Annotated in this window: 60 protein-coding genes (2 of these 60 cut by a window edge); 1 reads left to right on the top strand and 59 read right to left on the bottom strand. The window is 48.3% G+C overall.

The window, feature by feature from the left end; translation table 11 throughout:
* The 37 genes from GGC63_RS28695 to GGC63_RS28515 form a co-directional block, all read right to left on the bottom strand.
* Positions 1 to 1,966: the 5' portion of a chemotaxis protein CheA gene (locus GGC63_RS28695; protein ID WP_192705203.1), read on the bottom strand. Its footprint begins 95 nt before the window's first position; only the first 1,966 of its 2,061 coding nucleotides appear in the window; the start codon lies at positions 1,964 to 1,966; its stop codon lies off the left edge, out of view.
* A 57-nt stretch (positions 1,967 to 2,023) separates the two neighbouring features.
* Positions 2,024 to 3,148 (bottom strand): protein-glutamate methylesterase/protein-glutamine glutaminase, encoded by a 1,125-nt coding sequence (locus GGC63_RS28690; protein WP_192705202.1) that lies wholly within the window; start codon positions 3,146 to 3,148, stop codon positions 2,024 to 2,026.
* A 51-nt stretch (positions 3,149 to 3,199) separates the two neighbouring features.
* Positions 3,200 to 4,081: a MinD/ParA family protein gene (locus GGC63_RS28685; RefSeq protein WP_192705201.1), complete on the bottom strand. Its 882-nt coding sequence runs from the start codon at positions 4,079 to 4,081 to the stop codon at positions 3,200 to 3,202.
* Positions 4,074 to 5,387 (bottom strand): flagellar biosynthesis protein FlhF, encoded by a 1,314-nt coding sequence (gene flhF / locus GGC63_RS28680; RefSeq protein WP_192705200.1) that lies wholly within the window; start codon positions 5,385 to 5,387, stop codon positions 4,074 to 4,076. Before flhF ends, GGC63_RS28685 begins: the two co-directional genes overlap by 8 nt.
* Positions 5,384 to 7,417: a flagellar biosynthesis protein FlhA gene (gene flhA / locus GGC63_RS28675; protein WP_192705199.1), complete on the bottom strand. Its 2,034-nt coding sequence runs from the start codon at positions 7,415 to 7,417 to the stop codon at positions 5,384 to 5,386. Before flhA ends, flhF begins: the two co-directional genes overlap by 4 nt.
* A gap of 23 nt (positions 7,418 to 7,440) precedes the next feature.
* Positions 7,441 to 8,532 (bottom strand): flagellar biosynthesis protein FlhB, encoded by a 1,092-nt coding sequence (gene flhB, locus GGC63_RS28670; protein WP_144027838.1) that lies wholly within the window; start codon positions 8,530 to 8,532, stop codon positions 7,441 to 7,443.
* Between the two features lie 19 nt (positions 8,533 to 8,551).
* A complete protein-coding gene (gene fliR / locus GGC63_RS28665) occupies positions 8,552 to 9,331 on the bottom strand; it encodes a flagellar biosynthetic protein FliR (protein WP_079910255.1) in 780 nt (259 codons plus the stop codon).
* Between the two features lie 11 nt (positions 9,332 to 9,342).
* Positions 9,343 to 9,612 carry a flagellar biosynthesis protein FliQ gene (gene fliQ / locus GGC63_RS28660; protein WP_079910256.1) on the bottom strand — a complete coding sequence of 90 codons (270 nt, stop codon included), beginning with the start codon at positions 9,610 to 9,612 and terminating at the stop codon, positions 9,343 to 9,345.
* Positions 9,613 to 9,646: 34 nt separating this feature from the next.
* Entirely contained in the window at positions 9,647 to 10,378 is a 732-nt protein-coding gene (gene fliP, locus GGC63_RS28655) for a flagellar type III secretion system pore protein FliP (protein ID WP_377739254.1), read from the bottom strand.
* 26 nt (positions 10,379 to 10,404) lie between these two features.
* Entirely contained in the window at positions 10,405 to 11,046 is a 642-nt protein-coding gene (locus GGC63_RS28650) for a flagellar biosynthetic protein FliO (RefSeq protein WP_225948562.1), read from the bottom strand.
* Between the two features lie 43 nt (positions 11,047 to 11,089).
* On the bottom strand, positions 11,090 to 11,452 hold the full coding sequence (locus tag GGC63_RS28645) for a response regulator (RefSeq protein WP_028550434.1): 363 nt from the start codon (positions 11,450 to 11,452) through the stop codon (positions 11,090 to 11,092).
* A gap of 29 nt (positions 11,453 to 11,481) precedes the next feature.
* Entirely contained in the window at positions 11,482 to 12,759 is a 1,278-nt protein-coding gene (gene fliY / locus GGC63_RS28640; RefSeq protein ID WP_192705198.1) for a flagellar motor switch phosphatase FliY, read from the bottom strand.
* Entirely contained in the window at positions 12,749 to 13,747 is a 999-nt protein-coding gene (gene fliM, locus GGC63_RS28635) for a flagellar motor switch protein FliM (RefSeq protein ID WP_192705197.1), read from the bottom strand. Before fliM ends, fliY begins: the two co-directional genes overlap by 11 nt.
* A 37-nt stretch (positions 13,748 to 13,784) precedes the next feature.
* Positions 13,785 to 14,258 (bottom strand): flagellar basal body-associated FliL family protein, encoded by a 474-nt coding sequence (locus GGC63_RS28630; RefSeq protein ID WP_079910259.1) that lies wholly within the window; start codon positions 14,256 to 14,258, stop codon positions 13,785 to 13,787.
* A complete protein-coding gene (locus GGC63_RS28625) occupies positions 14,259 to 14,480 on the bottom strand; it encodes a flagellar FlbD family protein (RefSeq protein WP_079910260.1) in 222 nt (73 codons plus the stop codon).
* Positions 14,481 to 14,546: 66 nt separating this feature from the next.
* Positions 14,547 to 15,368, bottom strand: a complete 822-nt coding sequence (gene flgG / locus GGC63_RS28620; RefSeq protein ID WP_192705196.1) for a flagellar basal body rod protein FlgG — start codon at positions 15,366 to 15,368, stop codon at positions 14,547 to 14,549.
* A gap of 88 nt (positions 15,369 to 15,456) precedes the next feature.
* The gene (locus GGC63_RS28615; protein ID WP_079910262.1) at positions 15,457 to 15,834 is read right to left on the bottom strand and encodes a TIGR02530 family flagellar biosynthesis protein; all 378 of its coding nucleotides are present in this window, start codon (positions 15,832 to 15,834) and stop codon (positions 15,457 to 15,459) included.
* Entirely contained in the window at positions 15,831 to 16,280 is a 450-nt protein-coding gene (locus GGC63_RS28610) for a flagellar hook capping FlgD N-terminal domain-containing protein (RefSeq protein ID WP_079910263.1), read from the bottom strand. Before GGC63_RS28610 ends, GGC63_RS28615 begins: the two co-directional genes overlap by 4 nt.
* 33 nt (positions 16,281 to 16,313) lie before the next feature.
* On the bottom strand, positions 16,314 to 17,792 hold the full coding sequence (locus GGC63_RS28605) for a flagellar hook-length control protein FliK (RefSeq protein ID WP_192705195.1): 1,479 nt from the start codon (positions 17,790 to 17,792) through the stop codon (positions 16,314 to 16,316).
* A gap of 27 nt (positions 17,793 to 17,819) precedes the next feature.
* Positions 17,820 to 18,743 (bottom strand): MotE family protein, encoded by a 924-nt coding sequence (locus tag GGC63_RS28600; protein WP_192705194.1) that lies wholly within the window; start codon positions 18,741 to 18,743, stop codon positions 17,820 to 17,822.
* 24 nt (positions 18,744 to 18,767) lie between these two features.
* On the bottom strand, positions 18,768 to 19,208 hold the full coding sequence (gene fliJ / locus GGC63_RS28595; protein WP_079910266.1) for a flagellar export protein FliJ: 441 nt from the start codon (positions 19,206 to 19,208) through the stop codon (positions 18,768 to 18,770).
* 9 nt (positions 19,209 to 19,217) lie between these two features.
* Entirely contained in the window at positions 19,218 to 20,540 is a 1,323-nt protein-coding gene (gene fliI / locus GGC63_RS28590; protein WP_192705193.1) for a flagellar protein export ATPase FliI, read from the bottom strand.
* On the bottom strand, positions 20,541 to 21,359 hold the full coding sequence (locus GGC63_RS28585) for a FliH/SctL family protein (RefSeq protein ID WP_192705192.1): 819 nt from the start codon (positions 21,357 to 21,359) through the stop codon (positions 20,541 to 20,543). It lies immediately after the preceding gene.
* Positions 21,352 to 22,368 (bottom strand): flagellar motor switch protein FliG, encoded by a 1,017-nt coding sequence (gene fliG / locus GGC63_RS28580; RefSeq protein ID WP_079910269.1) that lies wholly within the window; start codon positions 22,366 to 22,368, stop codon positions 21,352 to 21,354. The genes GGC63_RS28585 and fliG overlap by 8 nt, the downstream gene beginning before the upstream one ends.
* Before the next feature lie 11 nt (positions 22,369 to 22,379).
* Positions 22,380 to 23,972, bottom strand: coding sequence for a flagellar basal-body MS-ring/collar protein FliF (gene fliF, locus GGC63_RS28575; protein WP_192705191.1), 1,593 nt, complete (start codon positions 23,970 to 23,972; stop codon positions 22,380 to 22,382).
* Between the two features lie 37 nt (positions 23,973 to 24,009).
* On the bottom strand, positions 24,010 to 24,309 hold the full coding sequence (gene fliE / locus GGC63_RS28570) for a flagellar hook-basal body complex protein FliE (protein WP_079910271.1): 300 nt from the start codon (positions 24,307 to 24,309) through the stop codon (positions 24,010 to 24,012).
* 32 nt (positions 24,310 to 24,341) lie between these two features.
* Positions 24,342 to 24,788, bottom strand: coding sequence for a flagellar basal body rod protein FlgC (gene flgC, locus GGC63_RS28565; protein WP_079910272.1), 447 nt, complete (start codon positions 24,786 to 24,788; stop codon positions 24,342 to 24,344).
* Between the two features lie 3 nt (positions 24,789 to 24,791).
* The gene (flgB, locus tag GGC63_RS28560; protein WP_079910273.1) at positions 24,792 to 25,196 is read right to left on the bottom strand and encodes a flagellar basal body rod protein FlgB; all 405 of its coding nucleotides are present in this window, start codon (positions 25,194 to 25,196) and stop codon (positions 24,792 to 24,794) included.
* 216 nt (positions 25,197 to 25,412) lie between these two features.
* Positions 25,413 to 26,186: a GTP-sensing pleiotropic transcriptional regulator CodY gene (gene codY, locus GGC63_RS28555; RefSeq protein ID WP_192705190.1), complete on the bottom strand. Its 774-nt coding sequence runs from the start codon at positions 26,184 to 26,186 to the stop codon at positions 25,413 to 25,415.
* A 52-nt stretch (positions 26,187 to 26,238) separates the two neighbouring features.
* Positions 26,239 to 27,633: an ATP-dependent protease ATPase subunit HslU gene (gene hslU, locus GGC63_RS28550; RefSeq protein WP_192705189.1), complete on the bottom strand. Its 1,395-nt coding sequence runs from the start codon at positions 27,631 to 27,633 to the stop codon at positions 26,239 to 26,241.
* Positions 27,634 to 27,657: 24 nt separating this feature from the next.
* Positions 27,658 to 28,200 carry an ATP-dependent protease subunit HslV gene (gene hslV / locus GGC63_RS28545; protein ID WP_192705188.1) on the bottom strand — a complete coding sequence of 181 codons (543 nt, stop codon included), beginning with the start codon at positions 28,198 to 28,200 and terminating at the stop codon, positions 27,658 to 27,660.
* Positions 28,201 to 28,413: 213 nt separating this feature from the next.
* On the bottom strand, positions 28,414 to 29,742 hold the full coding sequence (gene trmFO, locus GGC63_RS28540; RefSeq protein WP_192705187.1) for an FADH(2)-oxidizing methylenetetrahydrofolate--tRNA-(uracil(54)-C(5))-methyltransferase TrmFO: 1,329 nt from the start codon (positions 29,740 to 29,742) through the stop codon (positions 28,414 to 28,416).
* A 32-nt stretch (positions 29,743 to 29,774) separates the two neighbouring features.
* A complete protein-coding gene (gene topA, locus GGC63_RS28535; protein ID WP_079910278.1) occupies positions 29,775 to 31,859 on the bottom strand; it encodes a type I DNA topoisomerase in 2,085 nt (694 codons plus the stop codon).
* 43 nt (positions 31,860 to 31,902) lie between these two features.
* Positions 31,903 to 33,006: a DNA-processing protein DprA gene (dprA, locus tag GGC63_RS28530; RefSeq protein WP_192705186.1), complete on the bottom strand. Its 1,104-nt coding sequence runs from the start codon at positions 33,004 to 33,006 to the stop codon at positions 31,903 to 31,905.
* A gap of 114 nt (positions 33,007 to 33,120) precedes the next feature.
* Positions 33,121 to 34,053: a succinate--CoA ligase subunit alpha gene (sucD, locus tag GGC63_RS28525; protein ID WP_192705185.1), complete on the bottom strand. Its 933-nt coding sequence runs from the start codon at positions 34,051 to 34,053 to the stop codon at positions 33,121 to 33,123.
* A gap of 63 nt (positions 34,054 to 34,116) precedes the next feature.
* Positions 34,117 to 35,277, bottom strand: a complete 1,161-nt coding sequence (gene sucC, locus GGC63_RS28520; protein ID WP_079910281.1) for an ADP-forming succinate--CoA ligase subunit beta — start codon at positions 35,275 to 35,277, stop codon at positions 34,117 to 34,119.
* Between the two features lie 345 nt (positions 35,278 to 35,622).
* A complete protein-coding gene (locus GGC63_RS28515; protein WP_079910282.1) occupies positions 35,623 to 35,883 on the bottom strand; it encodes a hypothetical protein in 261 nt (86 codons plus the stop codon).
* Between the two features lie 166 nt (positions 35,884 to 36,049).
* Here GGC63_RS28515 and GGC63_RS28510 point away from each other — a divergent pair, with 166 nt between their 5' ends.
* The gene (locus GGC63_RS28510) at positions 36,050 to 37,600 is read left to right on the top strand and encodes a YifB family Mg chelatase-like AAA ATPase (protein ID WP_192705184.1); all 1,551 of its coding nucleotides are present in this window, start codon (positions 36,050 to 36,052) and stop codon (positions 37,598 to 37,600) included.
* A 102-nt stretch (positions 37,601 to 37,702) separates the two neighbouring features.
* Here the strand turns inward: GGC63_RS28510 and GGC63_RS28505 are convergent, their stop codons facing one another.
* The 22 genes from GGC63_RS28505 to plsX form a co-directional block, all read right to left on the bottom strand.
* Positions 37,703 to 38,077: a YraN family protein gene (locus GGC63_RS28505; RefSeq protein WP_079910284.1), complete on the bottom strand. Its 375-nt coding sequence runs from the start codon at positions 38,075 to 38,077 to the stop codon at positions 37,703 to 37,705.
* The gene (locus tag GGC63_RS28500) at positions 38,070 to 38,399 is read right to left on the bottom strand and encodes an EscU/YscU/HrcU family type III secretion system export apparatus switch protein (RefSeq protein ID WP_079910285.1); all 330 of its coding nucleotides are present in this window, start codon (positions 38,397 to 38,399) and stop codon (positions 38,070 to 38,072) included. The genes GGC63_RS28505 and GGC63_RS28500 overlap by 8 nt, the downstream gene beginning before the upstream one ends.
* The gene (locus GGC63_RS28495) at positions 38,396 to 40,495 is read right to left on the bottom strand and encodes a hypothetical protein (RefSeq protein ID WP_192705183.1); all 2,100 of its coding nucleotides are present in this window, start codon (positions 40,493 to 40,495) and stop codon (positions 38,396 to 38,398) included. The genes GGC63_RS28500 and GGC63_RS28495 overlap by 4 nt, the downstream gene beginning before the upstream one ends.
* A 103-nt stretch (positions 40,496 to 40,598) precedes the next feature.
* Complete coding sequence (locus tag GGC63_RS28490; RefSeq protein WP_192705256.1) at positions 40,599 to 41,207, bottom strand: ribonuclease HII; 609 nt, start codon at positions 41,205 to 41,207, stop codon at positions 40,599 to 40,601.
* Positions 41,208 to 41,312: 105 nt separating this feature from the next.
* Positions 41,313 to 42,200, bottom strand: coding sequence for a ribosome biogenesis GTPase YlqF (gene ylqF / locus GGC63_RS28485; protein ID WP_192705182.1), 888 nt, complete (start codon positions 42,198 to 42,200; stop codon positions 41,313 to 41,315).
* A 35-nt stretch (positions 42,201 to 42,235) separates the two neighbouring features.
* Positions 42,236 to 42,808: a signal peptidase I gene (gene lepB, locus GGC63_RS28480; RefSeq protein WP_192705181.1), complete on the bottom strand. Its 573-nt coding sequence runs from the start codon at positions 42,806 to 42,808 to the stop codon at positions 42,236 to 42,238.
* A gap of 85 nt (positions 42,809 to 42,893) precedes the next feature.
* On the bottom strand, positions 42,894 to 43,235 hold the full coding sequence (rplS, locus tag GGC63_RS28475) for a 50S ribosomal protein L19 (protein ID WP_028550401.1): 342 nt from the start codon (positions 43,233 to 43,235) through the stop codon (positions 42,894 to 42,896).
* A 171-nt stretch (positions 43,236 to 43,406) separates the two neighbouring features.
* A complete protein-coding gene (trmD, locus tag GGC63_RS28470) occupies positions 43,407 to 44,165 on the bottom strand; it encodes a tRNA (guanosine(37)-N1)-methyltransferase TrmD (protein ID WP_192705180.1) in 759 nt (252 codons plus the stop codon).
* The gene (gene rimM, locus GGC63_RS28465) at positions 44,165 to 44,686 is read right to left on the bottom strand and encodes a ribosome maturation factor RimM (protein ID WP_079910290.1); all 522 of its coding nucleotides are present in this window, start codon (positions 44,684 to 44,686) and stop codon (positions 44,165 to 44,167) included. The genes trmD and rimM overlap by 1 nt, the downstream gene beginning before the upstream one ends.
* A 172-nt stretch (positions 44,687 to 44,858) precedes the next feature.
* Complete coding sequence (locus GGC63_RS28460) at positions 44,859 to 45,089, bottom strand: KH domain-containing protein (RefSeq protein ID WP_192705179.1); 231 nt, start codon at positions 45,087 to 45,089, stop codon at positions 44,859 to 44,861.
* Positions 45,090 to 45,110: 21 nt separating this feature from the next.
* Positions 45,111 to 45,383, bottom strand: coding sequence for a 30S ribosomal protein S16 (rpsP, locus tag GGC63_RS28455; RefSeq protein ID WP_079910292.1), 273 nt, complete (start codon positions 45,381 to 45,383; stop codon positions 45,111 to 45,113).
* Between the two features lie 54 nt (positions 45,384 to 45,437).
* Positions 45,438 to 46,811: a signal recognition particle protein gene (ffh, locus tag GGC63_RS28450; protein WP_079910293.1), complete on the bottom strand. Its 1,374-nt coding sequence runs from the start codon at positions 46,809 to 46,811 to the stop codon at positions 45,438 to 45,440.
* A gap of 77 nt (positions 46,812 to 46,888) precedes the next feature.
* Complete coding sequence (locus tag GGC63_RS28445; protein ID WP_079910294.1) at positions 46,889 to 47,239, bottom strand: putative DNA-binding protein; 351 nt, start codon at positions 47,237 to 47,239, stop codon at positions 46,889 to 46,891.
* A gap of 115 nt (positions 47,240 to 47,354) precedes the next feature.
* Positions 47,355 to 48,362, bottom strand: coding sequence for a signal recognition particle-docking protein FtsY (gene ftsY / locus GGC63_RS28440; RefSeq protein ID WP_192705178.1), 1,008 nt, complete (start codon positions 48,360 to 48,362; stop codon positions 47,355 to 47,357).
* A 68-nt stretch (positions 48,363 to 48,430) separates the two neighbouring features.
* Positions 48,431 to 52,003: a chromosome segregation protein SMC gene (smc, locus tag GGC63_RS28435; protein ID WP_192705177.1), complete on the bottom strand. Its 3,573-nt coding sequence runs from the start codon at positions 52,001 to 52,003 to the stop codon at positions 48,431 to 48,433.
* Between the two features lie 217 nt (positions 52,004 to 52,220).
* Positions 52,221 to 52,919, bottom strand: a complete 699-nt coding sequence (rnc, locus tag GGC63_RS28430; protein ID WP_192705176.1) for a ribonuclease III — start codon at positions 52,917 to 52,919, stop codon at positions 52,221 to 52,223.
* A 63-nt stretch (positions 52,920 to 52,982) separates the two neighbouring features.
* Positions 52,983 to 54,221, bottom strand: coding sequence for a beta-ketoacyl-ACP synthase II (gene fabF / locus GGC63_RS28425; RefSeq protein WP_192705175.1), 1,239 nt, complete (start codon positions 54,219 to 54,221; stop codon positions 52,983 to 52,985).
* 137 nt (positions 54,222 to 54,358) lie between these two features.
* Positions 54,359 to 54,592: an acyl carrier protein gene (acpP, locus tag GGC63_RS28420; RefSeq protein ID WP_079910299.1), complete on the bottom strand. Its 234-nt coding sequence runs from the start codon at positions 54,590 to 54,592 to the stop codon at positions 54,359 to 54,361.
* A 125-nt stretch (positions 54,593 to 54,717) separates the two neighbouring features.
* The gene (fabG, locus tag GGC63_RS28415; RefSeq protein ID WP_192705174.1) at positions 54,718 to 55,458 is read right to left on the bottom strand and encodes a 3-oxoacyl-[acyl-carrier-protein] reductase; all 741 of its coding nucleotides are present in this window, start codon (positions 55,456 to 55,458) and stop codon (positions 54,718 to 54,720) included.
* A gap of 46 nt (positions 55,459 to 55,504) precedes the next feature.
* Positions 55,505 to 56,443 carry an ACP S-malonyltransferase gene (fabD, locus tag GGC63_RS28410; protein ID WP_192705173.1) on the bottom strand — a complete coding sequence of 313 codons (939 nt, stop codon included), beginning with the start codon at positions 56,441 to 56,443 and terminating at the stop codon, positions 55,505 to 55,507.
* Between the two features lie 68 nt (positions 56,444 to 56,511).
* A complete protein-coding gene (locus GGC63_RS28405) occupies positions 56,512 to 57,498 on the bottom strand; it encodes a beta-ketoacyl-ACP synthase III (RefSeq protein WP_079910302.1) in 987 nt (328 codons plus the stop codon).
* A 3-nt stretch (positions 57,499 to 57,501) separates the two neighbouring features.
* Positions 57,502 to 57,671, bottom strand: partial view of a phosphate acyltransferase PlsX gene (gene plsX / locus GGC63_RS28400; RefSeq protein ID WP_192705172.1) — the final stretch only. The gene runs 829 nt beyond the window's last position; 170 of the gene's 999 nt are visible here — the last part of the coding sequence; its start codon lies off the right edge, out of view — the gene reads right to left on this strand; it ends in the stop codon at positions 57,502 to 57,504.

Here is a 57,671-nt window from a genome sequence, read left to right as displayed (position 1 = left end):
TTCCTAGTGATTTCAAAACTATTTCCTGCTGCCCGATGAATTCGTCGACAATAAGTGCAGCAAGCTTCTCCCCTTTGCGGATCACGACAATTTGCGTTTCGCCTTCCTTTACGTCCGCCGTATTAGGAACATCGAACAGCTTGCCCAGGGAAACTAATGGAATTACGCTGTTGCGGTAATTAATCATTTTATTGCCGTGTACAATGCGGATTTGATCCTGCTTGATAGCAGCCGTTTCAACAATCGAAGACAACGGTATGGCATACTTCTCTTCGCTCAGGCGGATCAGCATGGCAGAGATGATGGATAAAGTAAGCGGCAGCTGTACAGAGAACTTGGAGCCTTTACCCCATTTGGATTCAACCTGAACGGTTCCTCCCAAGCTTTCAATCTTGGTCTTAACAACGTCCAATCCTACTCCGCGTCCGGAAATATCAGAGATTTTATCCGCTGTGCTGAAGCCCGATGCAAACAAAAGCATGTAGACTTCTTCGTCCGTCATTTTCGCCGCTTGTTCTTGCGGAATGACGCCGTTTTTAACCGCAATGCTCAACACTTTCTCGCGGTTTATCCCACGGCCGTCATCCTCGATTTCAATAAAGACATGATTGCCGCTGTGGAATGCACGCAGGTTAATGGTCCCTGTTTCCGGCTTGCCGGCACTAATCCGGTCACTGACGGGCTCAACGCCGTGGTCTACGGAGTTTCTCAGCAAGTGAACCAACGGATCGCCGATTTCATCTATCACGGTACGATCCAGCTCGGTTTCTGCCCCTGTAATGATGAGGTCCACTTTTTTGTCCAAGGTTTTGGCCACATCGCGAATCATGCGGGGGAAACGGTTGAACACCGTATCAATGGGAACCATGCGAAGCTTCAAAACAATATTTTGCAAATCGCTGCTTACCCGGCTCATATGCTCTACGGTCTCGGTCAAATCACTTCTCTTGACTTCGCTCGCCAGCTGCTCCAAACGGACGCGGTCGATCAGAAGCTCGCTGAATAAATTCATTAACGTATCCAGCCGTTCGATATCCACGCGAATGGTTCTGTTCGCCACCGGAGCATTGGCTGCCGCAGGACGCTTCTTGGTGTCTGCAGGTGCTGCCGCAGCCTGAGAAGCTGACGGCTCTACCGTTGCAGACGCAGCCGCAACCTCCAATTGCGCTTGCTGTACCGCAGGCGGCTTCATCAGTTCATCCAGCTTGGCTTGGTCCAATAGGGTAACGGCTGCCTTCTCGATTTCCGAGACGCTTGCCACCTGCTTTTCGAGACTATCCCTATCAATATGGGAAATAAAAAATACGGAGAAGGAATTATCGAATCGTTCCTGTTCAATGTCTTCAACGGACGGAGTGCATTTGATGACTTCCCCGTTCTGTTCCAAAATGTTGAACACCATATAGGCACGCGCCGCTTTAAGAACGCAGTCCTCCCGTACGGATACCTCAACATGACATACAGATAATCCGGCTTCTATCGATTGCTGGATAATAGATAATTGAAATTCATCAAGCGCCGGTTCTTGTGACGAAGAATCCGGCTTGGCTGCGGCCGAAGCGGAGGCTGATCCGGATTTGAGATAATCACCGCTGACGATCGATTTAAGGGACGCCACAATCTGTTGTACATCGAGCTTGCCTGTACCGCCTTGGATAATATCCTCAACCATGGCTTCCAAAGCATCCAGGCTTTTGAAGGTGCAATCAAAAATGAACGAATCCATCTTTAACTTATGATTGCGGACCAAGTCCAAAACGTTCTCCATTTCATGGGTCAAGGACGCCAAGTCCTCGAAGCCCATCGTTGCCGACATCCCTTTAAGCGTATGGGCCGAACGAAAAATGTTATGTACAATGCTTACATCCTCGGGGCTTGCTTCCAAGCTCAGCAAATTGTCGTTCATAGCCTGCAGATGTTCTCTGGATTCATCAATAAACATTGATAAGTATTGATTTAATTCCATAACCACACACCTCCGTCAATTTAGTCCAACCCTATATGTACACCCATGGAACCAAGGCTAGCGAATTACGGCCTGGGTTAACTGATGGGCTATTTCCTGTTGAGGCAATATATGTGTAACGCATTGAAGCTCTACCGCAGCCCGGGGCATGCCATAGACAATGCAGGTTTCTTCCGACTCAGCAATCGTGGTTACGGCTCCCGCCTGTTTTAAAGACAGCATGCCTTTGGCTCCATCCGATCCCATTCCTGTCATGATTACAGCATGACGCTTCAATTCCTTTAATGGCAGAAGCGATTCGAACAATACATCCACTGAAGGGCGATGCCCGTTTCTCGGGTCTTCCTTGCTTAAATAAATCTTGTACATTCCCGGACCATTGCGGGCAACCATCATATGATAACCGCCTGGAGCGATATAGGCCCATCCGTTGGTTAAGGCCATGCCATTCTCCGCTTCCACCACATGCAGCTCAGAGATGGAATCCAGCCTTTGAGCCAACGATTTGGTAAAGTTCGGAGGCATATGCTGAACGATAACGACCGGCGCCGGAAAGTCAGCTGGTATACTAGAGATGACCTGGTGCAGCGCGCGGGGACCACCGGTTGAAGTCCCTATGGCAACCAGCTGCGTTACTTGTGCAGGCGTTGAGGGAATCTGCGATTGAGGCTTAGGAGGCTCTACGGCAGCAGCCGTTTCCTGCTTCGCAATAAGCTCCTTCGCTGCCTTGAGCTTGTCAAAAATAGTTGTCCTGAGAGGATTAACTGCGAACTTAGCCGCATTGGTCTTCACGGCAATGTGCAGCTTTTCAAGCAGTGAAGCTTTCACTTTATGAAGATCAAGCGATATAGAGCCCGAGGGCTTGCCGACAAAATCGACGGCTCCTCTTTCAAGAGCAATTATCGTTTCCCTTGCCCCTTCTTGTGTTAAGCTGCTTAACATAATGACCGGCGTCGGATGCTCCGACATAATTTTCTTTAAGGCATCGAGTCCGTTCATCACCGGCATTTCAATGTCCAAAGTAACGGCATCCGGCTTATGCTTCTTCACCAATTCCACTGCTTCTAAGCCGTTCTTGGCAGTCGCCACAACCTGGAACTGAGGATCCTCCGAGATGAGATCCGTAATGATTTTTCTCATAAAAATCGAATCGTCGACTACAAGTACGTTATAGGTTTTCATAAGAAGTTACTCCTCCCCGCAGATTGTCTGATTTGTTGGTTAGAGGATGTGCTACTGTCTCAAATATTTCATCATTTTTGACATAAAGCTTTTTACAGCACCCTCTTGCTGCGATGACGGCAATTGCCTGGAGATATAATCATCTGCCAATCTGCTGATGGATTGCGATGCAGCACAGGAAGGATATTGCATCGTAAAAGGAACCTGCTTCTTGACAGCTTTGGATACGCTGTTATCGTCATACACATAACCGATGGCTGGGATATCCAGTTTCAGAAACTGCTTTGCCACCATGCTGATCTTATCCGCTGTCTGCCTTCCTTCCTTCCAATCAGCTACGCGGTTCACTACCAATTTGAATGGAACCGACGGTTCCATCGAATGGACCATTTTGATAATGGCATAGGCGTCCGTAATAGACGTAGGTTCCGGTGTTGTAACAACGATCGTTTCTTCTGCCGACAAAATAAATTTCAAGGTTTCCTTGGACAAGCCCGCTCCCGTATCAAAAATAATAAAATCAACCGTACCATTGAGCTGCATCACTTGTTCTGCGAAATAATCAAGCTGCTGCTCCGTCAAGCGGATAAGATCCTGAAAGCCGGAGCCCCCTGCGATAAATTGCAGGCCGTACGGCCCCTGCTCAATGATATCCCAAATCGTTTTTTCTCTCGTTAATAAGTGGTAGAGGCTGTGTTTGGCTGTGACACCCATCAATACGTCAATGTTCGCCAGGCCGATGTCAGCGTCAAAGACGAGAACCTTGTATCCTTTTTTCTGTAGAGTTAGCGCAAAATTCAGCGTGAAATTCGATTTGCCGACCCCGCCTTTCCCGCTTGTAACCGTCAGTATACGGGTAGCGATAGCTTCTCGATGCTTCTGCTGATGCTGCTTAAGGATAAGATTCCGGAGCCCTTGCGCCTGATCATTCATACGGGACGCCCCCCAGCACCAGATCAATGATCCGCTGCTCATCCAGTTCCGTTATATCCTCGGGAACGCTTTGACCGTGAGTCACGTAGGACATCTGCAGCTGAAACTCATGTGCGAGATTAATAATGGACCCGTAAGTCTCCGTTTCGTCCATTTTGGTTAACAATAGCTTGTCCAGCTTGAATTTAGTAAAGTTGTCGGCTATAGCCTTCATGTCTTTATACTTGGTTGTCAAGCTGAGTACAAGAAACGTTTCACTTTTCCCTTCTGTTTGCAGCAGGGCGTTAAGCTCCGAAACATACATTTCATTGCGGAAATTGCGGCCCGCCGTATCCATGAAAATAATATCGCGATCCTTCATTTGTTCAAAAGCTCTCGGCAAATCCTGCGGAGAAAAGACAACTTCCAAAGGAACATTAAGAATAGTACCGTATGTCTTCAATTGCTCTACTGCAGCTATCCGGTACGTGTCGGATGTAATAAAACCAACTTTGCGATGGTATTTCAATACTTGCTCCGCTGCCAGTTTGGCTATCGTTGTTGTTTTCCCTACACCCGTAGGGCCTACAAAGTGAGCGACCTTCGTTTCGGGGTCCAGCCGTTTGTTCGTACCCTGTACGAATAATTCATGCAGCTGTCTTTCCAGGGAACGGCGAACCTCTCTTTCCGTAATAGGGCTCCCGTCAGCAGATGCTTCTTCAGCCGCTCTAGTCATCAGCTGCTCCACAAGCTCCGGATCGATCTCCTGCTCCAGCAAGCGCTGCTGCATTTGCTCAAGAACCGGATCCATCGGTACCCCCTGGGTTCCGTGAACGGATAATTGCTGCATATACTGCTTCATCTGCTTGATTTCCTGAAGCAGTACATCATCTCTGGAGTGCGGCGTATGCATTTGTACGGGTTGTTGAACGGCAGGCTGATGAACCGGCTTCGTTTCATGCCGCTGCTCGGGTACAAGCACATCCGGAACCTCCGGAAAGGACAAGCTCTCGTTTACATCGGGCTCAGTATTCTTTTTCAAGGGTGTCGGTCTAGTATAAGTGATCTTCTCCGTAATTATCGGAGCTGCCGGCTTCGAAAGCGGCACGACAGGCTGTCCCGATCCTTTGGAGATAGACGGTGCGGCGGCTGCCGCCGCAGAATCCGTCGCTGCTATGACTTCAATCTTTTTTTTGGAGAACATGCCTAGAAATCCGCCGGAGCGAATTTCTTTGGTGTTCAGTATAACAGCGTCCTTGCCGAGGTCAGTCCGTATCTTTTGCAGCGCATCCGGCATCGAATCCACAACATAACGTTTCACTCTCATAGATTAACGACCCCCATGCTTTGAATTTCTACGTTAGGCTCGAGTTCGCTGTAGGACAATACTGGAATGTCCTGCATTGTTCTTTCAAGCAGCTGTCTTAAATACATCCGGATCGTTGGTGAGGTCAAAACGATAGGCTGTTGGCCCGCCTGAATAAGTCTTGTCACTTGATCCGTCATTCGTTGATAGATCATTTGAGTGGAGGATGGGTCGAGCGCCAAGTAACTTCCTTGATCGGATTGCTGAACGGACTCGGCAATTTTTTTCTCCAAGGAAGGCCCTACAGTAATCACCTTCAAGGAATCACTTCCTGTTGCATATTGCTGTGTAATTTGTCTTGAGAGAGACTGCCTTACATATTCTGTCAAGATTTCAGGGTCTTTCGTATAAGTACCGTAATCGGCCAAGGTTTCCAGAATCGTGACCAGGTCGCGAATGGAGATTTTTTCACGAAGCAGCTTGACCAGTACCTTTTGTACGTCCCCGATGGTCAATACATTCGGAATCAAATCGTCCACGAGAGCCGAATAGCTTTCTCTGACATTCTCGATAAGCGCTTTGGTTTCCTGACGTCCCAGAAGCTCGTGCGCATGCTTCTTAATCACTTCCGTCAGATGCGTCGCTACTACCGAAGGAGGGTCAACCACCGTATAGCCCGACAGCTCGGCACGTTCCTTCATGACTTCGTCGATCCATAAGGCCGGCAAGCCGAAAGCAGGCTCAAGCGTCTCGATACCGGTGATGGAATCATCATCAATCCCCGGGCTCATAGCCAGGTAGTGATTAAGCAGCAGCTCTCCTCGAGCAACGGTGTTACCTTTAATTTTGATCACATATTCATTAGGCTTTAATTGAATATTGTCGCGAATTCGGATCACGGGAACGACAAGTCCCAATTCCAAGGCACACTGTCTTCGAATCAATATGATGCGGTCCAGCAGGTCTCCGCCTTGCTGCGTGTCTGCAAGCGGGATTAGCCCGTAGCCGAACTCAAATTCAATGGGATCAACCTGAAGCAGGCTGATAACACTTTCGGGGCTTCGCACCTCTTCTATCTGCTGCTCCTCCACCAATTGATCCTCCTGCGCCTGCTTCATCTCCAAATTGCGCTGCATTTTGGTGGCGGCAAAGGCAAGAAGGGCTGCAATCGGCAATGTAGTCCATAAGTGGATCGGTGTAAAAATACCGAGCAAAGTAATCGTTCCGGCAACGATATACAACAGCTTTGGATACGACAAGATCTGTGTTGTCAGATCATGGGCCAGGTTTCCTTCAGATGACGCGCGAGTAACGATCAGGCCCGCTGCGGTGGAGATAAGCAAGGCCGGGATCTGGCTGACCAGCCCGTCCCCGATCGTTAAGATCGAATAGATGGATCCGGCTTCCTTGATATCCATCCCTTTCATAGTCATCCCTATGATCAGTCCGCCCAGGATGTTAATGATCAGAATGATGATCCCCGCGATCGCATCCCCTTTGACAAATTTACTGGCACCGTCCATAGCTCCGTAAAAATCCGCCTCGCGGGAGATCTTCTCACGGCGTTCCTTGGCTTGCTGTTCGTTGATCAAGCCGGCGTTCAAATCCGCGTCGATACTCATTTGCTTACCGGGCATTGCATCCAGGGTAAAACGTGCAGCTACCTCGGCAACGCGCTCAGAACCTTTGGTAATAACGATAAACTGGACAAGCACAAGGATGATAAATACGACGAAGCCTACAACGATGTTCCCTTGGGCAACGAAGGAACCAAAGGTTTTGACCACATTACCGGCCTCGGCATTCGCAAGAATATTACGGGTTGTCGAGACGTTCAACGCCAATCGGAACAGCGTGGTAATGAGCAGTAAAGAAGGAAAAATTGAAAACTGCAGCGCGTCCCGAGTATTCATTCCTACCAGAATAATCATTAGCGCAATCGAGATGTTAATGATCAGCAGGACATCTAACAACCATATGGGAACAGGTACAACCATCATAAGGATGATACCGATGATGCCAATCAATACGACCAAATCTTTCACTTTCATTGCAGATGCCCTCCTTTCCTCCATTAATTAGCCTTGCCTTTAACCTTATACACATATGCTAATACTTCGGCCACAGCCTGGAATAAATCCGCTGGAATGCTTTCTCCGATTTCTACCTGAGCATACAGCGCTCTGGCCAAAGGCTTATTTTCCATCGTAATAATTTGATGCTCCTTAGCCACTTGTTTAATTTTTAATGCGATGTAATCCGTTCCTTTCGCTATGACTGTAGGGGCTTGCATATTTTTGGCATCGTAGCGCAGCGCTACCGCAAAGTGAGTCGGGTTCGTAATAATGACGTCTGCTTTGGGAACATCCTGCATCATACGCTGCAGCGCCATTCTTCTTTGCTTTTCACGAATCTTCCCTTTAATTAATGGGTCACCCTCGGTTTTCTTGTACTCATCCTTAATGTCTTGCTTGGACATGCGGATGCTTTTTTCAAATTCGTACTTCTGATACATATAATCGAGCAGAGCCAGCACGATGAGAACCAGCCCGATTTTGATGCCCAATTTCAAGGTAACGGAAGAAGTAAACAAGATGACATTTTCCAATGGCAGTCTTGCCAAATCCATCAACTGGCCTTTTTCCGCCCATAACGTAGAGTAGACAACATATCCGATGATCGACATTTTCAGGATCGATTTCACGAAGTCGACCAGGGCCCGCAGAGCGAACAAACGTTTGGCACCTTCAATCGGATTAATTTTGTTTAATTTCATCATCAGCGGTTCTCCAGTTAACAAAAAGCCGACTTGCAAGTAGTTCGTAAAAATCGCAATGACTACCGAAACCAACAAAATGGGAATAATGATCAGCATACTCTGCATAAACAGCTGCCTGAACAGAACCCAGACATTCTCCATCGTGATGTCCCACGTCAAGTAGTCATAGAAGATGGAGCGGAACACATGCACAAGCTGCTCTTTCATATAACCGCCAAATAGATAAAAGGAAAGAAAGGCAAAGAACAAAATAAATGCAGCAGGCAATTCCATGCTTTTGGCAACTTGCCCTTTTTGCTTGGATTCCTGCCGCTTTTTCGGGGTGGCCGGCTCCGTTTTTTCTTGGGAAAACATTTGTAAATCCAGCTTCAAACGAAAAGTTTCCAAGTCGTTCCAGTCCTCCCGATTATCCTGAAAGCAAACCAATGAATTTTTGTATGGAATCCAGCATCGAAGTAAACATATCCGTATATACGTAACGATAGGCCGGGAACAGCAGGGCTAACAAGATAAAGCCAACGGTGATCTTGATCGGCATCCCCACAACAAAAATATTGAACTGGGGAGCTACCCTTGCCAGAAACCCAAGTCCCACATCCGTAAGAAAGATGGATACCACTAGCGGTGCCGCCATTTGAAAGCTGATGCTGAACACGCTGCTGAACGTCTGAACCATGAATTTGGCTATATCGCCGCTGTACATTTTGGCAAAAAGTGGGTTAGACAGCGGAATCCAGTCATAGCTCTCCATAATCGCTTTTAGCAGCAAATGATGACCGTTAAAGGACAGGAACAGCAAAATCGCTATCATATATTTCAGATTCCCCATAACAGGGCTTTGCGCGCCCGTCATAGGATCGATCACGTTAGCAATACCGAATCCCATCTGAATATCGATGAAGGCTCCGGCTATTAAAAGGATCTGAAAGAACATATAAGCGATAAATCCTAATAAAAGACCGACTAAGATCTCTCTAATCACAGAAAGCAAGTATAGAGAGTCAAAGGTTGCCGGATCTTTCATCCCAAATAGGGTGTAAGCCATCAATGCTATAAAAAAAGCAATTCCGATCTTAAAATGCTGTGGTACGTTCCTGGCCGAAAAGATAGGTACCACGACAAAAAACGAGGCGATACGACAAAAATAGAGCAGAAAACCAGGTAAATACTGTGTCACCCATTCCATTTACTCACAGCCTAGCCGATAAATTTATATAAGTTATTCAACAGGTTATAAGTAAAATCAACCAGCGTTGTAAGAATCCAAGGTCCAAAAATCAAAAACGATACCAGCACCGCAACGATTTTCGGTACGAAAGCCAGCGTCTGCTCTTGAATTTGTGTGGTTGCCTGAAAAATACTGATGATCAAACCTACGACCAAACCGATTAACAGCATGGGGGCACTGGCTTTCAAGACCGTATACACAGCCTCACCGGCCAATCGAATGACAAACTCGGAACTCACGTTACTTTTCCTCCTGCACGGCCGAATGTAGTGATCATGTATTGTAGCTAATCAGCAAGGACCTTACAACAAGATACCAGCCATCAACCAAGATGAAGAGCAAGATTTTAAACGGCAGCGAGATCATGACCGGCGGCAGCATCATCATCCCCATGGCCATCAAAGTACTTGATACGACCATGTCAATAACCAAAAACGGGATAAAGATCATAAAGCCCATCTGAAACGCCGTCTTCAGCTCGCTTATGGCATAGGCGGGAACCAATGCTGTTAATGGAGTATCCTCTACTCCGGTAGGCGGCGCTGCCTTGGAATAATCCAGAAACAGCTTCAAATCCTTTTGTCTCGTATATTGAAACATAAATTTTTTCATAGCTACGGACGCTTTATCCAATGCGGCGGTTTGCGAGATTTCTCCCTTCATGTACGGCTGTAATGCATTCTGATTCACATCGCCGAGCGTCGGCGCCATAATGAAAAAGGTCAGAAACAAGGCCAAGCCCACAAGCACCTGGTTGGGAGGCATTTGCTGCGTTCCAAGCGATGTTCGAACGAAGCCGAGCACGATAATAATTCTTGTGAAGCTGGTCATTAGAATAAGAATTGCAGGCGCTATACTCAATACCGTCAGCAGCAAAATGATATTGATGGTATTGGAAGCCCCCGAACTGCTGTTGGAGCTCCCAATATCAATATTGATTCCCGGAATCGGATCTGCCGCATAAGCCTGGGAAGACCACATAACGGTAACGGCCAACAAGGTCATGATAGTAAATGCCAATGCTTTATATTTCATGGTTTATCATTCAACCGATCTTTGTTATTATCATCCATCAGCAGCTCATCGACCCTCTTCTTCCGATCGGATAGGTGCTGCATCTTATCATGGAACACTTGCTGGAAGGATGCCGTTATATCTTCACCTTCACTAGGCTCCTGTTTGTTCCTAAGCTTATTCCACCATCCGCTTAGCGATTCAAAATTAGGAGTACTGATGGCATGATTCGTCAACATGCTTGTTATGTAAGCAACTTCTTCCTCATCATCGATCTTCTCGATTAGCTGGACGTTGTCTCCGACACCGACAATATATAAAGAATGTCCGATTTCAACGACTTGAATCGATTTGTTTTGTCCTAACGGTACTCCTCCGAGCGAACGCAGGGACCGTCCGAACAAAGTTTTATTTTTTTGAGAAAGAAACTTCACAATTACAAAAAAGATTCCGATAATAACAATAAGGAAAAAAACAACCTTAACTACCATCCACAGCGTACTCGCCGTATTCGTACCCGGATATGCAAAATCAGGTGTGTCTTTTGACAACGGTTCTGAAGGAGTGCCTGGTTCCCCGTAACAAAAGCTCGAGAAACCGGCCAGTTGAATGATCCCCATAATGATGAACGACGTGAATCCGGTCAAGAGTCTGTTCAAGTTTCACATTCCTTTCGGCTGTAAGACTCTCCCCTATGTACTATTATCCCAGCGTCTTTTTGATAGCTTCGATAACACGGTCCGCTTGGAAAGGTTTTACGATAAAATCTTTGGCTCCCGCTTGAATAGCGTCGATAACCATAGCTTGTTGGCCCATCGCGGAGCACATGATGACTTTAGCGTTAGCATCGATTTTTTTAATTTCCTTCAAAGCTGCGATTCCGTCCATTTCCGGCATGGTGATGTCCATAGTGATCAAGTCAGGACGCAATTCTTTAAATTTCTCAATGGCTTGAGCGCCATCGTTTGCTTCTCCTACTACCTCGTATCCGTTCTTGGACAAAATGTCTCGGATCATCATTCTCATAAATGCTGCGTCGTCTACGATTAGAATTCGGTTTGCCATGGGTGAACAGTCCTCCTAAAGTATGTTTGTTATTGTAATTTTTGAATGCGGTCCCACTGATTCACAATGTCTGTTACACGAACCCCGAAGTTTTCATCTATGACTACAACTTCACCTTTAGCAATAAGCTTGTTGTTCACTAAAATATCGACAGGTTCGCCGGCCAGCTTATCCAACTCGATAATCGATCCTTGCGAGAGCTCGAGAATGTCTTTAATGACCTTGTGGGTTCTTCCCAGCTCTACGGTTACCTTGAGCGGAATGTCCAGAAGCAGATTCAGGTTGGCATCCTCAGCAGGCGATAGATTCATCGGTGTAAAGTTGGAAAATTGCGCTGGTTGTACATTCACATTGCGAGCAGGTCCTGTGCCATATGCAGCAGGCGGTTGTTGGTACATAGGCTGCTGCGGCGGTGCCATAGGCTGCTGGTACATCGGTTGCTGCGGCTGCATAGTCGGCTGCTGGTACATAGGCTGCGCATAGGGATCCTGAACCGGCGGCGCCGCATGCTGCTGTTGAGGAGCAGGGGCCGGAGCAGGTTCCGGCACCGGTGGTGCAGGAATTGGCGCAGGCTCTACCGCAGATGCTGCTGCTGATTCTTCTTGGCTGTCTCCCCCTCCCATCAATATTGATACCATATCCCTCGCGAAGTGTACCGGAAGCAACTGCATAATCGTGGAGTCGATTAAGTCCCCGATTGTCAAACGGAAGGAGATTTTGATAAATACATCTTCGGGAGGAAGTGTCGAAGTTCCTCCTTCTTCCGCTAAATTTAGTATATCAATGCCCGGAGGTGAAATGTTCACGAAACGGTTAAATATTGTTGACATTGATGTCGCAGACGACCCCATCATCTGATTCATCGCTTCTTGAACGGCGCTGATATGGATTTCGGTCAAATCCGCTTCGCCCACTGTGCCTTCTCCGCCCATCATGAGGTCAGCGATGACTTGAGCATCACGCGTTTTAATAACCAACAGATTGATGCCATGGAAGCCATCAACATAATTGACATGGACTGCAACATGCGGCTTGGGGAATTCATCTATCAACGCTTCCTTCGCAACAATCGACACTTTCGGCGTTGTAATATCGACTTTTTTCCCCAAGAGCGTCGACAAAGCCGTCGCTGCGCTGCCGAAAGTAATATTCCCTATCTCTCCGAGCGCATCCTGTTCCAGCGACGATAAATAATCTTCCACATACACCTCGGTAGTGCTCGGACTGCCTGAACTGTCACCGCCGGAGGATTGTCTTAACAATGCGTCTATTTCCTCTTGAGACAAATAATCTTTGCTATTCGTCATTTTCTTCCGCTCCTTCATCGACAATATCGGTTATTTGCAAGGCCAATTTTCCACGAGTCGTTCCCGGCGTACCGTAAAACTTCAGCTTTTCACCTATACGAATTTTCAGCAATTCATCCACCGGCTTTTGCAAAGAAATCACATCGCCTACGTTTAAGTTCAGGAATTCTCCAACGGAAATTTGCGACTCGCCTAGTTCCGCTATAATAGGAAGCTTTGCTCTATGAAGTCTGGATTGCAGGGCCATGACTTCCTCAGGTGCGCTTGTTTTCTTCTGGGATACGAACCAATGATGAACCGATAGTCTTGGCATGATAGGCTCGATAACGACGTGAGGAATACACAGGTTAATCATCCCCGTTGTATCGCCTATTTTGGTACTTAACGAGATCAGCGCAATCGTCTCATTAGGGGAAACAATTTGCATAAATTGCGGATTCGTTTCCAAGGCTTCCATTCGTGGCGACAGGTCGACCACCGTTTTCCACGCCTCCTGCAGGCTCTCGAAAGCTCTGCTGAAGATACGTTCCATAACGATCGTTTCTATTTCCGTCAGGGCATTAATTTTGGACGGTGTCGTGCCGGCCCCCCCCAAGAGACGATCCAGCATAGCAAATGCTACGTTGGGATGGACCTCGAGGACCATTCTGCCTTCTAATGGCTCTGCCTCAAAGATATTGAGGATGGTCATTTTCGGAATGGAACGGATGAATTCATCATACGGCAGCTGTTCCACCTGCACTACGTTAATCTGAACGAAGGTCCTGAGCTGCGCCGAGAAGTAGGTTGTTAAATATCGGGCAAAGTTCTCATGAATTCTTGTTAAGCTGCGAATATGATCCTTCGAAAAACGTACGGCTCTTTTAAAATCATAAGCGCGGACCTTCTTCTGCGTCTCTTCCTTCTTAAGTTCTTCCGCATCCATCTCACCCGAGGATAACGCAGCCAATAAGGCGTCAATTTCATTTTGTGAAAGTACATCAACCATAAGCGTCACCTCCTGTACGAGTGTCTATTGCCTCCAATTATTGAAGCACATGTTCCGTGATCCAAATTTGTTTGATTTTACCGGAGGATAGTAGTGGATTCATTTTATTCATAAGGACCGAAGTCAGATTATCGAAGCCTTTACTTCCCTGAACCTGCTCAGGCGTCATGTCGGCTAGCGTTTGCACGATAATGGCCTTCATTTTGAAATCCAGCTTCTCAAACTCTTCCTTGGCCTTCTTATTTTCCATCTCAAAGGCAAAGCTCGCTTTTACAAATCGGTTGTTCGCAGCGAGGTTTGTCAAAATATCTTTCATGATCACTGTGTTTTCTTTGGTTTCATCTGGCGACACCTTTTTGCTCTGTACTTGATTAGCTGAGCTAATCGCTTGGTCTTGCGAGGTTTGATTCGCTTTATCCATATAATTCCACAAAATGAAAGCAGCCGTTAAAATTAAGGTTATAGCTATAAGGATGGCAACGATTAACAGGAAAATTCGACTTTTTAACAACTACAACCCCTCCGAATCCAAACTCTTGATGGTTCCAACAATCGATCCTATGGACTGCATATACTGCGTCGCAAGCTGGACGACATCGGTAACAGGCTCCAACACGGTTATTTTTTTGCCGGTGGTTAAGGTAATCATGGTGTCCGGCGTTTCTTCAATACTTTCAATCAAGATGGCATTAACAATAATGTGTTTGCCATTAAGACGAGTCAGTCGAATCATAAACAGCCTCCGATAGAAAAATTAGGGGGAGTGAAACCACCCCGCAGCGCTCCCCCCTTTAAAAAATTATCGTTTGAGGTTAACAACCTCTTGCAGAATCTCATCGGATGTCGTAATGATTCTGGAGTTCGATTGGAATCCGCGTTGAGCTACGATCATTTCGGTAAACTCGGACGTCAGGTCCACGTTGGACATTTCCAATTGTCCGGCAATAATTGCCCCTGTTCCAGTTGCAGGATCGTTAGGAACCGAAGTGGCCAGGTCGATATCTTCAACGTTGGAGTTCGCGGTCGTACGGTATAAGTTGCCGCCCACTTTTTCCAAGCCTGCCGGATTCGGCACCTTAGCTACCGCAATTACGTTAGCTGCACCGGTTGTACCGTCCGCTTTTGTCGTAATGACTTCACCATTTTGAGAAATGGAGAACGCAGTATCATCATCTTCCAGCGCAATAATTCCGCCTTGAGTATTCAAAACAAACATACCGTCTGCAGTAACCAACTGACGATTCGCATCAACAGTAAAGTTACCAGCGCGGGTTAAGAACATGTCATCGGTCGAGCCAGTTGGAGATACTGCAAAAAATCCGTCTCCGTCAATACGCAGGTCCGTAGGTACATTGGTAGTCATCGCGCTTCCCGGCGTATGTACAGTATCGATAGCACTGATAGCGACGCCCAGACCGATTTGCTTCGCGTTAACGCCGCCCTTGGCTCCGGCTTCAGGAGCCGTTACGCCGGCAACGGATTGGCTGAGAATGTCCTTAAACATAACGCGACCCGCTTTAAATCCGATCGTGTTAACGTTAGCAATATTGTTACCAATGACGTCCAGCTTGGTTTGAAATCCTCTCATACCGGAAACGCCTGAGTAAAGAGATCTTAACATGAACCATTGCCTCCCAAATGTTGGTTAGTTGTTCCGGTTGCTTCGATCGTTCCACAACCGTGGGCCCCCTGTCGGTCCAGCCCGTTAGTTAAGAAATAATGACTGCACTATCGATTTGGGTAAATAAGTTATCCTTCATCGAAGCGCCATCGACGGCAGTGACCACAGTTCTGTTCTTGATGTTGACGATCAAAGCCGTGTCGTTAATCAGCATCAATGAATCCTTGGCGCCTTTGGCTGCCGCTTTATCAATTGCTGATTGGATCTTGGCCAGCTGCTCGGGTTTAAACTCAATACCGCGCTGCTGAAGCCTCTCCTCCGCATGATGACTGAATCGAAGGAGCTGGTTTTGCAATACCGATTGAAACGAATTCGCTGGCTGGGCCGGCTGATGTTCCGTTCTTTGGAGCCTGGACGTTCTTATGCTACCTGGATACAATTGTCCGACAGATATTCGATCGGTCATTTGGTCTCCTCCGGTATAGCGATTTGCGTGACTTGATCCAGTGCGATTTTATCTTTTCCAACAACAGCGAACTGGGCGCCATCCTTAACAACGATTGACTCTACGACTCCCGTCTTCGGAACCGTTTCTCCTTTTTCGTTCGTCGTATTCCATGTAATCGATTTGCCGATGAGTCCGGATGCAAAACCTAACGACTGTCGAAGCAGCTTCATTTCGTTGCTCATATTCGTCAATTGTTCAACCGATGTAAACTGAGCCATCTGAGCAATAAATTCTTTATCCTGCAATGGTTGGGAAGGATCCTGGTTTTTCAATTGAGCGATCAAAATTTTTAAAAATTCGTCTTTTCCCAGGTCATTCTTTTTGTTTTCCTTAGCAACATTGCTAACGTTTGTTTTTGCATAGTAGGGCCATACATTTTTAGTGCTTACGGATGAATCCGACACGGTTTCACCTCCCGGACATTCACATTGCTTTCCTTATGCCGTTACGTCGATAGAAGTCCGTCCCATCATGGATGAGATCTTGGCTGCCATAGACTCTTTCTCTGCCTCTAATTCTTCTTCTAGAGAAACCGCTTTGTTCGTGCTGCCATTATTTTTTTGCTGTTTGGCAAATTGCTGCTGCTGTTGTCTTTGCTCTTGGAACAGCCCTGATTGCAAGGATTGGCTCTGGGTAACCTCCAGTTTTTCAACCTGTATCCCCTGGCTTTGAAGCGTTGCTCTGAGCTGGGACATTTGGCTTTCCAGCATTTCTTTGCCCTGCATATTCTCTGCTACAAATTGGGCGATTAATTGCCCGTTATGCATGGTCAGCTTGACGTCCACATGCCCGAGATGCTGCGGATACAGCGACAGCTTGGCTTCGCTAATTCCTTCGGCAATGGCATTAACGGTGAACGACTTCATCACGAATTGACTCATCTCTTCCGTAAACGTCGGTGCCTGCATCAGGAGAACCGGAGCCTTGGCAACAGGATTGCCGGTGGACACTTGCTTAAGAAATTCATGCATTGGAACGGCAGGACTATCCGTACCGGCTTCCGCAAAATCAACCAAAGGTTCAAACAAAGGCCCATCGTTAGCCGCCTGAGGGACTTCCACTTTTAACGGCACAGATTTAGCGGCCAAGTACTCTAGATTTGCTTGCACCGCAGGTGCTGCTGCCGATTGCTGAGCATGAATATCCTGTACCGTCTGCACTGCCACATTATGATGGTTTACAATGTTTTTCAAACCGTTAATGACATGCTGGATAGGTTGAGCAGTGGCTTTGGCTTGACTTGCGTTCTGATCCTTGCCGGATTCCAGCAGTTGCTTAAGATCATTTAGAATATCCTTGGCTTCCTGCTTGGAAATAGGCTTGAGCAGTTGCTCAACAGCCGCTGCCGGCTGTTCTTCTGCCACGGCTTCCATATCCAATGGAACAAATAGTTCTTGCAGCGCTGGATTTTGTTTACCGGCGTCACCGCCGTCGTTGAGCGAAGGATCAACCGCAAGCAAGCTAACCAAGTCATTTCCGCTATCCGACGACTGAACAGCTGCTGTTTGAGGCTGAGCCTGTTGAAGCAGCATCGCCTGAATCTCGGCCAACCAGGCTTGAACATCCGGATTTTGCAGCAGCGAAGCTGCATCCTCGGAATTAGAATCCAGCAGCTGAATTAAGGCATCGAGCTGTTTAAGGGAATCTGGGCTCACTTGCTGCTGCGTACCATCAACCTGCAAGCTTCCAAGCTGTTGGATTAATGCATTCAATCCGGGCGCTTGAGCCTGAGCCGACCCACCGTCTGAAGCAGGCGCTCCGCCAATCATTCCGATCAAAGCAGCAGAGAATCCGCCCGATGCTTGGCCAGAAGTTGAATTCGATAACCCTGTGCCTGCTGCTGCGGCCCCTCCCGTACCGGAAGTACCCGTGCCGGAACCTGTTACTGTAACTGGCATTTGAGCTTGAATTTCCATAGTTTCTTTTTCACCTCCCTTCCTTATTTATTGAACGAGTCGAGCGGAGATTAATGCCGCTGTTTCTTTATTTGCTTCCGAGATTGCCGTCAATACCTTGGAGCGTCCTGCACTATCCATCGAGCTTAGAATGGAGATCACTTTATCCGGATTGGAATTTTGCATTTCCAATAATACCGTTGCCGCACTTTTCGGCGTCATGTTGGAGAAGGTGCTGCCCAGATCGTCTTTGCTGATTTTTTGCGCAGCTTTGGGATCCGTAACTGCCGTTTGTTTCAATCTGTCCTGCAGAGCTGCAATTTCGCGGTCTTTAACCGTCGTCTGATCTTTAAGTAGAATGGATGCATCCGCTGCTTTTTTCGGATCCATTTTCTCCAAAACCTTCACCCTGTCGTCCGTCTTCATCATGCTTAATACAAGCACGAGCTCGGAATTGGTCAGCTGCTCCATGATGGGAGCTGCCTTAGAAGGGGTCATCTTGGCATACATAGTTGCTAACTGTTGAATTTGATTCGCATATTCCTCATCGGTGAGTGCTTTGCTTTTTACTTGTTCCTCCAGTGTACTATTCTTCAACTGAAGGTCTTTGATTGTTTGATCTTTTTGAGCCAACAGGTCGTTCGTTTTGCTGATCTCCTGATCTTTCTCATTCAGCTTGGCATTCAAGGCTTGAATGATATCGTCCTGGGATTGCTTGGCTGCAGTATCCTGCCCTGCAGAACCGGCAGCGGCTTTGTTATCTGCAGTCTTGCTTTTAGGCTCCGGAACTATGCTGCTAATGACAGGAATTTTGTTCGCTGTGCGCAGCACGTTGTTCATCACATCATAATCGAAGATGGTAAGCAGTACTCCCAACAGCACAGCCGTAAAAACAAAAGGAATCAAAAACCAGATGAGAAACCGTTCCATAGCCCCATACGAAGAGGTATTTTCCACATCCATATCTGACATTATCCTCACCTCCATGTTATTGGGTTATGACAATCTCCGGAACCGGTTCGTTGCCATTTCATCCAACTGATCCTGCTCTTTCTTCAGCACGTTCATTGCAAATCGCTGATAAGCCTTTTCCTTGGCTTTACTCCAAACCTTTTCTTCAAGAACCCTGCCTGCCAAAACGTCCTGCTTCACATGGACCACTCGTTTGGCTTCCTGGAGATCCTGATTTTTCAATTCGATTTGTTGATCAATGTGCTCAACATATTGATGAAACATCATCATTTGGGAAATCGTTGCCTTTTGGGCGGATACTTCATGAAGCTGTTCATATACTCCGTCCTTGGCTGCATGCAGTTCGGATAAGCTGGACTCTTCCTCGCGCATTTTGCCGATGGCTTGTGACAATAACCATTCCGCTTGCGTCTTTTCATTCGTTTTCAAATCGACGATCTTCTGAAATGCATAACGGAAACGCATAGTTTATGTTCACCCTTTGTTAAATTCTAAAATCAATCTTTCCTGAGCCTCGCTAAATGTCAGCTTCTCATCGACTCTTTGTTTTGTGTAGTCCCATATAGAGTGAATATACTCCAAGGATGTATCAATTTCCGGATTGGATCCTTTTTGGTACGCCCCTATATTTATCAAATCTTCCGAATCTTTATAAATAGATAAGAGACGCTTCAAATTTTCCGCTGCCAGCTGATGCTCTTTGGGAACAATTTCCTTCATGACACGGCTGACGCTGGAAAGAACATCAATCGCTGGATAATGCCCACGGTTCGCAATGTTCCGGTCAAGCACAATGTGCCCGTCCAATATCCCGCGAACCGCATCGGCAATCGGCTCATTCATATCGTCACCATCGACCAGAACCGTATAAAATGCGGTAATGGAGCCTCTAGGGCCGGTACCGGAGCGTTCGAGAAGCTTGGGCAATGTAGCAAATACGGATGGAGTATATCCGCGCGTTGCTGGCGGTTCTCCTACTGCCAGACCAACTTCGCGCTGCGCCATGGCATAGCGGGTGACAGAATCCATCATCAGCATGACATTCAATCCGCGGTCTCTGAAATATTCAGCAATGCTGGTTGCAATTAAGGCGCCTTTAATCCGGATTAACGCCGGTTGATCAGATGTAGCTACAATGACAACCGATCGGGCAAGTCCTTCAGGACCAAGATCGCGTTCGATGAAATCCAGTACTTCCCTGCCCCGTTCACCTATGAGTGCAATGACGTTGACATCAGCGGAAGTATTCCTTGCAATCATTCCCATCAGCGTACTCTTACCAACACCAGAACCTGCGAATATACCTACACGCTGACCTTTTCCGATCGTTAGCAATCCATCGATACAGCGAACACCGACGCTGATCGGTTCCAGCACGCGCGGTCGCTTCAAGGGATTGCTCGGAGCATTGTGCGTTGAGTATTGTGCCATCCGCGATGACAAGAAGGTACCGTCCAAGGGCTGGCCCAGGCCATCTAGCACCTTGCCGAGCAACTCATGTCCAACCTGTACGGTGAGCGGCTTCCCGGTCCCTACTACATCGCAGCCGGGTCCGATCGAATGAAGCTCTCCGAGAGGCATGAGCAGAACTTTATTATTCTTAAAGCCTACGACTTCAGCCTTCAAGGGCACATCCGATTTTAACGGATAAATGTAGCAGACATCGCCGATGCTGGCGTCGGGTCCTTCCGACTCTACAGTCAATCCGATGACTTGCGTGACCTTACCGTTCACTCTGACGGGATCAATTTGTCTCAGATGTTCGATATACTTAAATACGTCCGGCACCTGATTCATCTACACTCCCTCATTTCTGACGGCAAGATGCTGAAGCGCGTTTTTGATTTCCTTTAGCTGTGTATCTATCTTGGCATCGATGCTGCCAAAGTTGGAACGTACCACACATCCATGATCATGAACCGACGGATCCGGTATGATTTGAAGCTCCGCTTGAGAATCAATATGAAGCAGCAGCTCCTCACGCGCATCCTGAATATAGGCGAAATGTGCCGGAGCTACGCAGAGCGTAATAATTCCTTTTTCTCTCCTGCGGGATAGAATCGATTGAATCAGCTCTATGATCCATTGCGGTTCTAAAGTCAGCTGCCTGTCAATGATTTTTTCTGCAATAGCGCAGCTGAGCTGGATCAAAAAAGGCTCTGCCTCTTGAATAATCTGCTGCTTCAGGTGATAAGCTTGCTCCAATATTTGGGATGCTTCCTGCAGCATATCGTTATACTGCTCACGGAGATGCTCTTCCGACTCTTTCAAGCCATTTTCATAGCCTTGACGGAAGCCTTCTTCCTTTAATTCGTTACGAAGCTGCTCATCGCTCTCGCGCTTCTCATTCCACCATTGTTCAATTTCCGTTATAGCATGTTCTCGTGCAGCCGCCGCTTCTTCCATGGCCAACCGAACTTGCTCTTCGGCGAACATTTGGGCATCCTGCAGGATTTGATCTTTCATTTCATGAAGCTCGTTCAGTTCTTGCTGCTGTTCTTCCGTCAGTCCATCGGCTGTACTGGAATCTTCAGACATTTTATATTTTTGCGCAACTTCAACGACCTTTTTATCGTCTAACGATATGTACTGGGTATACTTGATGACATTAGACAATAATATCATCTCCTCCACCGCGGGCTATGATGATTTCACCAGCTTCTTCTAGGCGGCGTATGGTTGCAACGATACGTGTTTGGGCTTCTTCGACATCACGCAAACGAACAGGTCCCATAAATTCCATTTCTTCCTTGAAGGTTTCGGCCATTCGTTTTGACATGTTTTTGAAGATGGCATCTCGTACTTCCTCGCTGGCCACTTTAAGCGCAAGCTGCAGATCGGCATTTTCGATATCCCGGATAATTCTTTGAATAGAGCGGTTGTCGATATTGACGATATCTTCGAAGACGAACATTCTTTTCTTGATCTCTTCGGCCAGCTCCGGATCTTGAATCTCCAAGGAATCGAGTATAGTTCTTTCGGTACCGCGGTCTACCCCGTTCAATATTTGTACGATGGCTGCAATACCGCCCGCATTGGTGTAATCCTGAGTAACGGTCGCGGAAAGCTTCTGCTCCAGTACACGTTCAACCTGGCTGATAACTTCAGGAGAGGTACTGTCCATCAAAGCAATGCGTTTAGCAACATCAGCTTGCTTGTCCTGCGGCAAAGAAGACAAAATGATCGATGATTGCTCGGGCTGTAAGTAAGCAAGAACTAAAGCAATGGTTTGAGAATTTTCATTTTGGATAAAATTTAATATTTGGGCAGGATCCGCTTTTCTTGCGAAATCAAACGGCCGAACCTGCAAGGTTGCAGTTAACCGGTTAATGATATCGAGCGCTTTTTGAGATCCGAGCGCCTTCTCCAAAATGTCTTTTGCATATGCAATACCGCCCTGAGAGATGAATTCCTGTGCCAAGCATATTTGGTGAAACTCGGCTAAAATCGATTCTTTCTCAATACTGTCGACCTTTCGGACGTTCGCGATCTCTAAAGTTAACTGCTCAATCTCTTCATCCCGCAGATGCTTAAAGATCTGAGCCGACACTTCCGGACCAAGGCTGATCAACAGAATGGCAGCTTTTTGACGCCCCGTTAAAACTTGCTGCTGCACTTTAGCCAACCATCACACCTCTATTCATCTACTAACCAGGTACGAAGCAGATTGACGAATTCCTCCGGTTTTCGTTTTGCCAAGGTTTCCAACTGCTTGCGAACCTGATTTTCATTAGTCACATTGTCAATATCAATTGTAGGGAATTCCAGCTTAGCCGGTTCTGCTTCAAGCTCATCCAGAGCTTCTTCCTTCGCTTTGCGGCGTTTCATCCAAATGAATGCCCCTGCTGCCAGAAGCGCTAATGCGAGTCCGCCCAAGCCGCCGTATAGAAGCAATGAATTATTGCTGCTCAATTGATTTTGTGAAGTACGTGCAAACGAATGAGGGAAGACCGATACTTTTTGTAATAAATCCGCCTCAGTCAATGTTTGCTTATTATCGGCTAACGCCGCTCTTACCACGTTGACCAGAATACGCTGAACCGCATTGCGCGTTTCCGGCGTCAATGAATTCGGATCATTCGGATTAGGTGGTTCGATTCCTACATTAATGGTTAAATCTTTAACAACATAGGGTGTAGAGATAATATCGTTCGTAATCCGATTGACCTCAGAGTTGACGGTTCGTTGTAATTCTTCGGACTGAGCCTTGCCGTTACTGTTGCTGCCCGGATATCCCGGAACATCGGTTTGTCCCGTACCCGGTACCCCGCCATTAGCAGCCGTTCCGTCGCTCGTATAGTTTTTCTGGATTTCCTGAACCGATATTTCCAAGCCTTTTTGATCGACTGTGTTAGGAGCCGTAACCAATTGCTGATGGCTGTTCATTTGGTCAAAGTTCATAGTTGAGAACACTTGTACGATGACCTTATCCTTACCAAGAATGGCTGCCAGCATTTGCTGAACGTTTTTCTGAATATCGTTTTTAAATTGATTGTTAATTTCAAAATTTTGAAGTGCAGCGTTCGCGCTGTTTAATTTATTGTTGCCTTTAGAATATTCCAGAGGCTCGCCGTTCTGATCGGAGATGGTGATATTCTCTATCGGCAATCCCTTAACACTGTGGGATACCAGGTTATACATCGTATCGATCTTTGCTTGATCCAGCTGATAGCCTGGCTTCACATTTACGACGACGGATGCGGATGCCTTCTCTTTATCAGCACCTTTAGGAAGAAAGACACTCTCCTCAGGAATATTGATTAATACTTTGGAACTACTGACTGCGGTGTTGGAGTTAATCAGCTGCTGCAGCTCGCCTTGAACCGCATTGATGTACTTCACATTGAATTCCTTGTCTGTCGTACCAAAAGTACTGCTTTTCCCGAATTCTCCGTAACCGATGTTCCCGTTTTTATTAAGTCCTTGAGATTCAACGGCAAGCTTTACATTAGCAACTTCGCTGCGGGGAACCCCGATGTTTTTGCCGTCCTCGCTTAACTGGTAAGGAATTTTGGCACTATCGAGATACCCTTTAATAGCAGCCGCATCGCTTGGTTGGAGATTGGTATAAGCAAGCGCGTATTCAGTCTTCGAAAAATTATAGCTGATAATTCCAAGTGTTAATATGACCAGGATCACTGTCGCTGAAAACGTTATTTTCTGAGCTTTACTGAATTGGTTCCAGTATTGCGTGACACGATTCCAATACTGGGTAATATTCTCGTTCACTATTTCACCCCATCTGAATGACTGCTAGGTGTACACCTTATACTTGCGTTCTCATGATCTCTTGATACGCTTCAATGACTTTATTTCGCACCTGAACCGTTAGCTCCAAACCTAAAGCAGCCTTCTCCGAAGCGATCATAATTTGATGTACATCTGAAGTTTGACCTTTGGCAAACTGATCATTCAGCTTATCGACTTCCGCCTGCTGTTCCTTTAACTTGTTCATCGCATCCCCGAGGAATTGACTGAACTGCTCCGAAACTTCAGCTGCGCTAGTACTTTTGGGAATAGATTGAGAGGCCGCTTGCAGCGGTTGCATACCCAATTTTTCAATCATGTCAGTATCTCCTTCATTTAATTAATGGTTTCTTATTTACCAATTTCCAAAGCTTTGGTGATGAATGATTTGGATGCGTTCAAAGCCGTTACGTTCGCTTCATAAGACCGTGTTGCAGATATCATATCCACCATTTCTTTAAGCACGTCAACATTCGGCATCATGACATATCCATTCTCGTCTGCATCCGGATGAGTCGGATTGTAAACCTGCTTAAAGGGAGAAGTATCTTCAATGATTCTGGTTACTTTAACTCCTTCACCAACCGAACCCGATTGCGCGTTTTGCAGCGCTTGTTCGAAGGAAGGCTGTTTAGGCTCGATAGTCACTAGCTTTCTTTGATAAGGAACCCATTTCCCGTTAACCATTCTCGCTCTAGTGGAGTCGGCATTGGCTATATTGGATGAGATCACATCCATTCGGAAGCGCTGTGCCGTTAATGCCGAAGAACTAATGTCAAAACCGTTTGTCAGCTTCATCTATTAAACCCGCCCCCCGATAGCCGTTCTTGCTTTTTTGATTTCACTGCTGACTTCTTGAATCATGACGTTATATCTGAGCTGATTTTTTGCCAAGAGAGACATTTCGTAATCCACATCGACATTGTTAAGGTTATTGTTAATGGCCGATGAGTTGTCTCTAACAATCTGCGGCTCAGGTACCGCAGCACGTCCAATATAGAAGTGGCGCGGATCTGTTCTGTAACCCTGAAGCGGGGAGGTGCCGTTCAGTTCATTTTGCAGTAGTTCCTCAAACCGCACATCGGACCTTTTGAAGAGTGGTGTATCCACATTGGCGACATTGTCCGCAATGACACGTTGACGCATTGAAGCGGCATCAAGAGTACGTTCCAGCTGATTAAATGACGGCTTGTTCAAAATATTCATACACGTTCCTACCTTCACGGTGATGTTAGTTTGTAGTATTCAACAGGTCGACATCATTTTCCTCCTTCCTTCGACATATTCTTCAAAAAATAATATGTATAAATGGAAGGAAATGTAGTCGCCCAGAACTATATCTATAATGAAGATATTAGCATTTTATTACAATATGAAAAAAGCCCTATATTTGAGCTATAGGGCTTAGAACCTGCATATTTACTATATTTTTAAACTGTGAATTCCCTGGATTAATTGATCGTTCAGGACTCGAATATAGGTCCCTTTCATGCCTAATGAGCGGGTTTCGATCACGCCGGCGCTTTCCAATTTTCTTAAAGCATTGACAATAACCGACCTTGTAATTCCGACACGATCCGCTATTTTACTTGCAACAAGCAATCCTTCCGAGCCTTCCAATTGCTCGAAAATATGCTCAACGGCTTCCAGCTCGCTGAACGATAAGGAGCCTACGGCTACCTGAACCACCGCTTTGCTTCTCGCTTCTACCTCCGCCTGCTCGGCTTTCTCCCGAAGGATCTCCATAGCAACCACCGTCGAACCATATTCCGCCACGATCAGATCGTCGTCAATAAAGCCTCCGGATCTCCTGGTCAGAATCAGGGTTCCTAACCGGTCGCCGCCGCCTATTACCGGCACTATAGTTATGTAGATGCCGTCCTCCGGCACTCTTTCCCCGAACACATTATAATCGCTAAGCGCGGTCAAATTGGAAGAGGTCTCCTCAATCCTCAGCAGCAATTGGTTATACTCCTGAGGAAAACGGTTTTCATAAAGCAGTGTTTCATTCACGTTTTCTCCCGATTCCGGATCCGTCAGAGCCTTGCCTAACACCTTCCCTTTACGGCTCACCACGAATATATCCGCCTGCAGGATATCACCGAGCACCTCGGCCATGTTCATAAAGCTGACCGGGTTCCCCGCTTCCTTCTGAAGCAATTTATTTAATCTTCTCGTCTTCGTCAACAATGTCATTGTACTGCCTCCCAGGCGACTAGCATTTAAGTGCCGCGCACGCCTTATTCATTTACAAAATATACTGGCTCAAGTCGCGGTTCTGTACGATGTCCGTCAGCTTCTCACGAACGTATTCCGGTGTAATAACGATCTGTTCTAATGTTATTTCCGGAGCCTCGTACGATAAGTCCTCCAGCAGCTTTTCTAGTATCGTATGAAGTCTTCTTGCACCGATATTATCCGTATTTTGATTGACTTCCGCAGCAATTTTAGCAATTTCCTCAATAGCCTCGTCGGAAAATTGGACCTGGATCCCTTCCGTTTCCAACAATGCCGTATATTGCTTGGTCAGTGCATGCTTTGGCTCCTTCAGAATAAGCACAAAGTCCTGTTGCGTCAAGCTGCTTAGTTCTACACGGATAGGAAAACGTCCTTGAAGCTCAGGAATTAGGTCTGAAGGCTTAGATACATGGAACGCCCCCGCAGCAATGAACAGAATGTAATCGGTCTGAATCGGACCGTATTTGGTCATAATAGTCGAGCCTTCCACAATAGGCAGAATGTCGCGCTGAACGCCTTCTCTCGATACGTCAGGTCCTCCGCTGCGTCCGCTGCTGCATATTTTATCAATCTCATCAATAAAAATGATTCCGTGCTGTTCAGCGCGAGTCACTGCATCCTGAATCACTTCATCCATATCTAAAAGCTTTTGCGCTTCCTCCTGGATCAGCAGCTTGCGCGCCTCCTTGATGGGGAGCTTACGCTTCTTCGTTTTTTTCGGCATAAAACTGCCAAAAAGCTCCTGCATATTCATTCCGGCCTGTTCATTGCCTTGGCCTGATAGCATATCCAGCATGGATGGCGAGTTATCCTCGATTTCAATCTCGATGATTTGCTGCTCCAGCTCTCCCTTGTTCAGCTTCTCTCTCACTTCCTGCCTGCGGGACTGTACATGCTGATCTGCTTCAGGCTCATGAGTTTCTGTCTGGTTTTGGTTGCCAAACAGCATTTCAAGCGGGTTACGCTGCGTCTTGGATTTGGAGGAGCCGGGAACGAGGATGGTTACGATTCTATCGTTTGCCATTTGCTCCGCCTTGTCTTTCAGCTTCTCGGTCCGCTCCAGCTTCACCATACGAATGGACGTTTCCACCAAATCTCTGACCATGGCTTCCACATCGCGGCCAACGTAACCGACTTCCGTAAATTTGGTCGCTTCTACTTTAATGAAGGGAGCGTTCACCAGCTTGGCGAGTCTGCGTGCAATTTCCGTTTTTCCCACACCAGTTGGTCCGATCATCAAAATGTTTTTAGGCACAATTTCGTTGCGAAGCGTTTCATCCAGCAGACTTCGGCGGTACCGGTTACGCAGAGCTACTGCCACCGATTTCTTCGCTTTTTTCTGCCCTACGATATATTTGTCCAGCTGAGCGACAATCTCTCTTGGCGTCAATGCAGTATGTTTCAATGGAGTCCCTCCTTATATGGTCGTCTACTCGATTTCTTCCACGATGATATTATGGTTCGTAAACACACAGATTTCAGCAGCCATCGTTAACGCGGCATGGGCGATTTCCTTGGCACTCATATGCGGCGCATGGCGATGTAGCGCTCTTCCCGCCGCCAATGCGAAGCTCCCCCCTGACCCAATGGCCAAAATACCGTCATCCGGTTCGATAATTTCTCCGTTCCCCGATATGAGAAGGACACCGCTGGCATCCATAACGATCATCATCGCTTCCAGACGTCTCAATACACGGTCAGAGCGCCATTCTTTGGCGAGCTCTACAGCAGAGCGCTGCAAATTTCCGTGATGCTCTTCAAGCTTCGCCTCAAACTTTTCAAACAAAGTAATAGCGTCGGCAACCGAGCCTGCAAAGCCGGCAATCACCTTGCCGCGATAAAGCCTGCGAACCTTTTTGGCCGAACCCTTCATGATCATGCTGTTACCGAATGTTACTTGACCGTCTCCGGCAATAGCGCTTTTTCCGTTATGACGGATAGCGAATATCGTGGTCGCATGAAATTGTTCCATAATAAATACCTCCGTAAGAAAACCGTTCTACAACGTGTTTTCATTGATGAGTCCCCAATTAGTCCTATATTCAGGTATTCAATAGAAAAACCTCGTTCGAGGACGCACAAAGTGAGCAGCCGCGATGCAGAGGTTCGTAAAAATAAAGTATCTTATTCAATACTTATTGGAAATGAATTTCAAAAACAACTTTATAGTATCATAGTAAAGCTTTTACTTACAAGTGGAATTGTATTCGTTTTGGGAAAAATTCTGAATTTTCTCAATTGCACGTAAAGCTATTTTCTCATAACGTTCTTTCTTCACTTTGATCTTTACATCCAGTGGCGGAAGCAGCCCGAAGTTCGCATTCATCGGCTGGAAATGCTTGAAATCGGCCGTTGTAATATAATGAGCCATACTTCCCAGCGTCGTATCGGCAGGCAGAACGAGGCAATCCAGACCTAACGCAAAACGAGCGGCGTTCATTCCAGCAATCAATCCGGATGCGGCCGATTCGACGTAGCCTTCCACACCGGTCATTTGTCCGGCAAAAAACAGGTTGTCCCGCTTCTTGAACTGATAGGTCGGCTTCAAAAGCTTGGGTGAGTTGATAAATGTATTTCTATGCATCACGCCGTAGCGGACGAACTCGGCATTTTCAAGCCCGGGAATCAGCGAAAATACTCTTTTTTGTTCTCCCCACTTCAAATGAGTCTGGAAGCCTACGAGATTATATAACGTTCCTGCCGCGTTATCCTGGCGGAGCTGAACTACTGCATAAGGAAGCTCATTGGTATGTGGATTCACAAGGCCGACAGGCTTCATTGGACCGTATAGCGCAGTTTGTTTACCTCTCTTGGCCATGACTTCGATCGGCATGCAGCCCTCGAAATAAATCTCCTTCTCGAATTCTTTGATAGGGGCAACCTCGGCGGAAATAAGAGCATCGTAGAACGTATTAAACTCTTCCTCCGTCATCGGGCAGTTTAGATAAGCTGCCTCCCCTTTGTCATAACGGGAAGCGAGATACACCTTGCTCATATCGATGGAATCCTTCTCGACGATCGGTGCAGCCGCATCATAAAAATACAGATACTCCTCGCCCATCAAGGCTTGGAGATGAGCGGACAGTGACGGAGATGTCAGCGGGCCAGTAGCCACAACAGTGATGCCATCTGGCAGCTCTTGAAGCTCCTCATTGCGCACTTCAATAAGCGGATGGCTGCGCAGGATGGATGTAACCTCGGCGGAGAACCCTTCCCTGTCCACCGCTAAAGCACCGCCTGCAGGTACAGCGTGCTTGTCCGCACAGCGCAAAATGAGGGAGTTCAAAATTCGCATTTCTTCCTTGAGCACGCCTACCGCATTGGTTAGGCCGTTAGCGCGAAGGGAGTTACTGCATACCAGCTCGGCGAATTGATCTGATATATGTGCCGGTGTTTTCCTAACCGGACGCATTTCATATAAGATAACGGGCACGCCCTGACTGGCAATTTGCCAAGCGGCTTCGCTGCCAGCCAGTCCGGCTCCGATGACGGTTACTTTCGGTGTCTCTGACAAGATGTTACCCTCCTGAAAATCTCAAGCTAGAATCATTCTTTTTCCTGTACTTCTTCTTTGAAATCGCATTGAATGCATTGGTGAAACACACCGTTCTTGTTGCGTTTCTCCACCACTAACGATCCGCACTTAGGGCAAGGCTTTTCCACCGGCTTATCCCACGAAACGAATTCGCATTCCGGATAGCGGTCGCAGCCATAAAATACGCGCCCTTTCTTGCTACGCCGTTCGATAATGTGGCCTTCCTTACAGCTCGGACAGGTTACACCGATATCCTTAATAATCGGCTTGGTGTTGCGGCATTCCGGAAATCCGGAACAAGCAAGGAATTTTCCGAACCGCCCCATCTTGTAAACCAGATGTTTGCCGCATTTCTCACAAATCTCATCCGATACCTCGTCCTGAATTTCAATCTTTTCCATCTCTTCTTCGGCAACTTCCAGGCGCTTCTCCAACGATTGATAAAAGGAGCTCAATACTTTGACCCAATCCTCTTTGCCCTCTTCAACTTGGTCCAATTCCTCTTCCATATGAGCCGTAAATTCTACGTCCAATATTTCCGGGAAAAACTCGATCATTTGTTGAATAACCAGCTCACCAAGCTCGGTCGGGACAAACTTTTTCTCTTCAATCGCCACGTAGCCGCGTCTTTGAATCGTTTCCAGCGTAGGTGCATACGTACTCGGGCGGCCGATTCCCATTTCTTCCAATGCTCTAACCAGCCGGGCTTCGGTATAGCGTGGAGGCGGTTGCGTAAAATGCTGCTTTGGATCGATCTGCTTTTTCTTTACTTTTTCCCCCTGCTTTAACGGAGGCAGCAGCTTATCTTCTTCGGTCGTTCCGTCATCGTTGCCTTCTACATAGACCTTCATAAAGCCAGGGAATTTCATTTTGGAGCCCACGGCTCTAAAGATGTTATCACCTGCAGCGATATCGACGGTCATCGTGTCCAGAATTGCCGACGCCATTTGGCTTGCGACAAACCTTTCCCAGACAAGCTTATATAGACGGAACTGATCCCGGCTCAAATATTCCTTTATCTGATCCGGCTCACGCAGCACGGAGCTCGGACGTATCGCTTCGTGCGCATCTTGCGCGTTAGCCGCTTTTTTCACATAGACTCGCGGAGTTTCCGGATAGTAGGCGTCTCCGAACTTTGTAAGAATGAACTCCTTGGCTTCTTCCTGAGCGACCGGAGAAATCCGAGTGGAATCGGTACGCATGTAAGTAATCAGACCGACGGTTCCCTCGCTTCCCAGATCGATACCTTCATAGAGCTGCTGTGCGACGGACATCGTCTTGGAAGCCCGAAAGTTCAGCTTTCGTGCAGCTTCCTGCTGCAAGGAGCTCGTTATAAACGGCGGAGAAGGATTGCGCAGGCGTTCCTTTTCTTTGATCTCTTGAATAATGAAATCAGCCTTATTCAGCGACGCCAAAACTTCATTAACTTCCTGCTCGTTCTTAAGCTCCTTCTTCTCCCCATTCACACTGTGAAACTTGGCTTCGAATTCAGAGGTGCCGGACAAAAGTCTAGCGGTGATGGACCAATATTCCTCGGGAACAAAGGACTTGATTTCATTTTCCCGATCGTAAATCAGCTTTACGGCAACCGATTGTACACGGCCCGCCGATAAACCTTTCTTTACCTTTTTCCAAAGCAGCGGACTGATCTTGTAACCAACCAGCCGATCAAGAATTCTTCTCGCCTGCTGCGCATTGACCAAGTCCAGATTGATTTTCCGAGGCGTTTTAAACGCATCCTTAACGGCTTGCTTCGTTATCTCATTAAATACAACCCGGCAGGCTTCCGTTTCTTCAAGCTCGAGATAATGAGCCAGATGCCAGGCAATAGCTTCCCCTTCGCGATCAGGGTCAGCCGCCAGATACACTTTTTTTACTTTTTTCCGGGCGTCCTTCAGTTCCTTCAATACAGAACCTTTTCCCCGGATCGTAATGTATTTGGGCTCAAAATTTTTCTTTATCTCAACACCCATCTGGCTTTTCGGAAGATCGCGTATGTGGCCCATGGATGCTTTGACTATAAACTTGCTGCCTAAATATTTACCGATGGTTTTTGCTTTTGCGGGTGACTCCACAATGACTAAGGAATCTGCCATAGGCGTCCTTCCCCCTTCATTTATAAAATAGACTCGATTATCGTTAACAGATTGTGTATACAGAACCTGGTAATTGCTCCACTCGTTTAGTCATTAGTAAATTTAACAGAACTGAGTGCAAATGTCCAAAGGTAAATTGACTATGAGCGAACAGCTCATCGAAGGTCATCGGCTGTTTGTGCAAAAGATCGACGATCGCTTGTTCATCCTTGGAGAGCGCAGGTTGAGATGGAGAGTTAGATTTAATGTGTGTCAATGTGTCCAAGGATATCCAATGAGGGTATTCTTCCAATATATCTTCCGCACAGGTAACCAGCTTGGCCCCCTGCTTGATTAAGGCGAGTGCGCCTTGGCTTTTTGGTGAGGTGATCGGTCCGGGAAGCGCAAACACATCCCTGGACTCCTCCAGCGCCTGATCGGCCGTAATAAGCGATCCGCTCTTCAAGGCGGCTTCTACCACAAGAATGCCTGAGCTCAATCCGGCTATAATCCGATTTCTCTGAGGAAATAAACCGGGATGGGACTTGGTATGGAGAGGATATTCGCTTAAGATCAAGCCCTGCTCGGCAATTCGCTGATATAACAGCTTATTCTCCGGAGGATATACTTGATCAATACTGCAGCCTAGAACAGCCGCCGTGCTTCCCGCTCCCTTCAAAGCCCCTTCATGAGCCGCACTATCTATACCTCTTGCCAGTCCGCTCACGATACATACTTGCGCTCCGGAGAGTGACTCGGATAACTGCTCAGCCGCTCTTCGCCCATACGCAGTAGGAGTTCTCGTACCCACAATGCCTATGCACAAACGGTTCAATATAGCAGTAGAACCCTTATAGTATATTACCCAAGGCGGCTGGGCAATTTGCTTTAAAAGGGAAGGATACTCTTCATCATATATCGTCATGATACCGATACCTTTGGAGCTGTATTCGTCCAGTATCGCTGCTATCCTCCCGGGGTCCAGCCTGTTCAATGCGTCTGCCAGTACAGATGCACGAGATCCTGTAATCCCAAGCTCCCGCCAATCATTCCCGTCAAGTTGAGCTGCATCGGATAAGCGGGGAAAGCAATTCGTGATGCGTTGAATGGTTTTCCAGCCAATCCCTTCCAATTGGTGAAGCGCAATTAAAATGGTTCTATTGTTCATCTAGTATATCTCACTCCTTCGTCAAGAACAACTTTTGTGAAATCGGGGCCTTGAAAATGAAAAAAGCCTTCCACTCCCGCAACGGGAATGGAAGGCTGCTTGCCTGTCCGGTTCTTACTTTTTAGTGATGCATTTTTCAAGCAAACCTTTTTCTTCCAAAACGCTAACCAAAGTGGAGCCCATTTCAGAAGGTGTAGGAGCTACTTTAATACCGCAGCGTTCCATAGTAGCAACTTTCTCAGCTGCAGTACCTTTACCGCCGGAAATGATGGCGCCTGCGTGGCCCATACGTTTTCCTGGAGGCGCTGTTTGACCGCCGATGAAGCCTACAACCGGTTTGGTCATGTTAGCTGCGATCCATTCAGCCGCTTCTTCTTCCGCCGTACCGCCGATTTCACCGATCATGATAACAGCGTAAGTGTCAGGATCTTCGTTGAACAATTTCAAAATATCGATGAACTCGGAGCCTTTAACAGGGTCCCCGCCGATACCTACTGCGGAGGATTGTCCGATGTTACGAGTAGTCAGCTGATGAACAGCTTCATAAGTCAAGGTTCCGCTTCGGGAAACTACGCCGACATGACCAGGAGTATGGATGTAACCAGGCATGATACCGATTTTGCATTCGCCAGGTGTAATAACGCCTGGGCAGTTTGGTCCGATCAAGCGGGTTTTCTTGCCTTCCATGTAACGGGCCACTTTAACCATGTCCAGTACAGGGATACCTTCCGTGATACAAATAGTCAGATCCAATTCAGCGTCAACAGCTTCCATGATAGCATCCGCTGCGAAAGCAGGCGGTACATAGATAACGGAAACCGTAGCGCCAGTTGCAGCTTTAGCTTCTGCTACTGTGTTAAATACAGGAAGAGATTTAACCGAACCGTCTTCCAAAGTGATGTCGATGTTCGTACCGCCTTTACCAGGAGTTACGCCGCCTACCATTTGCGTACCGTAGTCAAGACCGCCCTTTGTGTGGAACATACCTACGGAACCTGTAATACCTTGTGTGATAACTTTTGTATCTTTATTCACTAAAATACTCATTTGTATAGTTCACATCCCTTGAATTATTTGAAGAGGATTTCGCACGGCTGCTCCGAACGGAAATTACTTAACAAGAGCAACGATTTTTTGAGCGCCGTCTGCCATCGAGTCAGCTGCTACGATGTTCAAGCCGGATTCGTTCAAAATTTTCTTACCAAGCTCCACGTTCGTACCTTCCAGACGAACTACAAGCGGACGAGTAAGGCCAAGCTCTTTAGCTGCAGCTACAACGCCCTCTGCAATAATGTCACATTTCATGATGCCGCCGAAAATATTGACGAAGATACCTTTTACTTTTTCGTCGGAAAGGATGATTTTGAAAGCTTCGGTAACTTTCTCTTTCGTTGCACCGCCCCCTACATCAAGGAAGTTTGCAGGGTCTCCGCCGTAGTATTTGATGATATCCATGGTCGCCATTGCAAGGCCTGCGCCGTTAACCATGCAGCCGATGTTGCCATCAAGTGCTATGTAGCTCAAGTCGAATTTGGACGCTTGGATTTCTTTTTCATCTTCCTCTTCAAGGTCGCGAAGAGCTTGAATGTCTTTGTGACGGTACAAAGCGTTGGAGTCGAAATTCAATTTCGCATCCAAGGCCATAACGTCGCCGCTGCCAGTAACAACCAAAGGATTGATTTCCGCGATGGAGCAATCTTTGTCTACGAACGCAGCATAAAGAGCCAGCATGAACTTAACCGCTTTGTTTACAAGCTCGGTAGGAATGTTGATGGCATAAGCCAATTTACGAGCTTGGAACGCTTGCAAGCCAACAGCTGGATCGACAACTTCTTTGAAAATTTTCTCAGGCGTATGAGCCGCTACTTCTTCGATTTCTGTACCGCCTTCTTCGGATGCCATCATAACGACACGGCCCGTTCCGCGGTCAACAACTACACCAACATAGTACTCTTTCTTAATATCGCAGCCTTGCTCGATCAGAAGGCGCTTCACTTCTTTACCTTCCGGACCGGTTTGGTGAGTAACCAATACCTTGCCCAAAATTTGTTCAGCGTAAGTGCGAACTTCATCCAAGTTCTTAGCAACTTTTACGCCGCCTGCTTTACCGCGACCGCCAGCATGGATTTGCGCTTTAACTACAACAACGGAAGTCCCGAGCTGTTTTGCCGCTTCGACTGCTTCATCAACCGTGAAAGCGACTTTTCCTTCAGGTACGGCAACACCATACTGTTTCAGCACTTCTTTGCCTTGGTACTCATGAATATTCATTTAGCAAAATCCTCCTATCAGTGATAGCTTTCTATATGAGCCAGAGCCTGACGTTTTTGGCACGCCCAGCCCCGCATCAAACGAAAAAGAGTTCGATATGATGCATGATATTTCCTGCTTGCTGCGCTTATCTCAACAAACATTCACTATTGTACCACTTTTTTTCGACACTTTCCTTATATTTTCGGTTAATGCCTCCTTTTTTCAATCAAACTTTTTTATGCCTCTGAAAAATTTCCCGTATTATATCATTCCCAAGCGATTAGAAAGCAAACAAAAAGACGCATCTTTTCCTTTTTATTCAAGAAAAAGTGCGTCCCATTGGAATATACTCCATACCTTAGATTACATATAGGTTGGATTAGTAGGCGTCATTGCACGAGGTTCCCGCTCCGCCTGCTTGATGAATCGCAATTCATTTCCGGTAAAGTTGCAGACAAGGCATTGAATCATAGGTTCCGAATCCTGAATTTGCTGCGGATCATTCATTTCTTGAACCGTTCCGGAGATGGCATCCTTCAAAAACCGTTGTGAGTAGCTGGAAATCACACTGAATTTGATTCGGTTGGAACGGCAGTTCGGACAAAAGTAAGGTTTTTCCTGCATTGCTTTCACCCCCTTACCTTGTATATCCAATTTCCGCTATGTTTATCCATTCCTGGTCGCACATTGCCAACACGTGTTATTGCTTGTACAATAAAAGGAAAGGGTCAATAAGGAAGCACCTTTTACCCAACGATCGATAGAATCCAAGGGGAAGGTGTTTTTTGTCATGTATGGAAAAGTTATAAGCGCTTGTTTACACGGAGTGGAAGGCAAGCTTGTCGAGGTGGAGGTCGATTTAAGCAACGGCCTGCCTCAAATGAATATCGTCGGATTGCCGGATAGCGCCGTCAAAGAGTCCATGGAACGGGTTAGAGCCGCCATCAAAAACTGCGGATTTACGTTCCCGCTTCAACGGATTACGGTCAATCTGGCTCCCGCCGATATTCGCAAGGAAGGCTCCGCCTTCGATTTGGCTATTGCTGTGGGCATATTGGCAACAAGCGGCCAACTGAAGCTGGAACAGCAGGAGGCAACATTGATCCTCGGTGAATTAGCTCTGGACGGATCGATCCGTCCTGTTCCCGGAGTCCTGTCCATGCTGGCTACCGCCAAAGACAATGGGATTTCCAGAGCCATCGTACCCATTCATAATGAAAGAGAAGCTATCTTGATCGGAGATATGACTATCGGTACATTGGCTCATCTTAGCCACCTGAAAGCCGATACCGAATCGGTTTTCCAACCTGTCGGGCAGCGGGCTTCTCATGAGGCTAATGCATCGCAGGCATTGAAATCCGGCCTGGCCGACAATTTCAGCGATGTTCACGGTCAGCTTCATGCCAAACGAGCGCTCATGATCTGTGCCGCCGGGATGCATAACATCCTTCTCTTGGGTCCGCCGGGAACTGGCAAAACGATGCTGGTCAAAAGACTGCCGACGATTCTGCCGGATATGTCGGAAAAAGAAGCGCTCGATGTGACAAAAATCTACAGCGCCTCGGGAAAATTCGCGGACCGCAGCAGCTTGATCAGCGAAAGGCCGTTTCGGATGCCGCATCATTCTGTCTCGGCTGCGGGGCTTGTTGGCGGCGGCACGATACCTAAGCCCGGGGAAATCAGCCTTGCCCATCGCGGCGTCTTGTTTTTAGACGAGCTTCCGGAGTTTTCACGAGCCGTGCTGGAGGTTCTTCGTCAGCCATTGGAGGACCGGTTCGTAACCATAGGCAGGGCCAGAGCAGTTTACCGCTTCCCTTCCCATTTCATCCTTGCCGCTTCGATGAACCCCTGCCCGTGCGGATATTACGGTGCAGAGTCATCCTCCCATCCTTGCACCTGCAGCCCATTAAAAATCGAACATTACCGGTCCAAGATCTCCGGACCGCTTCTGGACAGGATCGATCTGCAGGTCGAGGTACCGCGAATCGATTACAGTCAGATCATGGATGCAATGCCCCAGCTTTCCTCGGAGGAAATGAAGGAACGCGTCGATCAAGCTAGACAAATCCAATTGGAGCGTTATGCCGACAGCGGCATTATGTTTAACAGCGAGCTGCATGGCAAGCTACTGCGCCAGCACTGCAAGCTTCAGCCCGATGCAGAGTCAATGCTTAGAAGGTCATTCGAAGTATTGGGACTCAGCGTCAGAGCCTATGACCGGATCCTCAAGATTGCCCGTACAATCGCCGATTTGGAAGGCCATGCCCGAATCGAAGCACCGCACTTGGCTGAGGCACTTCAGTATCGGAGCTTGGACAAAAAAACGCTGGCGTCTGGTTAAGCCATGAGAAGCAAGCCTCCTTGACCTTACTGGTTCAGGAGGCTTTGTTGGGCTTAGGGAGGAATACAGGGCAAAAAAAACGCATCCGCGGGGGATAGCCCGTCAAAATGCGTTTGGTACATGATCCAAAGAAATCAAATTCCCTGTTTTGTCGGTCAAAACAGACACGACATCAAAACGAATCTGATGGTCTTGATAACGATGGGTGTGCAAATAGATTTGAGCAGTTTCCATCACCTGGGCACATTTTTTATAATCAACTGATTCCAACGGTGTCCCGAACCGCTGTGTGCTGCTCCGTGTACGGACCTCAACGAAAACTAAAATAGCTCCGTCCCATGCTATGACATCCAACTCACCGGTTCGGCAGCGCCAGTTTTGACCGGCAATACGGTAGCCTTGGGCTTGCAAATGCTCCATAGCATACTGCTCGCCCATTGCACCAAGCTGCTTCCGGCTTATTCCCTGCTTATCCATACGAATTCTCCTTGATTTGCTTGGCCCGTTGATCCGAGCGATAAATAAAGCTCAGGATTTCTGCTACTAAATTATACAGCTCGGGAGGTATCTCCTGATCCAAATCCAGCTTGGACAGCACCTCCACCAGCGATGAATCCTCTTGAACAGGGATTCCGTTATCCATGGCCTTCTTCAGTATGGCTTCCGCAATATGTCCTTTCCCTTTAGCAATCAGAACGGGTGCCTTCCCCTGATCCGGGGCGTATTTAAGGGCAACCGCCTTTTTGATCGTGGGCTGAACGGAAGCTTGCTCCGACGGATTCTCTCTTTCCCGACTCATACCTTTACGTCCATTCCCTTGTATTGTTTATTTCCATAGAGGTCAAGTAGTCTGCCTGACAAGGCCCCGTCCTGAGCCTTGGCCGAAGTGGAGGCTTGTTCCTCACTTGATCCTTTTGCCGGGTAAGGGCTGCATTTTAATGAAATAAACTGATACCCGATGCCGGAAAGGCTCGAGGCAATTTCCTCCCTGTATGAATCCAGCAATCCCTGCACAAACGGTTGATCGTTCATAACCTGAAGACTCACAATTCTATCGACTACCTTCACATCGACTAAGGTATCTCCCAGCGCTTTCATACGCAGATCAAAGAGCAATCGGCAATTTTGCGCATCGATTTCTCCGCGTTTTCCCTTGCGTGACTGAATATGAACAGCTGCCGTCTGTTCTCCGTTGGCGTTCAATATAGGAACAAACAAGGTAACATGAGTAAACATGGAGCTGCGGTCTGAGTTTAACATCAGCTGCTGCCCTGTAATCTGCTGTACAGCCTGCTGCACGGATTCTTTCATAGCAGGTGGAATGTCCTGGGACTGGCTCAGCTGCAGCAAAACGCTCTTTAATGAATCGGCCATTTTCTGCTGTTCATGGTTTAATCCTGCGGCCGCCGTACCCTGCTGCGGTAATACGGCGCTCCCTTCCAAACGAAACATCCCCTCGTTGCCCTTCATATCGGGAAGCTTGAAGAGCTGATTCTCATGATCAACACCAAGAGCCTTGATCAGTTTAGGAATCCAATGCTCGGCAGGCTGATTGCCTTTCGGTGCGTCGGGAGTCATGCCTTCTCCTTCAGCCGACCTCCTCATAGCAGCATTCTCTACTGCCTCTTTAGTCTGTGGAGATGCGCCTGAGGGATTACCGGCAGAGTTCGCTGTCTCCGTTGCTTGTAACCGGGGAGCAGCTGTTTCCGTCCTTCCTGATTCATGGGGCAGGGCAGACATTGAATCATTTCGATTAGAAGCGAACATTTGTTCCTTGTTGATAGATGGCCCGGTCGATATATCGTTCGCAGGAACGGGTTGACCGCTCCCTGCGGTCTTTGGCAATGCTTCCGGAGCTTCTTGTGCATTGGACGGAACCGCCGACGCGCTTGTCTGAGACTGCGGCTGCATTGGCTGCTGCAGGGCAGAAGCAGCGGGTTGGGTCTGTGCAGGCGGTGCCGCATTGCTTCCAAGCCTGTTTACTTGCTGCCCTGTCTGCTCCTCGCTATGGTTCAGTCTTGCGCCTTGCACAAGCTCATTTGCAGACTCTGCAGAAGGCTGAATGCCGGGTGCAGCTGAAGGTGCGGACGATGCTAAACCCGACTTGCCATTAGTAGTGATATTAGTCAAGGTAGAAGCAGCTGCTTCTTTCCCTTCAAGGACTTGCCTTTTTACAGAGCCTGAAGGCTGCCCTTCCGAATCCATTGACAAGGGCAACAGCTGGGCGGACATTTCTTTTACCGAGTTCATCACTTGCTTGAAGCCTTCGATGGCCGCTTTCGTTGCAGCAGACAAGTCCGGACGATCGGCGAGCAATTGGGTCAATTGTGTATCAAGCTTTTGAAGCGTTTCATGAAAGGCTGGTCCCGCTACAGCTTGTCTCACAGCTTGGACCGTGTCCGGAGTCAACGGAATACCTTTTTGATGCGCGATGATTGCCGAAGGGAGCCAGTCCTCCTGGGGCATGCCCGCAGGCATGTGTCCTTGCAGTTGCGCGAAGGCTTGTACCGTTTCTTTATTCAATGATACACCAGCCTGATGAAGAGCTTGAATCAGCTGCCGATTGCCGACTGTGTCCGGCAGGCCGACGTTTTTCAGGATTTCGCCAAGGGATCCGTCGGTAATCTGAATAGCCGATGAATCTAGCGGCTTAAGCACGACTTGACCTGATGCCGATTCCGGCTGGACTTGAAGCAAGGTTACCTCGCCTTGTTTTAACGGCGTTTCCAGCTTGGCTCTAACCTGAACCCCGCCAATATTCAGAATAGCCTCCTGGTCGGAGAGCTTTTGCATGACCATACCTTTCACGACTTCTCCCGTTTTCAGCTCGAGCGTCTTAGGTTCGGATGCCTGAGCATCTCCGAGAAAATTTTTGATGAGACCGCTTATGTTCACAGCTCTCCGCCTCCCGGGTCTTAATTACACGCGTTTGTAGATATCAACTATATCGGCATCTGTGGCACGCTTTTGCAGTCTGAATTGCTGCGTATGTACTTCGTTAAAATAGCTCCTGCTGCTGCACCAGAATATTTTTCAAAAAGCTTTTGCGATGCATCGGCGTCGCGCCGTACTCTGTTATTCGCTCCCTGTGCAGCTTGGTTGCATAGCCCTTATGAAGTGCAATGCCATACTCCGGAAACTCTACATCCCAGTGCAGGCACATGCGGTCCCGCGTGACCTTGGCAATAATGGAAGCCGCGGCAATCGACTGGCTTATTGCGTCTCCATGAATGAGAGCCATCTGAGGCAGGGAAAGATCCACCTTCTCCGCATCCACGAGCAAATACTCTGGTCCCGGATTCAGCTGCTCAACCGCTTGCTTCATAGCCAATCTGGCCGCTTGCTTTATATTAATGGCCTCTATGGTTTTAACATCGACAATACCGACTCCGATAGCGATTGCTTCCTTGTGGATCACCTCGTACAGTTCCTCACGCTTCTTATGACTTAATTTCTTCGAATCATTCACTTCCTCCAACACTAAACCGGGAGGCAAAATGACAGCGGCAGCCACAACGTCACCGAACAGGCAGCCTCTGCCTACCTCGTCCACTCCAGCAATATATTGAACGCCCTCATTCCAGAGCGTTTGTTCATGTTCCAACAGCATATGTATAAATTCCCTTCTAGTCTAGTACTCGTATTCTCCATTATACTAGAAACAAGCGGAGACGGATACGCGTAGAGCAAAGAAAAAACAGCCACCCTTCAGCTAGAGTGGCTGTTCTGCTTGATAATCATCCGGAGTTTCCAGGCTGATTCGTCCCAATTTCCCTGCACGCAGCTCCCGCAGGATCGTTAAGGAGGCTTTCTCCAAATCCACGCGTCCGCCGCTCATTAAAGCGCCTCTTTTGCGCCCTATGGCTTCCATAACCTCGACGATGGCATCCGTATCGGACGGATCGTCAGGCAGCTTCTCGATGCCAAAGCGCTCCTGTAGACCTGCTCCATAGTGGGTAACCAGGTAACGAACGGTGTAAAATGCAATATCGACCGTATTCAGAATTTCTTCCTTTATCGCTCCAGTAGCAGCGAGCCGTATCCCGACCTGCTGGTCCTCGAATTTCGGCCACAAAATGCCCGGAGTATCGAGCAGCTCCATCTCGGTTCCTACCTTGATCCACTGCTGACCTTTGGTCACTCCCGGCTTATCACCGGTAGCCGCTATTTTACGTCCTGCCAGGCGATTAATTAACGTTGATTTGCCTACATTCGGAATCCCGACAATCAACGCGCGTATGGCCCTCGGCTTGATGCCCTTACGAAGCTGTGCCTCGATTTTGGCAGACAACAGCTGCTTGGAGCGGGCCATAATTTCTTTCATCTGATTCCCGTTAGCCGCATCGACCGGCAGAGCTTCAAGCCCCTGCTCCGCGAAGTAGGCAACCCAGGACGCCGTTGCTTCCGGATCAGCCAAATCATGTTTATTCAGCAGCACGAGCCGCGGCTTGTTTTGCAAAATTTCATCAATCATCGGATTTCTGCTAGATATTGGAATTCGTGCGTCCAGCAGCTCAATCACAACGTCGATCAGCTTCAGCTTATCCTGAATTTGACGACGCGCCCTTGTCATGTGACCTGGAAACCATTGAATCGTCATACGGTCACCTCAACTTCTTTTCCATAGCTTGTTTTTTAGAAATGCACCAGGCTGATTTTGTCAAACGGCCAGAATATTAAATCCGCGCGTCCAACAATTTGCTCGAACTTGACGGGACCGATATCCCGGCTGTCCGAGCTGTTCGAGCGATTATCCCCCATAACAAAGACCGTTCCTTCCGGAATCACTAGTTCAGAGAAATTTCTTGAATTATAGGGTATCCCTTTTTTCGCAGCGTCATCCAATGCCTTCTGCAAATAAGGCTCGTCTAACACTTTGTTGTTAACATACACCTTATCGCCTTCCACCTTTACAGTCTCGCCAGGCAGCGCGATAACTCTCTTTATGTAATCTTTTTCTTTGGTGGCATGAAATACGACCACCTCGCCTCTCTCAGGCTTACGTATGGAATAAATGATCTTATTGACAATCAAGCGTTCACCGGTATAAAAGTTAGGCTCCATGGACGGGCCTTCTACAATAAACGGGGCAAAAATCAACCAGCGTATAAAAAAGACGAGAGCTGCGGCGATGAGCAGCGCTTTAACCCATTCCCAAACTTCGCTTTTGACTGGATTCGGTTTGTCTACGGTTTGTTCTTGCTCCATAAAGACCTGCCCTTTCTTCCTTTAATTTCGGTCTTCGAAAAAAACGAAAAGGAGCTTGGTAAACAAGCCCCCGTTTGTTTTCGTCTTAACGAATTTCTTGAATTCTTGCCGCTTTACCGCGAAGACCACGCAAGTAGTATAGCTTCGCGCGACGAACTTTACCACGGCGAGCCACCTCAAGCTTATCAATCTTCGGCGAATGTACCGGGAACGTTCTTTCAACGCCAACACCGTAAGAAATTTTTCTAACGGTAAAGGTTTCGCTGATTCCGCCGCCGCGGCGTTTAATTACAACACCTTCAAACAGCTGAATACGTTCGCGGGAACCCTCGATAACTTTCACGTGCACTTTTACAGTGTCACCTGGACGAAAGCTTGGCAAATCTTGGCGCAGTTGTTCCTTAGTAATCTCCTGGATCAGACTCATGGTTGACTCCCTCCTTCCACACAGGTGTTCATTCCGCCTCTGATGTCGAATCTCGTGTTGTTATGCGTAGAGGACCACCGTAATCGGGCAAAATGCCACAACGTTGTATATAATACCATAATTGTGTACCAAACACAACTTGAAATTCTATCAATTCGAATGAAAATAGAATTAGTCGGTTTCCTCTTTCGTTCTCTCCGATTCTTGCTGAATCTCCTTCAACCAGACCTGCTCCTCTTTCGTTAACGGGTACGATTCCAGCAGATCGGGTCTTTTATGCCAAGTACGCCTGATAGACTCGCGTTTGCGCCATTTCTCGATATGGGCATGATGACCGGACAATAAAATGTCGGGAACAGTCCATTCTCGAAACTGGACAGGACGCGTATAATGCGGATATTCGAGCAAGCCGGTACTGAACGAATCTGTTACGGCTGACGTTTCATTGCCGAGAACACCCGGAAGAAGCCTCGCCACGCTATCTATAACAACCATCGCGGGAAGCTCTCCTCCCGTCAGCACATAATCGCCAATCGACAGCTCATCCGTGACCAAATGCTCACGGATCCGTTCATCGTAGCCTTCGTAATGCCCGCATATAAAAATCAGATGGTCTTCCTTAGCCAATTCCTCCGCTTTACGCTGCGTAAACGGCTCGCCTTGCGGGCACATGAGGACGATTCGGGGCTTACCCGCAAGCGGCTCCGTCAGCGCCTCAACGGCCGCGAAAATAGGCTCAGGCTTCAGTACCATACCGCCTCCGCCGCCGTAAGGATAATCGTCTACGGTATTATGCTTATTATTGGAATAATCGCGAAAATTAACTGTATTCAGCTCGACGATGCCTTTCTCCCTGGCCTTGCCTAATATACTGGATGAAAACACGCCGTCAAACATGTCGGGAAATAATGTAAGCACATCAATTCTCATTAGTCCAGCAAGCCTTCCATCAGGGATACCTTAACCCGTTTTTCTTGTACGTCCACTTCAAGAACCACATCGTCAATATAGGGAAGCAGCACCGGTTTGCCGGACTCGCGCTCTACCACCCACACATCGTTAGCTCCCGGAGACAAAATCTCGCTGATGGTGCCGAGCTTCTCCCCCTCGTCGGTATACACCGTGCAGCCAATAATTTCATGGTAATAATATTCATCGTCGGGAAGCTCGCTCAAATATTTCTCTTCCACCTTAAGCAGCCATCCCTTGTATTTCTCGACTTCGTTAATGTTATCGAAGCCTTTAAACTTGACCATGAACATTTTTTTATGCTCGCGTGCCGATTCTACGGTAACAGGTAATCTCGTCTGCTTCTGGGGATCAAAAAAGACCAAGGAACTTCCTTTAGCAAAACGCTCATCCGGAAAATCCGTTTGAGGAACGATTTTCAGCTCTCCCCGGATGCCGTGCGTATTAACGATTTTACCGACCGTAAATAATTTATCGCTCATTTGTACCCTCCAACAGCGTTGAATCAATTCCATTATGTATGCGTAAACTCCCTAACCATAGCTTTACCGCGATAAAGCGGTCCGAAGATTAGAGAGGGTAAATAATCTTAAGATAGGCTTGTTTCAGAAGAAAAGAAAGAGCTAGGATTTCTCCTAACTCTCATGGTGTCCATTATGACACGATTTCAACCGAAACACGCTTACTTTCTTTCACTGCAGCCGAGATAACTACGGTACGAAGCGCCTTGGCAATACGCCCCTGCTTTCCAATAACTTTCCCGACATCATCGGGATGTACGGAAAGCTCGAAGGTAATGCTTCGTTCGTCCTCCACCGTATTTACCTTTACTTCTTCGGGATGATCAACCAACGCCTTGGCGATAACGGTTATTAGATCCTTCATAACACCCTCCGAATCGGCAGATTACTTCTGCAGCTTGGACTCATGGAACTTCTTCAAGATGCCAGCTTGGCTGAACAGACTGCGAACAGTATCAGAAGCTTGAGCACCAGTTTGAAGCCATCTCAGCGCTTTTTCCTCGTCGATATTAACAACGGCTGGTTGAGCAACCGGGTTGTAAGTACCAATCTCTTCGATGAAACGACCGTCACGTGGGGAACGGGAATCCGATACGACCACACGGTAGAAAGGAGCTTTGTGAGCACCCATACGTTTTAGACGAATGCGAGTTGCCATTAGAAAATCACCTCCAACATAGAATAAACTTGACTATATTACATTCCCGCAGGATCAACCGAACGGGAACTTCATTCCTTTGCCCAGCTTGCCCTTCAAGCCCTTCAACGCCTTCGGGCCTTTAGGTCCCATCATGCTGGAGAACTGCTTCATCATTTTGCGCATATCATCAAACTGCTTAATGAACCGGTTCACATCCTGCACGGAGTTTCCGCTTCCCGCAGCCAGACGCTTACGTCTGCTCGGACTGAGCATATCCGGATTCTGCCGTTCTTCCTTGGTCATTGACTTGACGATGGCGGCTATCCGAGCCATTTGCTTGTCATCGACCTTTAGATCCTTCATGCCCTTCATCTTGTTGGCTCCAGGCAGCATATCCAGGATCTGATCCAATGGACCAAGCTTCTTCACCTGTTCCATCTGGTCAAGGAAATCGTCGAACGTAAATTCCGCCGTGCGCATTTTGCGCTCCATTTCCTTGGCCTTCTCGGCATCAATACCGGCTTGGGCCTTCTCGATCAGCGTGAGCATGTCGCCCATGCCCAGTATCCGGGATGCCATCCGGTCCGGATGGAACGGCTCAAGCGCATCCAGCTTCTCGCCGATACCCGCGAATTTGATCGGGCATCCGGTAACGGCTTTGACTGAAATCGCCGCGCCGCCGCGAGTGTCTCCGTCCAGCTTGGTCAGCACAACGCCGGTCAGTTCCAGCTGCTTGTGGAAGCTCTCGGCAACATTGACCGCATCCTGACCTGTCATGGCGTCAACGACCAGCAAAATCTCGTCCGGACTGATCGCCGCTACGATCTGCTTCAGCTCTTCCATAAGGCCTTCATCGATATGCAAACGTCCTGCCGTATCGACAATCAGATAATCATTCCCATTATCCTTGGCATGCTGTAAAGCGTTCTTCGCGATTTCAACGGGACTTACTTGATCTCCCATTGTGAATACAGGCACCTTAAGCTGCTCGCCCAGAACCTGGAGCTGCTTTATGGCAGCCGGTCTGTAAATATCGCCCGCAGCAAGCAACGGCCGGTGATTTTGCTGTACCAGCATCTTGGCAAGCTTTCCTGTTGCCGTCGTCTTACCGGCACCCTGCAGCCCGACCATCAGCACGACGGTCGGCGGCCGGTTCGACCGGGCCAGCTTGCTTTGTGAGCCGCCCATAAGCTCAGTGAGCTCTTTATTCACGATATCGACAACGACCATCGCCGGGGTAAAGCTCTCAAGTACTTCCTGACCGATAGCGCGCTCCTTCACCTTCGCGATGAATTCCTTCACTACCTTAAAGTTCACATCCGCCTCAAGAAGCGCGAGACGAACTTCACGCAGCGCCTCGTTAACATCGTCTTCCGTTAGCTTTCCTTTGCCTCTCAGCCTGCTGAACACATTCTGCAATCGGGTCGCTAATCCTTCGAATGCCATGCGAATTCACCTCTTGAGTGTTACTTATCTATCTTTGATACATAGTCCACATTTGACTGAATCAGGCTGTCCATATATCAGTCGAGACTCACCAAGTGATGCAGCAGCTCTTGCGCCTGAGCCCGTTCATTGCCGGAGAGACCGGACAATAGCGGTTCAAGCTTTTGTGTCAGCTGAACCCGTTCATCGTGCTTGGCTAATAGCTGCAGCTTAATCTCGTAATCCTCCAATACGGACTCTGCTCGTTTTATATGTTCATACACCGCCTGGCGGCTAATCTTGAATTCAGCTGCGATTTCTCCAAGCGAATAATCATCGTGAAAATACAGCTTGCAGAACATTTGCTGCTTCTCAGTCAGCAGCTTCTCGTAGAAGTCAAAAAGCAAATTGATGCGATTGGTCTTCATCAATGCATTTTCTTCTGTCATAGTGCCCCGCCTCCGTTAAGGTAAAACACTTTACAGGAACAACAGAACCTATAATACCCAAAACGGAGAAGGATGTCAAGCTATTTTCCTTGTCACTTAAAATATCTTGGGCGAACTATGGTTTTGCCGTCTCATCCGGCTGAGCTTCCCCCTCCGGAATCCAGCGGCTGAACAAGGCATGGACGAACTGATCCGAGTCAAACGGCTGTAAATCGTCCATTTTCTCGCCAAGGCCTACGAACTTAACGGGAAGATTCAGCTCCTGACGAATGGCCACTACGATACCACCTTTTGCCGTACTATCCAGCTTGGTCAGCACAAGACCGGTCAAGCCTGTCTTTTCGTCAAACAGCTTAGCCTGGCTCAGAGCGTTTTGGCCCGTTGTAGCATCAAGCACCAGCAGCACTTCATGCGGCGCTTCAGGAACTTCACGGCGGATGACACGGTAAATTTTATTAAGCTCTTCCATCAAGTTCACTTTATTCTGAAGACGTCCCGCCGTATCGCATAGCAATACGTCTACGCCCCGGTTTTTGGCTGCATGGAGCGCATCGAACATCACCGCTGCCGGGTCGGAGCCCGCCTGCTGCTTGATAACATCAACGCCGACGCGCTGCCCCCATACCTCCAGCTGCTCAATAGCCCCGGCACGGAACGTGTCTCCTGCAGCCAGAAGCACCTTTTTACCCTGCGACTTCAAATGATGAGCCAGCTTGCCGATGGTTGTCGTCTTTCCTACCCCGTTGACGCCAACGAACAGAATGACGGTTAAGCCCGATTCCGCCATTTTCAGAGAAGCGTTCTCCTCGCCTTTCAGCAGCTGGATAATCATCTCCGTCAAAATAGGCTGAAGCTCGCTTGGATCTTCGATCTTCCGCTTGCGGACCTCTGCACGCAGATCCTCGACCAGCTTCATAACGGTGTTGACGCCCACATCCGCACCGATCAGAATTTCTTCAAGCTCCTCATAGAAGTCCTCGTCGATTTTTTTGCGGCGGCTGAACAAATCTTCGACGCGCTCGACCAGAACGTCGCGTGTTTTGGACAAGCCTTCTTTAAACTTATTCGTAACCGCCTCGGCTTTGGAGGAAATGTTTTCTTTCAATCGTTTAAAAAAACTCATCGGGCGATAGCCCCTTTCTATATACTTTTAGCTTTATTGAACTCGAAATGGCTGCATCATGAACGAATCTAGCTCGCAATGATGGCTTCATCCTCTTCCAACCGGACGGATACTAGCTTGGATACGCCGCCTTCTTCCATCGTGACCCCGTACAGTACATCCGCCTCTTCCATTGTCCCCTTGCGGTGCGTTACCACAATGAACTGCGTTTGTTCGGAAAACTCGCGTAAATATTCCGCAAAACGGGACACATTCGCTTCATCCAGGGCGGCTTCAACCTCGTCAAGCACGCAGAACGGCACCGGCTTCACGCGGATAATCGAGAATAGCAGAGCAATCGCCGTCAACGCTCGTTCTCCCCCCGACAAGAGCTGCAGGTTCTGCAGCTTCTTACCCGGAGGCTGAGCGACAATTTCGATCCCCGTATCAAGCAGATTATCCGGCTCGGATAAAATCAGATCGGCACGTCCTCCGCCGAACAGCTTGGCGAAGACGACGACAAAGTGAGAGCGGATCGCGTCGAACGTCGTTCGGAACCGCTTCGACATCTCTTCGTCCATTTCCCGAATCACCTGATACAGTGTGGTTTTTGCTTCAACCAAATCATTCTTCTGTTCGCTTAAGAACTGGAACCGCTCGTTAACCCTCGCGAATTCCTCCACCGCTCCCAAGTTGACTTCACCTAATACGGCAATGTCGCGTTTCAGCTCACGCACCTGGTTCTGAGCCCCAAGCACATCCTCAGGGACAGGGTACCGCTCCTTGGCCAATTCATAGCTGAGCTCGTAATCATCCGACAGCTTCTTAAGCAGGTTCTCCAGCTCCACGTCAAGACGGTTTACCCGCACCTCGGTCTGGTGCAAATGCTCCTCCGTCTGGCGCAGCTGATTGCGCTCTTCCCTTGTCTTGTTCTCCTCATGCTCAAGCTTTGCCTGCCATTGGGCCCGTTCCGCACGCTTCAGCTCCAGCTGCTCGGTACACTGCTGCTTCTTCAGCTTGAGGCTGTTCAACAGCTCGATCTGCATGATTGTTTCCTGCTCGTGATTGGCCATATCCTGCTCCAATTGCAGAACCAGCCTTCGGTTCAAATCGAGCTCGTTATGTAACTGGGTCAGCTCGGAGTGGCTGCGCCGCTCCTGATCCACCAAGGCCTGCTTCTCCTGTGTCTGGGAAGCGACCTTGACTTTTAACTCGGTAAGCTGCGTCTGAAGCTCCTCTTTCGCAAGCTCACCGGCTTTGCGCGCCAGCTCCGCTTCACGAATGGCTTGCTGCAGAGCAGCCTCCTCCTGCGTTAGACGCTCCAGCGTTTGAATGGCAACCGCTTGACGGTCCTTCAGCTCCTTGCGCTCCGAGTCCAGCGCATCCCCGTCTTCACTGTACAGTGCCAGCTGCTCGGCTACCTGCTTGGCCTCCTGCTCCAGCGGCTGAAGTCCCGCACGAATTTGCTGCTCCTCTATACGAAGCGCCTCTCCTTCTTGGCGAAGCTCCTCGAGCATTGCGGAGTCCGCAGCAATCTCCTTGCGAACCTGATCCGCTTTGACGCGCAGTTGTTGAAGCTGCTCTTGCGAAACGGCAATTTCCTTGTCCATTTCTTCAATCTGCCGCTGGCGGCTCAGCAGGCTGCTCGTTTTCTTCTGCTGACTGCCCCCCGTCATCGATCCTCCCGGGTTCACGACGTCGCCTTCCAGCGTAACCACCCGGTAACGGTATTGGACTTTTGCCGCAATGCGGTTAGCAACTTCCAATTGACTGGCGATGATGACATTGCCGAGCAAGCTGCCGACAATTTGACGATAAGTGTCCTCATATTGAACAAGATCGGCACCGATACCGACAAAGCCCTCCATACCTTCTATCGTTCTTCGTTCGGAATCCGGAATTGAACGTCCGCGGATAACGTCGAGAGGAAGGAAGGTAGCGCGGCCTAACTGCCTGCGCTTCAAGAAAGCAATCGCTTCACGGCCGTTCGCCTCGCTATCGACGACGATATGCTGCAATGCCCCGCCTAGCGCCGTCTCTACCGCCACCTCGACATGGGCCGGAACCTTAACCAGCTCGGCTACAGCGCCTCGGATTCCGCGCAGATCTTGGCGGTCCTTCGCCTTCAGCACTTCTTTAACGCCATGCATGAAGCCGTCATAATCATTTGCCATTTCACGCATCGTATCGCGGCGGGAGATCATGGAGTCGAGCTTTTGTTCCCATTTTCGCACGGTGGATTGTGATTCCTCAGATAACATTTGCTTCGACTTCAAGCTTTGGCTTAGTTCCAGATAACGGTTTCTCGCGTTTTCAATGTTCCCTATAACCGCGGCTAACCGTTCTTCCAGAACCCGCTTACGTTCCGCAATGCTGTCCTGCTGCTCTCTCCATTTCCGGTGCTCGTCCCCGAGCCGATCAAGCCGCTTAGACAGCCCTTCCAGCTGCTGCTCCGCGTAGCGAGCCTCGTTGCGGGCGTTCGCCATTTGATTCAGCGTTTCCAGGAGCTCGCCCTTCAGACGGTCTTCCTCCGCGCTGCTGATGCCGCCTGCTACGCCCAGCAACCGGTCTTCCTCCGCCTTTAGCTTGGCCTGGTACTGCTGCAGCTCGTCCGAAATAACCGCCAGCTTTTCCCTAATGGCCGCTAATTCGGCTTCCTTCTCCGTTGAACGGATTTCTTGCTGCTTTACGTTTTGCGTGAGCTGAGCCTGGTTAGAAGCATAATTTCTTTTACGCTCCTTGAGTACCTCGCCCTGTCCCTCGCATTTTTCAAAATCCTCGCTTATCTGCAGAAGCTGCGCCTGAAGCGCCTCGATTTCTTCCTCAAGCCTCCTGGTTTCCCAGCGATGCTTTTCCAGATGCGCGTCATGCTGACCGACGATCGCGGATAGCTCCAGCTGCTCCTGCTTCAGCTTGTCCAGCTTTTTATTCGTCTCGGTCCACGAGTTGTAGATTTGCTCGATTTGATACACGTACATAGCAATCTCGTTCTTCTTTAGCTGCTCTCTCAGCTCTCTGTAGCGCACAGCCTTCTCGGATTGGATCCGCAGCGGCTCGATCTGATCCTCCAGCTCAACTACCAGGTCATTAATCCGGAGCAAGTTTTGCTCCGTTTCCTGGAGCTTCTTTTCCGTTTCACGCTTTCTTGATTTATATTTTACGATCCCGGAGGCTTCTTCAAAGATACCGCGGCGATCTTCCGATTTCGTGCTTAAAATTTCTTCAATTCGTCCTTGTCCGATGATAGAGTAAGCTTCCTTACCGATCCCTGTATCCATAAACAGCTCGGTAATGTCCTTCAGACGGCAAGCCTGCTTATTAATTAGATACTCGCTGTCCCCGTTCCGGTGTACGCGCCGGGTTACGGTCACTTCATTAAAATCCAGCGATAGCGATTGATCTGAATTATCCAGGGTGAGCGATACTTCACCGTAGTTAACCGCCTTACGAGCGTCACTTCCGGCAAAAATAATATCCTCCATCTTCCCTCCGCGCAAGCTGCGGGCGCTTTGCTCTCCAAGCACCCAACGAATGCCGTCGGAAATGTTACTTTTCCCACTGCCGTTTGGACCGACTACAGCCGTAATACCTTGTACGAATTCAAGCTCGGTCCGATCGGCAAACGATTTAAAACCGGACAGCTCAATACGCTTTAAAAACATTGTCTCACCTCAACGCTATTGTACCACACATTCCTTATTCATAGAATAAACTCCCACGGTCAACCTCAACACTCCAAGCATGATGTTCTGCATAGCTGGCAGGGATTTATCTTTGCTTTGAATGACGCTTTCGTCTTCTCACATCTTCTGAAAAAAAAGAAATGCAGCGACGGCAACCCTTAAGCTGCCATCCCTGCACCCTCTTGCTCTGTTTGCGCTATTGAATATGGACTTTCAACGCTTCCAATGCTTGAGCAGCCGCATGCTGTTCAGCCTCTTTCTTCGAACGGCCGGACCCTTGCCCCAAAAGCGTTTCGCTCACATGAACCTGGGCAACAAACTCTCTTTCATGAGCAGGCCCGCGTTCGTCGACGATCCGGTACTCCAGTACCCCCATGTTATGCTGCTGGGTATATTCCTGCAGATGGGTTTTGAAGTCAACGGTCAGCAGTTTGCCTTGGTGAGGCAAATTCGGGAACACATGCTGCTTAAGAAAGCTTGTCACCACTTGAAGTCCCTGGTCCAAATATAATGCGCCGATAAACGATTCGAACACGTCAGCCAGCAATGCCGGTCTGGTTCTGCCGCCGGTCAGCTCCTCGCCCTTGCCTAGAAGCACATAGGAACCGAACTCCAGCTCTTCGGCAAATCCGACTAATGAAGGCTCGCATACGATTGAAGCTCTTAACTTGGTTAATTCCCCTTCGGAACGTTCCGGGTACGTATCGAACAAATACTCGGAAACCGTTAGTTCCAGGACTGCATCGCCCAAAAATTCCAACCGCTCATTATCCTTGTAATTGCCGACTCTATGTTCGTTTACATAGGAAGAGTGGGTAAACGCCTGTCTTAATAGCTCGGGTTTGCGAAACGTAATATTTAACGCAGCCTGAAGCTGCTTCAGGTTTCGATGCATGCCTTCACCACCTAATCGGACATTCCCGTTCGTTAGATTAATTACGGTCTCGCGGCGGAGTGCTTATTGCTCGAACTTTTTCATAATAATGGTGGCATTATGGCCGCCAAAACCGAACGAGTTCGACATTGCTACCTTCACGTTCGCTTGACGCGCTTGATTTGGCACATAATCCAGATCACATTCAGGATCCTGATTGTCCAAATTAATAGTTGGAGGGATAAACCCATGCTTCAGGGTTAATCCGCAAATCAACGCTTCCACACCGCCGGCAGCTCCTAATAGATGACCTGTCATGGATTTGGTTGAGCTGACTGCGACTTTATATGCATGCTCTCCCAGCGCCTTCTTGATGGCCGTCGTCTCCGAGCGGTCCCCAACCGGCGTAGAGGTCCCATGCGCATTAATATAATCAATATCCTCCGGTGTAATACCCGCATCCTTGATCGCTTTGGCCATACAGCGCGCAGCACCGTCCGGATCCGGATCGGTCATATGATAAGCGTCGCCGCTCATGCCGTACCCGATAACCTCACCGTAAATTTTAGCGCCGCGCTTTTGCGCATGCTCGAGCGACTCCAGAATCAGAATTCCGGAACCTTCGCCCATAACGAAACCGTCCCGGTCCGTATCAAACGGTCTGCTCGCTTTTTGAGGCTCATCGTTACGAGTCGACATAGCGCGCAGCGCACAGAAACCGGCCACTCCCGTCGGACTGATCGTCGCTTCAGCGCCACCGCAAATCATGACATCGGCATCGCCGCGCTGTATCATTTTGAACGAATCGCCGATGGAGTGAGTCCCTGTTGCGCACGCGGTTACAGCAGTGCTGTTAGGTCCTTTGGCTCCTGTGATCATCGAGATTTGGCCAGACGCCATATTCGCGATCATCATGGGAATAAAGAACGGACTTACTCTCTTCGGTCCTTTTTCCAGCAATATTTTATGCTGCTCTTCCCAGGTGGACAAACCGCCGATACCGGAGCCTACATAGACGCCTACACGCTCCGGATCCGTGTCCTCCTTGATGTTAAGTCCCGCATCCTGCAGTGCAGACAAAGACGACGCCACTGCAAATTGTACGAAACGGTCCATGCGACGGGCTTCCTTTTTATCGAAATACTGCTCAGGATTAAAGTCTTTGATCTCAGCAGCAATGCGCGTTGGATATTCGCTCACATCGAACAATTCAATCATACCTACTCCGGATTTACCTGCCATCAGGTTCCCCCAGAATGTTTCAAGATCATGTCCCAAGGAGGTCATGACGCCCATACCTGTTATGACAACTCGTTGCTTCACTTTAATCCACCTCTATCTAAAATAACTAATGTTATGAATTTACCCAATTTAATGTAGCTGCTAGATTCGCCGTACATGTATGGCAATACTGAATGGAGATAAGTCCCGTCTAAAAAGCAAAACGGGACTTATACCAATTAAGTATGAGATTTTATGTACTCAACTACTTGACCTACTGTAGTTATCTTCTCTGCATCTTCATCAGAGATTTCCATATCAAACTCATCTTCCAGTTCCATGACAAGCTCTACAACATCTAGAGAATCAGCGCCTAAATCATCTTTAAAAGATGCTTCGAGGGACACTTCTGCCTCATCAACACCAAGACGATCGATGACGATACGTTTCACGCGATCTAAAACATCGGACATCCGGTTCACCTCCTCCTTGGTATTATACTTAACTTATGGACAAATTGCCAGAGCAAGCGCTATTTCCGCAGAAAAAAACAATATTTGCGAATTTTCGCACAATGGCTCGGTAACAATTTTCACCCTTACATATACATGCCGCCGTCCACATGAATCGTTTGGCCGGTCATGTAAGAAGCATCGTCGGATGCAAGAAAGCGCACTGCCTTCGCTATATCATCCGGCTGGCCGAGACGCGCCAGTGGAATTTGCTTCAGCATCTGCGAACGGGTATCCTCGGATAATTTATCCGTCATATCCGTTTCAATAAAGCCCGGAGCCACGGCATTGACTGTAATCCCCCGTGACGACAGCTCCTTGGCGGTTGCCTTGGTCATACCGATAACGCCAGCTTTCGCTGCAACATAATTGGCTTGTCCCGGATTACCGAGCGCTCCAACAACGGAGGAGATGTTTATAATGCGGCCATAACGCTGCTTCATCATCGGACGTGTTGCCGCCTTGACACAGTTGAACACACCCTTCAGATTTGTGGCGATAACCTCGTCGAACTCCTCTTCCTTCATGCGCATAATCAAATTATCTCTCGTGATGCCTGCATTATTCACTAAGATGTCCAGTTTCCCAAAGGTTTCAAGCACCTGTTTGAACATATCGTCCACTTCCTGAGAGGAAGCTACATTCGCCTTCACTTTTATCGCTTTGCGGCCCATACCTTCAATAAGGCTGACCACCTCTGCAGCTGCAGCTTCACTGCCGGCATAATTTACGGCAACATCTGCTCCCGCTTCTGCAAGCGTAAGAGCAATAGCGCGGCCAATGCCTCGCGAAGCGCCTGTAACCAACGCGACTTTACCCGCTAACATCGTACCCCTCCTATCCTAATTCTTCCGTTAATCTTGAAAGGCCTGATTAATTGGCAACATCCAATTGAAACTGATCCAATGCTTCTTTGCTGTTGATCGAATAGATTTTGACCGATTTGTCGATCTTTTTGATCAACCCGGCCAAGACCGTTCCCGAACCGATCTCGACAAACGTATCCACGCCTTGTTCAATCAGCCAGGCAACGCTGTCTTCCCATAATACGGAAGAATGCACCTGCTCTACGAGCAGTTCGCGGATGGATTCAGGCTCTTGCACGGGACGCGCGGTTACATTGGCTACCACGGGCACCGACGCTGTTTGCATAGGAAACGCAGACAGCACATCCGACAACCGCTCGGAGGCGGGTTTCATCAGGGAAGAATGGAACGGGCCGCTTACTTCCAATGGAATGACTCGCTTGGCGCCGATCTCCTTTCCACGCTCCACGATAGCTTGTACACCTTCTTTGCTACCGGAAATCACGATTTGACCGGGGCAGTTCAGATTGGCAAGCTCCACTACTCCAGCTTCTTTTGACACTTCTGAGCAGAGCTTCTGAAGCGCTTCCCTCTCTCCTCCGAGAACGGCTGCCATTGCGCCTTGACCGCTCGGAACGGCCTGATCCATGAATTCTCCGCGCGCACGGACGGTCCGCACAGCATCTTCAAAGCTCAGTACCCCGGCAGCTACCAAAGCGCTGTATTCTCCCAAGCTGTGTCCAGCCAAATAATCAGGCCGAAGTCCTTTCGATTTGAAGAGCTCCAGGTATGCCACACTCGTCGTAAGAAGTGCAGGCTGGGTATGATAAGTGATTTTCAACTCCGAATCCGGACCATCGAAAATAAGCGAAGACAGAGAATAGCCGAGTGCCTGGTCCGCACGGTCAAAAATCTCTTTGGCCGCCGGATAGGACTCATAAATGTCCCGCCCCATCCCTACGGCCTGGGCGCCTTGACCCGGAAATACAAATGCTACTTTCCCCAACGTAATATCTCCTTTCGTATCGGTTGCCCGGAGAGCACCAACCCTCTCCAGGCGAACGATTCATCTCATTACCAAACGATTACGGACGCGCCCCAAGTCAGGCCGCCGCCAAATCCGACCAATACGATACAATCGCCCTCTTTAACCTTACCCTCTTCTACCGCTTCCGCCAAAGCGATCGGGATGGAGGCTGCAGAGACATTGCCGTATTTATCCAAGTTTATCATACATTTGTCTTCGCTCAAATCCAAGCGGTTCAGCGCAGACTGAATGATGCGGATATTCGCTTGATGAGGGACGAGCAGATCGATATCCTGCTTCTCCATCCCTGCTTTACGAAGAGCTTCTTCCGCGGCGCTGCCCATGATCCGGACGGCGAATTTGAAAACCTCGCTGCCCGCCATATAAATGAAGTGCTGCTTGGTTTCGATCGATTGAGGCGATACCGGGCAGCGCGAGCCTCCGCCGCTAATGCGCAGCAGCTCTCCGCCGGAACCATCGGCGCCTAGTTCAAACGATTTAAACCCGCGGCCCTCCGGAACTGCGCCCAACACAACGGCACCCGCTCCGTCACCAAATAATATACATGTGTTGCGATCGGTATAATCCGTAATTTTGGATAAGCATTCAGCGCCCACAACCAAGGCGTATTTATAAGTCCCCAAAGCAATAAAATTGGATGCATTGGCCAATCCGTAAATAAACCCGGAGCACGCAGCGGACAAATCGAAAGCGGCAGCCTTCTTAGCGCCCAGCTTATCCTGCAGAATGCATGCCGTAGACGGGAATGACATATCAGGAGTAATTGTTGCGACAATGATCAGGTCCAGCTGCTCTGGACTGATTCCTGCCGCATCCAATGCCTTCAGAGAAGCCTCGTAAGCCAGATCCGAGGAGGCCTGTTCGGCACTGACCAGTCTGCGTTCCCGAATGCCTGTGCGGGTAACGATCCATTCATCATTCGTTTCAACCATTTGTTCCAAATCATGATTCGTCAGTACCCGTTCAGGTACGTACTTTCCTGTACCGATAATGCCCACCGGTATTGAGCTCATAGGTCACATCTCACTTCCATTACTAATTTCCCTAGAAATACTTTGCACCAGATCATTCTGGATAGCAATACGAGCCTGCCGAACGGCATTTTTGATAGCCATGGCATTGGAAGATCCGTGGCTTTTCAGCACAAGTCCGTCAATCCCCAAAAGCGGCGCTGCGCCATGCTCGG

This window comes from Paenibacillus sp. OAS669, from assembly GCF_014873645.1.
GTDB lineage: Bacteria > Bacillota > Bacilli > Paenibacillales > NBRC-103111 > Paenibacillus_S > Paenibacillus_S vulneris.
The sequence above is the reverse complement of the archived record's forward strand: the minus strand, read 5'-3'. Positions and strand labels throughout refer to the sequence as shown.

Coding starts and splice junctions, on each gene's coding strand:
- ftsY (WP_192705178.1), bottom strand. CDS start 48,362: ATGAGTTTTTTTAAACGATTGAAAGAAAACATTTCCTCCAAAGCCGAG.
- lepB (WP_192705181.1), bottom strand. CDS start 42,808: ATGGAGCAAGAACAAACCGTAGACAAACCGAATCCAGTCAAAAGCGAA.
- rpsP (WP_079910292.1), bottom strand. CDS start 45,383: ATGGCAACTCGCATTCGTCTAAAACGTATGGGTGCTCACAAAGCTCCT.
- fliJ (WP_079910266.1), bottom strand. CDS start 19,208: ATGCGTTTCCGTTATGCATTTCAGAAGATCGTCGATTTGAAAACGAAT.
- fabG (WP_192705174.1), bottom strand. CDS start 55,458: ATGTTAGCGGGTAAAGTCGCGTTGGTTACAGGCGCTTCGCGAGGCATT.
- fliR (WP_079910255.1), bottom strand. CDS start 9,331: ATGGAATGGGTGACACAGTATTTACCTGGTTTTCTGCTCTATTTTTGT.
- fliE (WP_079910271.1), bottom strand. CDS start 24,309: ATGATTGAAAAATTGGGTATGCAACCGCTGCAAGCGGCCTCTCAATCT.
- smc (WP_192705177.1), bottom strand. CDS start 52,003: ATGTTTTTAAAGCGTATTGAGCTGTCCGGTTTTAAATCGTTTGCCGAT.
- dprA (WP_192705186.1), bottom strand. CDS start 33,006: ATGAACAATAGAACCATTTTAATTGCGCTTCACCAATTGGAAGGGATT.
- GGC63_RS28645 (WP_028550434.1), bottom strand. CDS start 11,452: ATGGCAAACCGAATTCTAATCGTAGACGACGCAGCATTTATGAGAATG.
- GGC63_RS28515 (WP_079910282.1), bottom strand. CDS start 35,883: ATGCAGGAAAAACCTTACTTTTGTCCGAACTGCCGTTCCAACCGAATC.
- rnc (WP_192705176.1), bottom strand. CDS start 52,919: ATGCATCGAAACCTGAAGCAGCTTCAGGCTGCGTTAAATATTACGTTT.
- trmD (WP_192705180.1), bottom strand. CDS start 44,165: ATGAGAATTGATGTGCTTACATTATTTCCCGACATGTTTGACGGCGTG.
- sucC (WP_079910281.1), bottom strand. CDS start 35,277: ATGAATATTCATGAGTACCAAGGCAAAGAAGTGCTGAAACAGTATGGT.
- GGC63_RS28605 (WP_192705195.1), bottom strand. CDS start 17,792: ATGGAAATTCAAGCTCAAATGCCAGTTACAGTAACAGGTTCCGGCACG.
- flgB (WP_079910273.1), bottom strand. CDS start 25,196: ATGAATATTTTGAACAAGCCGTCATTTAATCAGCTGGAACGTACTCTT.
- GGC63_RS28685 (WP_192705201.1), bottom strand. CDS start 4,081: ATGAATGATCAGGCGCAAGGGCTCCGGAATCTTATCCTTAAGCAGCAT.
- topA (WP_079910278.1), bottom strand. CDS start 31,859: ATGGCAGATTCCTTAGTCATTGTGGAGTCACCCGCAAAAGCAAAAACC.
- hslV (WP_192705188.1), bottom strand. CDS start 28,200: ATGGAACAATTTCATGCGACCACGATATTCGCTATCCGTCATAACGGA.
- rimM (WP_079910290.1), bottom strand. CDS start 44,686: ATGAGCGATAAATTATTTACGGTCGGTAAAATCGTTAATACGCACGGC.
- fliI (WP_192705193.1), bottom strand. CDS start 20,540: ATGAATCAGGTGCCGGACGTATTTAAGTATATCGAACATCTGAGACAA.
- GGC63_RS28690 (WP_192705202.1), bottom strand. CDS start 3,148: ATGAAAACCTATAACGTACTTGTAGTCGACGATTCGATTTTTATGAGA.
- flhA (WP_192705199.1), bottom strand. CDS start 7,417: ATGAAAGTGAAAGATTTGGTCGTATTGATTGGCATCATCGGTATCATC.
- flgC (WP_079910272.1), bottom strand. CDS start 24,788: ATGAAGCTGACAAACGGTTTTGACATTAGTTCTTCGGCATTAACGGCA.
- GGC63_RS28505 (WP_079910284.1), bottom strand. CDS start 38,077: ATGGATAAGCAGGGAATAAGCCGGAAGCAGCTTGGTGCAATGGGCGAG.
- GGC63_RS28405 (WP_079910302.1), bottom strand. CDS start 57,498: ATGAGCTCAATACCGGTGGGCATTATCGGTACAGGAAAGTACGTACCT.
- GGC63_RS28445 (WP_079910294.1), bottom strand. CDS start 47,239: ATGACAGAAGAAAATGCATTGATGAAGACCAATCGCATCAATTTGCTT.
- GGC63_RS28500 (WP_079910285.1), bottom strand. CDS start 38,399: ATGAGTCGGGAAAGAGAGAATCCGTCGGAGCAAGCTTCCGTTCAGCCC.
- ffh (WP_079910293.1), bottom strand. CDS start 46,811: ATGGCATTCGAAGGATTAGCGACCCGATTGCAGAATGTGTTCAGCAGG.
- fliM (WP_192705197.1), bottom strand. CDS start 13,747: ATGGTTGATGTACTTTCACAAAATGAAATTGACGCCTTATTGGCTGCG.
- ylqF (WP_192705182.1), bottom strand. CDS start 42,200: ATGACGATTCAATGGTTTCCAGGTCACATGACAAGGGCGCGTCGTCAA.
- flhF (WP_192705200.1), bottom strand. CDS start 5,387: ATGAGAGTGAAACGTTATGTTGTGGATTCGATGCCGGATGCGCTGCAA.
- fliY (WP_192705198.1), bottom strand. CDS start 12,759: ATGACGAATAGCAAAGATTATTTGTCTCAAGAGGAAATAGACGCATTG.
- rplS (WP_028550401.1), bottom strand. CDS start 43,235: ATGAGTCTGATCCAGGAGATTACTAAGGAACAACTGCGCCAAGATTTG.
- GGC63_RS28460 (WP_192705179.1), bottom strand. CDS start 45,089: ATGAAGGATCTAATAACCGTTATCGCCAAGGCGTTGGTTGATCATCCC.
- flgG (WP_192705196.1), bottom strand. CDS start 15,368: ATGTTAAGATCTCTTTACTCAGGCGTTTCCGGTATGAGAGGATTTCAA.
- GGC63_RS28625 (WP_079910260.1), bottom strand. CDS start 14,480: ATGATTCGACTGACTCGTCTTAATGGCAAACACATTATTGTTAATGCC.
- acpP (WP_079910299.1), bottom strand. CDS start 54,592: ATGTCCGATGTTTTAGATCGCGTGAAACGTATCGTCATCGATCGTCTT.
- GGC63_RS28600 (WP_192705194.1), bottom strand. CDS start 18,743: ATGTCAGATATGGATGTGGAAAATACCTCTTCGTATGGGGCTATGGAA.
- GGC63_RS28510 (WP_192705184.1), top strand. CDS start 36,050: ATGTATGGAAAAGTTATAAGCGCTTGTTTACACGGAGTGGAAGGCAAG.
- GGC63_RS28615 (WP_079910262.1), bottom strand. CDS start 15,834: ATGACCGATCGAATATCTGTCGGACAATTGTATCCAGGTAGCATAAGA.
- codY (WP_192705190.1), bottom strand. CDS start 26,186: ATGACATTGTTGACGAAGACGAGAAGATTAAATAAATTGCTTCAGAAG.
- fliP (WP_377739254.1), bottom strand. CDS start 10,378: ATGACCTTGTTGGCCGTTACCGTTATGTGGTCTTCCCAGGCTTATGCG.
- sucD (WP_192705185.1), bottom strand. CDS start 34,053: ATGAGTATTTTAGTGAATAAAGATACAAAAGTTATCACACAAGGTATT.